Source organism: Haloferax elongans ATCC BAA-1513, assembly GCF_000336755.1.
Lineage (GTDB): Archaea > Halobacteriota > Halobacteria > Halobacteriales > Haloferacaceae > Haloferax > Haloferax elongans.
On sequence record NZ_AOLK01000015.1, the window covers coordinates 56631 to 112525 of the forward strand.

The 55895-nt window shown below is 63.6% G+C and carries 56 protein-coding genes (2 of these 56 cut by a window edge); 30 read left to right on the forward strand and 26 right to left on the reverse strand.

Annotation, left to right across the window (positions count from 1 at the left end; genetic code table 11):
- Window positions 1–1723, reverse strand: partial view of a DEAD/DEAH box helicase gene (locus tag C453_RS06970; RefSeq protein ID WP_008323548.1) — the 5' portion only. It extends 197 nt beyond the left edge of the window; the window shows 1723 of its 1920 coding nt (coding positions 1–1723); the start codon lies at window positions 1721–1723; the stop codon falls past the left edge of the window.
- 157 nt (window positions 1724–1880) lie between these two features.
- Between C453_RS06970 and C453_RS06975 the strand changes: the two genes are divergently transcribed.
- Genes C453_RS06975 through C453_RS06985 form a run of 3 tightly spaced genes read left to right on the forward strand, consistent with a single transcriptional unit; the run spans window position 1881 to window position 5137 of the window.
- Window positions 1881–3323, forward strand: a complete 1443-nt coding sequence (locus C453_RS06975; RefSeq protein WP_008323549.1) for a COG1361 family protein — start codon at window positions 1881–1883, stop codon at window positions 3321–3323.
- 6 nt (window positions 3324–3329) lie between these two features.
- Window positions 3330–3995 carry an ABC transporter ATP-binding protein gene (locus C453_RS06980; protein WP_008323550.1) on the forward strand — a complete coding sequence of 222 codons (666 nt, stop codon included), beginning with the start codon at window positions 3330–3332 and terminating at the stop codon, window positions 3993–3995.
- Complete coding sequence (locus tag C453_RS06985; RefSeq protein WP_008323551.1) at window positions 3992–5137, forward strand: ABC transporter permease; 1146 nt, start codon at window positions 3992–3994, stop codon at window positions 5135–5137. Before C453_RS06980 ends, C453_RS06985 begins: the two co-directional genes overlap by 4 nt.
- Before the next feature lie 63 nt (window positions 5138–5200).
- Here the strand turns inward: C453_RS06985 and C453_RS06990 are convergent, their stop codons facing one another.
- Complete coding sequence (locus C453_RS06990; RefSeq protein ID WP_008323552.1) at window positions 5201–6355, reverse strand: pyridoxal phosphate-dependent aminotransferase; 1155 nt, start codon at window positions 6353–6355, stop codon at window positions 5201–5203.
- 142 nt (window positions 6356–6497) lie between these two features.
- Window positions 6498–6902: a 6,7-dimethyl-8-ribityllumazine synthase gene (gene ribH / locus C453_RS06995; RefSeq protein ID WP_008323554.1), complete on the reverse strand. Its 405-nt coding sequence runs from the start codon at window positions 6900–6902 to the stop codon at window positions 6498–6500.
- A gap of 244 nt (window positions 6903–7146) precedes the next feature.
- On the opposite strand from ribH, the gene C453_RS07000 reads away from it, so the two are divergent.
- From C453_RS07000 to C453_RS07065, 14 genes are all read left to right on the forward strand, one after another.
- Window positions 7147–8901: a flippase activity-associated protein Agl23 gene (locus C453_RS07000; RefSeq protein ID WP_049907566.1), complete on the forward strand. Its 1755-nt coding sequence runs from the start codon at window positions 7147–7149 to the stop codon at window positions 8899–8901.
- A 166-nt stretch (window positions 8902–9067) separates the two neighbouring features.
- Window positions 9068–10237 (forward strand): 5-(carboxyamino)imidazole ribonucleotide synthase, encoded by a 1170-nt coding sequence (locus C453_RS07005; protein ID WP_008323556.1) that lies wholly within the window; start codon window positions 9068–9070, stop codon window positions 10235–10237.
- A 45-nt stretch (window positions 10238–10282) separates the two neighbouring features.
- Entirely contained in the window at window positions 10283–10894 is a 612-nt protein-coding gene (purE, locus tag C453_RS07010) for a 5-(carboxyamino)imidazole ribonucleotide mutase (protein ID WP_008323558.1), read from the forward strand.
- Between the two features lie 253 nt (window positions 10895–11147).
- Window positions 11148–11564 (forward strand): NADH-quinone oxidoreductase subunit A, encoded by a 417-nt coding sequence (locus C453_RS07015; protein WP_008323559.1) that lies wholly within the window; start codon window positions 11148–11150, stop codon window positions 11562–11564.
- Window positions 11561–12262: an NADH-quinone oxidoreductase subunit B gene (locus tag C453_RS07020; protein ID WP_007539041.1), complete on the forward strand. Its 702-nt coding sequence runs from the start codon at window positions 11561–11563 to the stop codon at window positions 12260–12262. Before C453_RS07015 ends, C453_RS07020 begins: the two co-directional genes overlap by 4 nt.
- On the forward strand, window positions 12259–13926 hold the full coding sequence (locus tag C453_RS07025) for an NADH-quinone oxidoreductase subunit D (protein ID WP_008323560.1): 1668 nt from the start codon (window positions 12259–12261) through the stop codon (window positions 13924–13926). The genes C453_RS07020 and C453_RS07025 overlap by 4 nt, the downstream gene beginning before the upstream one ends.
- Window positions 13926–14981, forward strand: a complete 1056-nt coding sequence (locus C453_RS07030; RefSeq protein WP_008323561.1) for a complex I subunit 1/NuoH family protein — start codon at window positions 13926–13928, stop codon at window positions 14979–14981. Before C453_RS07025 ends, C453_RS07030 begins: the two co-directional genes overlap by 1 nt.
- Complete coding sequence (locus C453_RS07035; RefSeq protein ID WP_008323562.1) at window positions 14978–15439, forward strand: NuoI/complex I 23 kDa subunit family protein; 462 nt, start codon at window positions 14978–14980, stop codon at window positions 15437–15439. Before C453_RS07030 ends, C453_RS07035 begins: the two co-directional genes overlap by 4 nt.
- Before the next feature lie 105 nt (window positions 15440–15544).
- Window positions 15545–15805 carry an NADH-quinone oxidoreductase subunit J gene (locus C453_RS07040; protein ID WP_007539048.1) on the forward strand — a complete coding sequence of 87 codons (261 nt, stop codon included), beginning with the start codon at window positions 15545–15547 and terminating at the stop codon, window positions 15803–15805.
- Window positions 15802–16167, forward strand: coding sequence for an NADH-quinone oxidoreductase subunit J family protein (locus tag C453_RS07045; RefSeq protein WP_007539050.1), 366 nt, complete (start codon window positions 15802–15804; stop codon window positions 16165–16167). The genes C453_RS07040 and C453_RS07045 overlap by 4 nt, the downstream gene beginning before the upstream one ends.
- Window positions 16167–16469, forward strand: a complete 303-nt coding sequence (nuoK, locus tag C453_RS07050; protein WP_007539052.1) for an NADH-quinone oxidoreductase subunit NuoK — start codon at window positions 16167–16169, stop codon at window positions 16467–16469. Before C453_RS07045 ends, nuoK begins: the two co-directional genes overlap by 1 nt.
- Window positions 16470–16473: 4 nt before the next feature.
- Complete coding sequence (nuoL, locus tag C453_RS07055) at window positions 16474–18495, forward strand: NADH-quinone oxidoreductase subunit L (protein WP_008323563.1); 2022 nt, start codon at window positions 16474–16476, stop codon at window positions 18493–18495.
- On the forward strand, window positions 18492–20021 hold the full coding sequence (locus C453_RS07060) for a complex I subunit 4 family protein (RefSeq protein WP_008323564.1): 1530 nt from the start codon (window positions 18492–18494) through the stop codon (window positions 20019–20021). Before nuoL ends, C453_RS07060 begins: the two co-directional genes overlap by 4 nt.
- Complete coding sequence (locus C453_RS07065) at window positions 20021–21541, forward strand: NADH-quinone oxidoreductase subunit N (protein ID WP_008323565.1); 1521 nt, start codon at window positions 20021–20023, stop codon at window positions 21539–21541. The genes C453_RS07060 and C453_RS07065 overlap by 1 nt, the downstream gene beginning before the upstream one ends.
- 39 nt (window positions 21542–21580) lie before the next feature.
- Here C453_RS07065 and C453_RS07070 read toward each other — a convergent pair whose 3' ends face one another.
- On the reverse strand, window positions 21581–21964 hold the full coding sequence (locus tag C453_RS07070; protein ID WP_008323566.1) for a DUF7522 family protein: 384 nt from the start codon (window positions 21962–21964) through the stop codon (window positions 21581–21583).
- A gap of 90 nt (window positions 21965–22054) precedes the next feature.
- Between C453_RS07070 and C453_RS07075 the strand changes: the two genes are divergently transcribed.
- Together C453_RS07075 and C453_RS07080 are read left to right on the forward strand one after the other, a co-directional pair.
- Window positions 22055–23512, forward strand: a complete 1458-nt coding sequence (locus C453_RS07075; protein WP_008323567.1) for a DHH family phosphoesterase — start codon at window positions 22055–22057, stop codon at window positions 23510–23512.
- A 41-nt stretch (window positions 23513–23553) separates the two neighbouring features.
- Window positions 23554–24336, forward strand: coding sequence for a CBS domain-containing protein (locus tag C453_RS07080; protein ID WP_008323568.1), 783 nt, complete (start codon window positions 23554–23556; stop codon window positions 24334–24336).
- 62 nt (window positions 24337–24398) lie between these two features.
- Here C453_RS07080 and C453_RS07085 read toward each other — a convergent pair whose 3' ends face one another.
- Window positions 24399–24623 (reverse strand): DUF7543 family protein, encoded by a 225-nt coding sequence (locus C453_RS07085; protein ID WP_008323569.1) that lies wholly within the window; start codon window positions 24621–24623, stop codon window positions 24399–24401.
- A 30-nt stretch (window positions 24624–24653) separates the two neighbouring features.
- Entirely contained in the window at window positions 24654–24824 is a 171-nt protein-coding gene (locus tag C453_RS20385; RefSeq protein ID WP_008323570.1) for a hypothetical protein, read from the reverse strand.
- A 101-nt stretch (window positions 24825–24925) separates the two neighbouring features.
- Here C453_RS20385 and C453_RS07090 point away from each other — a divergent pair, with 101 nt between their 5' ends.
- Window positions 24926–26233 (forward strand): MFS transporter, encoded by a 1308-nt coding sequence (locus C453_RS07090; protein WP_008323571.1) that lies wholly within the window; start codon window positions 24926–24928, stop codon window positions 26231–26233.
- Window positions 26234–26257: 24 nt separating this feature from the next.
- On the opposite strand, the gene C453_RS07095 is transcribed toward C453_RS07090, so the two are convergent.
- Both C453_RS07095 and C453_RS07100 read right to left on the reverse strand, forming a co-directional pair.
- Window positions 26258–27310 carry a DUF7544 domain-containing protein gene (locus tag C453_RS07095; protein ID WP_008323572.1) on the reverse strand — a complete coding sequence of 351 codons (1053 nt, stop codon included), beginning with the start codon at window positions 27308–27310 and terminating at the stop codon, window positions 26258–26260.
- Between the two features lie 127 nt (window positions 27311–27437).
- The gene (locus tag C453_RS07100) at window positions 27438–28763 is read right to left on the reverse strand and encodes a S8 family peptidase (protein ID WP_008323573.1); all 1326 of its coding nucleotides are present in this window, start codon (window positions 28761–28763) and stop codon (window positions 27438–27440) included.
- A gap of 162 nt (window positions 28764–28925) precedes the next feature.
- On the opposite strand from C453_RS07100, the gene C453_RS07105 reads away from it, so the two are divergent.
- Complete coding sequence (locus C453_RS07105; protein WP_008323574.1) at window positions 28926–30032, forward strand: M24 family metallopeptidase; 1107 nt, start codon at window positions 28926–28928, stop codon at window positions 30030–30032.
- Between the two features lie 18 nt (window positions 30033–30050).
- Here the strand turns inward: C453_RS07105 and C453_RS07110 are convergent, their stop codons facing one another.
- From C453_RS07110 to C453_RS07120, 3 genes are all read right to left on the reverse strand, one after another.
- A complete protein-coding gene (locus C453_RS07110; protein ID WP_008323575.1) occupies window positions 30051–31745 on the reverse strand; it encodes a sensor histidine kinase in 1695 nt (564 codons plus the stop codon).
- Between the two features lie 96 nt (window positions 31746–31841).
- Entirely contained in the window at window positions 31842–32939 is a 1098-nt protein-coding gene (locus tag C453_RS07115; protein ID WP_008323576.1) for a phosphotransacetylase family protein, read from the reverse strand.
- A 27-nt stretch (window positions 32940–32966) separates the two neighbouring features.
- Complete coding sequence (locus C453_RS07120) at window positions 32967–35060, reverse strand: acetate--CoA ligase family protein (protein WP_008323577.1); 2094 nt, start codon at window positions 35058–35060, stop codon at window positions 32967–32969.
- A 204-nt stretch (window positions 35061–35264) separates the two neighbouring features.
- Between C453_RS07120 and C453_RS07125 the strand changes: the two genes are divergently transcribed.
- The 3 genes from C453_RS07125 to C453_RS07135 all read left to right on the forward strand — a co-directional run bounded on the left by C453_RS07125 (window position 35265) and on the right by C453_RS07135 (window position 37547).
- The gene (locus C453_RS07125) at window positions 35265–35531 is read left to right on the forward strand and encodes a hypothetical protein (protein ID WP_008323578.1); all 267 of its coding nucleotides are present in this window, start codon (window positions 35265–35267) and stop codon (window positions 35529–35531) included.
- Between the two features lie 201 nt (window positions 35532–35732).
- Window positions 35733–36485, forward strand: a complete 753-nt coding sequence (locus C453_RS07130; protein ID WP_008323579.1) for a mechanosensitive ion channel family protein — start codon at window positions 35733–35735, stop codon at window positions 36483–36485.
- Window positions 36486–36749: 264 nt separating this feature from the next.
- Window positions 36750–37547 carry a ZIP family metal transporter gene (locus C453_RS07135; protein ID WP_008323580.1) on the forward strand — a complete coding sequence of 266 codons (798 nt, stop codon included), beginning with the start codon at window positions 36750–36752 and terminating at the stop codon, window positions 37545–37547.
- Between the two features lie 137 nt (window positions 37548–37684).
- Here C453_RS07135 and C453_RS07140 read toward each other — a convergent pair whose 3' ends face one another.
- The 4 genes from C453_RS07140 to C453_RS07155 form a co-directional block, all read right to left on the reverse strand.
- Window positions 37685–37969: a DUF7545 family protein gene (locus tag C453_RS07140; RefSeq protein ID WP_008323581.1), complete on the reverse strand. Its 285-nt coding sequence runs from the start codon at window positions 37967–37969 to the stop codon at window positions 37685–37687.
- A gap of 123 nt (window positions 37970–38092) precedes the next feature.
- Window positions 38093–38848 (reverse strand): ABC transporter permease, encoded by a 756-nt coding sequence (locus tag C453_RS07145; protein ID WP_008323582.1) that lies wholly within the window; start codon window positions 38846–38848, stop codon window positions 38093–38095.
- The gene (locus tag C453_RS07150; protein WP_008323583.1) at window positions 38845–39786 is read right to left on the reverse strand and encodes an ABC transporter ATP-binding protein; all 942 of its coding nucleotides are present in this window, start codon (window positions 39784–39786) and stop codon (window positions 38845–38847) included. Before C453_RS07150 ends, C453_RS07145 begins: the two co-directional genes overlap by 4 nt.
- A gap of 111 nt (window positions 39787–39897) precedes the next feature.
- Window positions 39898–40896: a Gfo/Idh/MocA family protein gene (locus C453_RS07155; protein WP_008323584.1), complete on the reverse strand. Its 999-nt coding sequence runs from the start codon at window positions 40894–40896 to the stop codon at window positions 39898–39900.
- A 146-nt stretch (window positions 40897–41042) separates the two neighbouring features.
- Between C453_RS07155 and C453_RS07160 the strand changes: the two genes are divergently transcribed.
- On the forward strand, window positions 41043–42065 hold the full coding sequence (locus C453_RS07160; protein WP_008323585.1) for an aldo/keto reductase: 1023 nt from the start codon (window positions 41043–41045) through the stop codon (window positions 42063–42065).
- Window positions 42066–42095: 30 nt separating this feature from the next.
- On the opposite strand, the gene C453_RS07165 is transcribed toward C453_RS07160, so the two are convergent.
- The 4 genes from C453_RS07165 to cyoE form a co-directional block, all read right to left on the reverse strand.
- On the reverse strand, window positions 42096–42500 hold the full coding sequence (locus tag C453_RS07165) for a metal-dependent hydrolase (protein ID WP_008323586.1): 405 nt from the start codon (window positions 42498–42500) through the stop codon (window positions 42096–42098).
- A gap of 12 nt (window positions 42501–42512) precedes the next feature.
- Window positions 42513–42749: a SelT/SelW/SelH family protein gene (locus C453_RS07170; RefSeq protein WP_008323587.1), complete on the reverse strand. Its 237-nt coding sequence runs from the start codon at window positions 42747–42749 to the stop codon at window positions 42513–42515.
- Between the two features lie 72 nt (window positions 42750–42821).
- Window positions 42822–43478 carry a DUF7546 family protein gene (locus C453_RS07175; RefSeq protein WP_008323588.1) on the reverse strand — a complete coding sequence of 219 codons (657 nt, stop codon included), beginning with the start codon at window positions 43476–43478 and terminating at the stop codon, window positions 42822–42824.
- Between the two features lie 24 nt (window positions 43479–43502).
- On the reverse strand, window positions 43503–44912 hold the full coding sequence (gene cyoE / locus C453_RS07180) for a heme o synthase (RefSeq protein WP_008323589.1): 1410 nt from the start codon (window positions 44910–44912) through the stop codon (window positions 43503–43505).
- A gap of 161 nt (window positions 44913–45073) precedes the next feature.
- Between cyoE and coxB the strand changes: the two genes are divergently transcribed.
- Complete coding sequence (gene coxB / locus C453_RS07185; RefSeq protein WP_008323590.1) at window positions 45074–45793, forward strand: cytochrome c oxidase subunit II; 720 nt, start codon at window positions 45074–45076, stop codon at window positions 45791–45793.
- Window positions 45794–45908: 115 nt separating this feature from the next.
- Here the strand turns inward: coxB and C453_RS07190 are convergent, their stop codons facing one another.
- The gene (locus tag C453_RS07190) at window positions 45909–46337 is read right to left on the reverse strand and encodes an adenylyltransferase/cytidyltransferase family protein (RefSeq protein WP_008323591.1); all 429 of its coding nucleotides are present in this window, start codon (window positions 46335–46337) and stop codon (window positions 45909–45911) included.
- The gene (locus C453_RS07195; protein ID WP_007539110.1) at window positions 46334–46819 is read right to left on the reverse strand and encodes a Mov34/MPN/PAD-1 family protein; all 486 of its coding nucleotides are present in this window, start codon (window positions 46817–46819) and stop codon (window positions 46334–46336) included. The genes C453_RS07190 and C453_RS07195 overlap by 4 nt, the downstream gene beginning before the upstream one ends.
- Before the next feature lie 104 nt (window positions 46820–46923).
- Between C453_RS07195 and C453_RS07200 the strand changes: the two genes are divergently transcribed.
- Window positions 46924–47778 (forward strand): fructosamine kinase family protein, encoded by an 855-nt coding sequence (locus C453_RS07200; protein WP_008323592.1) that lies wholly within the window; start codon window positions 46924–46926, stop codon window positions 47776–47778.
- Between the two features lie 106 nt (window positions 47779–47884).
- Window positions 47885–49786: a DHH family phosphoesterase gene (locus tag C453_RS07205; protein ID WP_008323593.1), complete on the forward strand. Its 1902-nt coding sequence runs from the start codon at window positions 47885–47887 to the stop codon at window positions 49784–49786.
- A gap of 48 nt (window positions 49787–49834) precedes the next feature.
- On the opposite strand, the gene C453_RS07210 is transcribed toward C453_RS07205, so the two are convergent.
- Both C453_RS07210 and C453_RS07215 read right to left on the reverse strand, forming a co-directional pair.
- Complete coding sequence (locus tag C453_RS07210; RefSeq protein WP_008323594.1) at window positions 49835–51397, reverse strand: phospholipase D-like domain-containing protein; 1563 nt, start codon at window positions 51395–51397, stop codon at window positions 49835–49837.
- A 93-nt stretch (window positions 51398–51490) separates the two neighbouring features.
- Complete coding sequence (locus tag C453_RS07215) at window positions 51491–52750, reverse strand: HEAT repeat domain-containing protein (protein ID WP_008323595.1); 1260 nt, start codon at window positions 52748–52750, stop codon at window positions 51491–51493.
- A gap of 118 nt (window positions 52751–52868) precedes the next feature.
- Here C453_RS07215 and C453_RS07220 point away from each other — a divergent pair, with 118 nt between their 5' ends.
- A complete protein-coding gene (locus tag C453_RS07220) occupies window positions 52869–53639 on the forward strand; it encodes a carbon-nitrogen hydrolase family protein (RefSeq protein WP_049907567.1) in 771 nt (256 codons plus the stop codon).
- A 55-nt stretch (window positions 53640–53694) separates the two neighbouring features.
- On the forward strand, window positions 53695–54456 hold the full coding sequence (locus C453_RS07225) for a DUF7547 family protein (RefSeq protein ID WP_008323597.1): 762 nt from the start codon (window positions 53695–53697) through the stop codon (window positions 54454–54456).
- Here C453_RS07225 and C453_RS07230 read toward each other — a convergent pair.
- The 3 genes from C453_RS07230 to C453_RS07240 form a co-directional block, all read right to left on the reverse strand.
- A complete protein-coding gene (locus C453_RS07230; RefSeq protein WP_008323598.1) occupies window positions 54450–54917 on the reverse strand; it encodes a hypothetical protein in 468 nt (155 codons plus the stop codon). The genes C453_RS07225 and C453_RS07230 overlap by 7 nt on opposite strands.
- A 110-nt stretch (window positions 54918–55027) precedes the next feature.
- The gene (locus C453_RS07235; protein ID WP_008323599.1) at window positions 55028–55402 is read right to left on the reverse strand and encodes an OB-fold domain-containing protein; all 375 of its coding nucleotides are present in this window, start codon (window positions 55400–55402) and stop codon (window positions 55028–55030) included.
- A protein-coding gene (locus C453_RS07240; protein ID WP_008323601.1) for a thiolase family protein crosses the window boundary here: on the reverse strand, window positions 55402–55895 show its end. It continues 658 nt past the right edge of the window; the window shows 494 of its 1152 coding nt (coding positions 659–1152); the start codon falls outside the window, past its right edge; the stop codon is at window positions 55402–55404. The genes C453_RS07235 and C453_RS07240 overlap by 1 nt, the downstream gene beginning before the upstream one ends.

The following is a 55895-nucleotide window of genomic DNA, read 5'->3' on the forward strand; positions in this document are numbered from 1 at the left end:
TTTTGACGGCCGTCAGCCAGTCTTCGAACGACTCGGCTTCGCCCATCGCGGTGGTGAACTCGGCGGCGTGGGTCCGGGCGTACTGGTACATCAGCGCCCGCTCGCGGTTGCCGAGGTAGGTGTCGAGCATGTCTGGCGTGTCGCAGACGACTTCGAGCGCGGTGCGCGGGGTCACGTTCTCGTCGGCCATCGTCTGGATGGTTCGGATGCCGGAGACGATTCGCGCGCCGGTCGTCGGCGAGACGTACTGCCGAGAGGTCTGCGAGCCGAGCGTTGTCGCCGACAGCGTCGAGCCATCGACCGTCAGCATCTCCATCCGTTCGAGTTCGGAGACCACGTCGCTGACGAGCGCGGTGAGGTCCACGTCAGCCTGCTGGTGAGCGTAGTAGGTCGCGGCGAACACGTCGACGACACCGGCCACGGAGTCCGCGAACCCGGAGGCGACAACCGAGAGAACGTGCGTCCGAAGCGACTCGCGGTCGTCGAACTGTGAGTCGACAGCCTCTGCGTCCGCCTCGACGTAGCGTTCGACCAGTTCGTCGTGGGTGGCTTCGTCGCCGACGAGGACCGCCTCGCCATAGGGGTCGAGGTGTGGACGGCCCGCCCGACCACACATCTGGTGGACATCGAGGACGGGAATCCACTCCATCGCGTCCCCGGTGTAGCGTTTCTGGTCGCGGATGACGACGCGGCGCGCCGGGACGTTCACGCCAGCCGCGAGGGTCGGTGTAGCGCAGATAACCGCCAGTCGGCGCTCTCTGAAGGCCGTTTCGACCGCTGCGCGGTGGGAACTCCGAAGGCCAGCGTGGTGGAATCCAACCCCGGTGCTGGCGCAGTCGGCGAGGTGGGCACCGGTCGCCGTTCCCCCCAACTCACGCAGTTCGTCGCCGAGGTCGGTCGCAGGCGACAGGTCCTCCTCGGCGAGTCGTTCCGCCAGCGACTCGGCTTCTCGGCGGGAGCGAACGAAGGCGAGACACTGGCCGCCGCTCGTGACAGCGTCTGCGACGAGCGAGACGGTCGCTTCGGTGTCTGCGTCGTCTTTCGGACCAAGCGGTGGTACGTCGACCGCGAGTGAGGTGCCATCGTCGAAGGCTACTGATTCGTCCGAATAGACGCCTGTCCTGAGCGAAACCGGTCGCCACGTACTCTCGACGAGTTCGGCGTCCAGCCACGAAGCGATGGTCTCGGGATTATCGACCGTCGCGGAGAGGGCGACGAGTTGGAGGTCGGGAACACGACGCTGGAGCGTCGCCAACGTCATTTCGAGTGTCGGCCCGCGGCCGGGAGCGCCGAGGAGGTGGACCTCGTCGACGACGACGCAGGCGAGCGATTCGACCCACGAGGCACCGTTTCGAATCGCGGAATCGACCTTCTCGCTCGTGGCGACCACGATGTCGTACTCGCCGAGGTCTTCTTCGGCCGAGTCGAAGTCGCCGGTGGAGATACCGACGTTCACGCCCGGAAGTTGGTCAAACGTCTCGTACTTCTCGCGTGCGAGTGCCCGAAGTGGGACGATGTAGAGCCCCGGGCCGTCGGCGGTGAGCATCGCCAGTTCAGCGATGAACGTCTTGCCGCTGGCGGTCGGAATAGCGGCGACGACGCGGCCTCCGTTTGCGACGCCTGCTTCGACGGCGGCCTCCTGCGGCGGGTACAACTCCTCGATACCGTTCGATTCGTAGTGGGAGACGAAGTCCGCCGACAGCGGGAGGTCACACACGCGCATCTGTCACACGGTGGACCCGGATTCACTTAAATATCTTCGCCGACACGACCGGAGCCTTAAAGCACTGGTTCGGTTCTCGAAAAGCCGTATACGGCCGATTTTGGGGTTCCACTCGGCAGCTATTTCCCTCACCTGGCCGATAGATGAAGTCAGAACTATGCGCCGCAGTGCCCTCTTCCTCGTCTTGATCGTCGTTCTCGCTGGGCTTCCCTCGCCGACGCTCGGTGCGGAGGCGACCGCCTACATCGACGACGTGTCCGTCTCGCCCGCACAACCCGCGCCGGGAGAGCGGTTCACGTTGACGACGGTGATTCAAAACGCCGAGAACAGCCCCTCGAACCTCGACGTGACCGACGTGTACGTCCGACGTGTCGACGACTCAGACGACATCACACGCGTCGAAGAACTCGGCGTCATTCCGCCGGGGAGCGACCTCACCGTTCCGCTGTCGATGCGATTCGAAAAGCAGGGCACCTACGACCTGCGTGTGAACGTGGTCGGACGGAGCGACGGGCAGGTCCAGCGACTCCAGTACCCGGTTGTCGTTCGCGTCCGTGAGGGCGGGCCACAGGTCGCAGTCGATGTCGGCGATGCCGTCATCGGGACTGAAACGCCGGTGCACGTCACCGTCTCGAACGGCGAAGACGCAGCGGTTCGGAACGTGCGCCTCTCGGTTGCTGCCGCGAGCGCCGCTGTCAAAAACAGCACGCGTGTCCTGCCGACGCTCGATTCGGGGGCCGCCAAGACGTTCGAGTTCATGGTTACACCAGAGACAGACGAGTCGGACATCCTCGCGACGCTGCAATACACGACCGCCGACGGAAACGCGCGTACTGCCGAGGCGTCGGCCCCACTCGTCGCGGAGCAACTTCGAGAAGAGGTCCGACTGTCTCCCACCCTCGGGAGTGGCGCGCGCCCGTCGGTCCTCGTCGACGTGACGAACCTCGGAAACGCACCGCTCGAAGACCTCGTGCTCACGCTTCGTGACGGCGACGAGACCGTCCTTCGGAAACCAGTTCGTGCGCTTCCCGCGGAGTCCGAGCGAACCGTCCGGCTGAACGTCTCGTCGGTCGACCGCGCGACTCTCGACGTGGTTGCGAGCTACGAGACCGGCGACCAGCAGGGAGAAGCGTCGTCGTCGGTCGAGTACGTCGCCTCGCCGGGGACGATAGAACTCACCGGCATCGACGTCGAAATCGAAGACGGGAAGACGCACATCTCGGGGAGCGCGAGCAACGTCGGACTCAGCGACGCTCAGAGCGTCGTGGTCCGCGTGGTTCCCACCGACGGCGTCGTTCCGGCACGGCCCTACAAGGAGTACTTCGTCGGGTCCGTTCCGTCGAGTGACTTCGCATCGTTCGACCTCTATGCCAACGTCGAGGCGGGCGTCGAAACCGTCCCCGTCGAAGTGACGTATCTCTCAGACGGCCGCGAGAAAGAGATACGGACGACTGTCGACGTAAACGACGTCTCCAATTCCGCACCGGACCCCGAGGAGAACTCCGGTGGTGGACTCGGGACGCCATTGCTTCTCGGTGGCGGCCTCGTCGCTGCGCTGGTCGTCGTTGGTGTCGGATTCTACGCGTACAGACAGCGCTGAACGACGATGTCGCACATCATCGAACTTCAGAACGTCTGGAAGCGATACGACACCGGCGGCGAGGTCGTCGAAGCCCTGAGAGACGTGGATTTCCACGCCGACCCCGGCGAGTTCGTCTCCGTCATGGGACCGTCCGGTAGTGGGAAGTCGACGATGCTCAACGTCCTCGGCTTGCTCGACACGCCAACCGAGGGAACTGTCTTCCTCGACGACCGAGACGTGACCGACCTCTCGGACCGCCAGATGACGGCCCGACGCAAGGAGTTCATCGGATTCATCTTCCAGAGCTTCCACTTGATTCCGACGCTGTCGGCGCTCGAGAACGTCGAGGTTCCCACGCTGTTCGGGGACGACCCGGCCGCCCGCGACCGAGCGACGACGCTCCTCGAACGAGTCGGCCTCGGCAACCGACTCGACCACCGGCCCGACCAACTCTCCGGCGGGCAGAAACAACGCGTCGCTATCGCCCGGGCGCTGATTAACGAACCGCGCATCCTGCTGGCGGACGAACCGACGGGAAATCTCGACCAAGAGACCGGGCGGAGCGTCCTCGACCTCTTCGACGAGATTCGCCGCGAAGACGACGTTGCAATCGTCGCGGTGACACACGACCCGCAACTGTCAGACTACACCGACCGAACGGTCGAACTCGTCGACGGGAGGATTCAATGAACCCGCTGCAAGAACTCCTCCGACGCGTTCCCGCGTTGTTGATGGCGCGCCGGAACCTCTCGCGCAACCGGATTCGCTCTGGTCTCGCAATTCTCGGTATCATCATCGGCGTCCTTGCCATCGCCTCGCTCGGCATGTTCGGGACGACACTCCGAACCGGCGCAGACCAGCAACTCGGCGATATCGGCAACGAAATCAGCATCTCGCCGAACTTGCAGGAGGGCGTCGAGGAACTGACTGACCGCGACGTAGACGAGATTCGTCGGGCCGTCTCTGACGGGGCGGTCGTCCCGATACGCTCGGACGCGGTGTTAGTCTCTCGAGGTGACCAACAGACAGTGACAACAATCTACGGGATGGAGAACCCCGGAGCCATCTACGAGGCGAGCGATGGCCGCGTCCCTGACCGCCTGCGACAGGGGGCGCTCGTCGGGTCCGGCACGGCCGAGTTACTGGACATCGAGCCGGGGAACACCATCGCCGTAGACGGTCGTACCTACCGCGTCTCGGCCGTCTTGGCCGAACAGCAAGGCATCTCGCTCGTCAATCCGAACAGTGCCGTCGTCCTCCCGATGGAAGACGTAAACGGGACCGGCTACTCGCAGGTCGTCGTGAGCGCGGAGTCAGGACAGGCCGCAAACGAGTCCGCGGTCGCGATTCGCGAGGAGTTGAACGAGCGCGAAGAGCGCGTCACCGTCTTCGAACTCCAGTCGATTACCGCCGGTATCGACCAGTTCTTCGGTATCCTCAACACCTTCCTCATCGGAATCGGCTCGATATCGCTCGTCGTCGCGGGCGTGAGCATCCTGAACGTCATGCTCATGAGCACCATCGAGCGCCGACAGGAGATTGGCGTCCTCCGCGCGGTCGGCGTCCAACGCGGTGACATCATCCGAATGATTCTCGCCGAGGCGGGGCTGCTCGGCACGGCCGGCGGCATCGTCGGGGCACTCTTCGCACTCGGCGCGGGCGTCGCGCTCAATTCGTTCGTCCTGAACGACCCGATGGCGACGTTCCAGCCGATTAATTTCTTCTACGTGGCCCTTGCGGTCGGGTTCGGTATCGCGACGAGCATCCTCTCGGGGCTGTATCCGGCGTGGAAAGCGGCCAACGAGCGACCCGTCGAAGCGTTACGGAAATAGTTCGGCGGCCACCGTTGCGTCCGCTTTTGACTTCAAGAACGCGAAAAGATAGCAGCGCGGCGGTTAGATGTAGTCGTGCTCGGCGAGGCGCTCGACTGCCTCACGGAGTCGTTCTTCACTTGCAGCGTAGGAGATGCGGGCGTAGCCCGGTGCGTTGAATGCGCTGCCGGGGACAGTCGCGACCTTCGCGTCCTGAATCGCGCCCTCACACCATGCTTGGTCGTCGTCGTCGACGGGGAGCATCATGTAGAACGCGCCCTTCGGGACGGCGACGTCCACGTCGTGTTCTGCGAGGAGGTCCACGAGCATGTCGCGGCGGCCTTCGAACGCTTCGCGCATCTCTTCGACCGTGTCGTCGGTACGGTCCGAAAGTGCCTCGACGCCAGCGTGCTGGACGAAGTTGACTGCACAGGAGACCGAGTGCGAGTGCAGCTTGCCAGCCTGCGAGATGAGGTCCTCGGGTGCGTGAAGGTAGCCGAGCCGCCAGCCAGTCATCGAGAAGGCCTTCGAGAAGCCGTTGATGGTGATGGTGCGGTCTTCCATCCCGTCGAGGGAGCCGAGCGACGTGTGCTCGAAGCCGTCGTAGGTGATGCGCTCGTAGATTTCGTCGGAGATGACGGCGATGTCGTGTTCGACCGCGAGGTCACGGACGCCTTCGAGGGCCGCATCGGAGAAGACGCCGCCGGTCGGGTTCGACGGGCTGTTGACGACGAGCAGTTTCGTCTCGTCGGAGACGGTGTCTGCGAGTTCGTCGAGTGCGGGTTCGAGGCGGAAGTCGTGCGGCGCGAGGTCGACGCGCTTCAGCGAGCCGCCGGAGAGCTTGACCATCGCCTCGTAGGAGACCCACGCAGGGTCGAGGAGGACGACTTCGTCGCCGTCGTCGATGAGGGTCTGGAACGTCTCGAAGAGTGCCTGTTTGCCGCCGGGCGTGACGATGACCTCGTCGGCGTCGGCATCGACGCCGTTGCCGCGGAGTTTCTCCGCGATGGCTTCCTTGAGTTCCGGGATACCGTTCGAGGAGGTGTAGCCGGTGTGTCCGGCGTCCATCGCGTCCTTGGCTGCCTGAACGATGTTCTCGGGCGTCGGGAAGTCCGGCGCGCCGACCGAGAGGTCGACGACGTCTTCGCCCTGCGCTTCCAGTTCGCTCGCGAGGTTCGAGATGGCGAGCGTGGCGCTCGGTTCGACCCGGTCTACCCGGGCGCTGAAGTCGAAGTTCATGCCAACGCCTCCACCAACTCAGTCGCTGCGTAAAANAGGTCGACGACGTCTTCGCCCTGCGCTTCCAGTTCGCTCGCGAGGTTCGAGATGGCGAGCGTGGCGCTCGGTTCGACCCGGTCTACCCGGGCGCTGAAGTCGAAGTTCATGCCAACGCCTCCACCAACTCAGTCGCTGCGTAAACCGCTTCCGCACCTTTGCTGACGCGCTCGCGTGCTTCGGCACCGCTCATCCCGGGGCCGGAGACACCGAACGTGACTGGTTTGTCGCGGTCGAGCGAGACCTCCGTCAGGGACTTGGCCGTCGCGTCGGCGATAACCCGGTCGTGGTCGGTGTCACCGGTGACGATTGCGCCGACGACCGCGACTGCGTCGATATCGTCGCGGCGGGCCAGTCGGTCGGCCGCGAGGGGCGAGTCGTACGCGCCGGGGACGTGGACCGTTTCGGCCACCTCCGCGTCGCGCTCTGCGGCCGCTTCGTGGGCCGCCTCCTCCATCTGCTCGGTGACCGACGAGTTGAATCGGGCCACCACGAGTCCGAGAGAGACCATGCGCGACCCTTCCCGTGGCCGCTAAAAGAACTACCGACACCAACTGATTTGGCCGCGACACCAGACGGTGTCGAACTCTCCTCTCGTCACAACATCAGGCGGAGTCGAACGTTCGAGTCGCCCACACTGAACCATCAAGTCGCCCACACTGAACCGTCAGGCCAGTCACACTGTCTGTCTCGACAGAACGTGTCGCCGAGGCGTAAACACAAAAGTTGTATTAGTCGGGGCGGGAGGAAGGCACATGAGTACAGACAGTGGGCCCGGGATGGTCACTCGGTCCCGTGCCCTCCTCGCGGTCTTCGGCATCGTCGCCGTGGGCCTCCTTGTCCGCCTCGTCGACCTCGGCGGGCGAATCTTCCACTGGGACGAAGGCCGCGTCGGCTACTGGATTCTCCGGTATCACGAAACCGGCTCGTTCTCGTATCGACCTATCATCCACGGACCGTTCCTCCCTATCGTCAACGACTACGTCTTCGCAGTGCTGCCCGCGACGGACTTCACCGCCCGCTTGCCTGTGGCGCTCGTCGGCGGCCTGCTCCCGCTTTCGGTGTGGCTCTTCCGAAAGCACCTCCGACGGGACGAACTCGTTGCGCTCGCGCTCTTCTTCGCGTTCAATCCGCTTTTGGTCTACTACTCGCGGTTCATGCGCAACGACATCCTCGTCGCGACGTTCTCCTTCGTCGCCCTCGGATTCGTTGTCCGGGCGTACGACACTGGTCGCCTCGCCTACCTCATCCCGGCGGGCATCTCGTTCGCGACGGGCGCGGCGACGAAAGAGAACTACCTCGTCTACCTCCTGTGTTTCCTCGGTGCCGGGGCACTCGTCTTCGACCATCGCCTGCTTGCGCGAACGTCCGCCGGTGAATCAGCCCGCGACATCCTCTTCACGGAAATCCCCGCGTCTCTCAAAGACCGACTCCGACGACGCGGTGCGGGGAGTCTCTCGGCGGGCACGTTCCGTGCTGGTGTCGGTATCCTCGGGGGTATCGCAGCGTTCTTCGCCGTGTTCGTGTTCTTCTACGCGCCTCGCCCCGACCTGTGGAACGCCTTCGGGAACTCCGCCGCACTCCCCGGTGTCGTCGAAGCCGGGTCTCTCGGTGCCTTCGAGAGCATGGGCGGAAGCTGGCTCGACGGCAGCCACCAGTCCCACGAGTACCTCCCGTATCTGAAGGACTTCCTCGAAACGTTCGTCTACGGCGCGCCGGTGCTCATCGTCTTCGCACTCGTCGGCATCGTCGTGGACCGCTACGGCGTCGTCGCCGACCGTCTCCGATGGCTTGTGGTCTTCGCGACCTACTGGGGCGTCGTGAGCATCTTCGGCTACCCGCTCGCGACCGACATTCAAGCGCCGTGGGTCGTCGTCCACGCCGTCGTCCCGCTTGCCATCCCGGCAGCCGTCGGCGTCGCATTCACCTTCCGTGCCGCCACGAACGCGGTTGACACACAGGACACCGTCGGTGTCGGACTCGCGGCACTCGTCTTGCTCGCGTCGGTCGGCGGCGTCGCTGCGGCCAACTACGACTACTGGAACGCCTCGACCGACGAAGACAAGGTCGTCCTCCAGTGGGCCCAACCCGAGAATGACCTGAAGCCCACGCTCGACGATATCGCGGCCGTCTCGGCCACCAACGGCGGCACGGACGTGCTCTTGTACGGGACGCACCCGCCGAACAACGCCGACGAGACGCACTTCTACGTCAAAGACGAGTCGAACCCACTCGGTGGGCCGTCGTGGCACAGTCGCCTCCCGCTTCCGTGGTACTTCGAAGGCGCTGACGTCGAGCGCACCAGTAGCGCACCCGAGACGTCCGCGAGCGAGATTGGACAGAATCCGCCGCCGGTCGTCGTCGCCTACGAATGGGACCGCGCGGAACTCGAATCCGAACTCGACGGCTACGAAGTCCGCCAGCACGCGTTCAAACTCTGGAGCGAGGATGTCGTCGTCTTCATCGACCGCGACGCGCTCGCTGCGGCGAACGCAAACGCGAACGCCTGACTGGTCCGAACTTCCTCGACTCTCGCTCCTGTCGACCCCAGACACCTGCCGACTCCCGGCTGAACTTTTCCGTGGATTGGAAGACGCCTCCGAGCGACAGCTGGTTCGAAATGTCTGTTGTTTGAGCACGCTCGTGTATATTCTGGCACACAGTGTGGCAACATTTATGCACCAATATACTGAATCCGCGACTGTGACCGTCTCCGTACCCGGACCCACACTCGGCGTCGTCGGCGGCGGCCAACTCGGGCGTATGCTCGCCGAGGCCGCGTCGCCGCTCGGCGTCGATGTCGTGGTTCTCGACCCGACGCCGGACTGTCCCGCAGCGACTGTCGCCGACCAAATCGTCGGGGCGTTCGACGACCCCGACGCGATGGCGGAACTCGCCGCGCGAGCCGACGTACTGACGTTCGAAATCGAACTCGCGGACCCCGACCTCCTCGACGAACTCGCCGCCGAGGAGGAAATCGAGGTCCATCCGTCGCCAGACGCACTTCGGACTATCGAGGACAAACTGATTCAGAAAGACACCTTCGGCGAGGCCGGGATTCCGATTCCGCCGTTCCACCGCGTCGACGACGCCGACGACCTTCGGGCCGCACTCGACGAGTTCGGGTCGGTGATGCTGAAGGCGCGAACCGGTGGCTACGACGGCCGCGGCAACGTCCCCGTCACCGATCCCGACGACGCCGAGGCCGCCATCGAGGAAGTTGGCGGACCGGCGATGGCAGAGGCCTTCGTCGACTTCGAACGCGAACTCTCAGTCATCGGCGTCCGCGGCGACGACGAGATTCGGACCTTCCCCGTCGGCGAGAACGTCCACGAAGCAGAGATTCTTCGGGAGACTATCGTCCCCGCACGGACGACCGACGATGTCCTCGACGAGGCCGACCGCGTCGCGCGCGAAGTACTCTCGCACCTGCCCGGTCGCGGCGTCTTCGGCATCGAACTGTTCGAGACGAGCGAGGGCGAGGTGCTGGTGAACGAAGTCGCACCGCGCCCGCACAACTCCGGTCACTGGACCATCGAAGGGGCGCTCTCGTCGCAGTTCGAACAGCACGTCCGCGCCGTCCTCGGGTGGCCGCTGGGTGCGACCGACCGCCGTGCTCCGACCGTGATGGCGAACATTCTCGGAACCGTAGACGAACCCCGTGCCGCCCACCTCGGCGGTCTCGACGACCTCCTTTCCGAATCCGGTGTCTCGCTGCACTGGTACGGCAAAGAACAGGTCCGCCCGCTGCGGAAGATGGGCCACCTCACGGCCGTCGGCGACACCGACCTCGACGTGCTTCTCTCTCGCGCGCGAGACCTTCGTGACGGACTGCACTTCGAGTAACGAGCCGAAGACGACTCGCACACCACACGCTACCACTCTCGTTCCATGACGACAGAACACGACCTCATCGACGAACTGCACGAACAGGCCGCCGCAGACACCGACCCCGAGACGACGCCCGACGTGGGTATCATCATGGGTTCAGACTCGGACCTCGACGTGATGTCCGGTGCCCACGAGGCGCTCGACACGCTCGGGTTCGGTGAACAGACGGACTACCACGACGCACCGGACGAGCGCTTTACCTACGAGACGTACGTCGTCTCCGCACATCGGACGCCAGACCTGATGTACGCCTACGGCGAGACGGCTGCCGACCGCGGTATCGAGGTCATCATCGCCGGCGCGGGCGGGAAATCCGCAGACCTGCCGAACATGACTGCCTCTATCGCCTATCCGCTTCCCGTTGTTGGCGTTCCCGTCCAGGAGAAGTCGGTTGACTCTGTCATCGGAATGCCGACGGGTGCACCCATCGTCGCCGTCGACGCGGGCAAGTCGTTCAACGCAGCACTCTCGGCGGTCCAAATGCTCGCGCGTGGCTACGACGAACTCGAAGACCGACTCGTCGAGTACCACGAAGACCTCGTCGCCGACGTCGCGGACACGTCGGCCCGACTTCACGACCTCGGCGTTTCGGGCTTCCGCGACTCGGTGTAGTCCAGTCTCAGTCGTGTCGCACTGATTTTCGCCGAACACGTTGGCCACGTCGCAGTCGGATACGCTCGCTCCCGCATTTGAAAGGGCCTTTTTCCGGGGCGTCGGCCGGTCATTCGGTCCAAACCGTCACCGGCGCACCGTTGCGGGCTTCTCTGGCGTATTTTCCAAATAGAAGGCTTCTCGCGCCCGAAACACACAAATCAATGTTTATAGGGGAGCGCTTCTAACCGCCGCACGTCAGGGAGACTACGGCATGAGTGAATGGATTGCAATCGGTGCGATGGGCCTCGTCGCTGTCGGCATCCCGCTGGGGATGATGGCAGTCTCGGCGCTCCTGCGCCCAAGCGTACCGGAACAAGGAAAGAGTGCCACCTACGAGAGTGGTGAGGTGCCGACCGGCACGGCACGCGTCCAGTTTAACATTCAGTACTACATGGTCGCGTTGCTGTTCGTCGTGTTCGACATCGAGACTGTCCTCATTTTCCCGTGGACAGTCATTTACCGCTCTGCCCTCGAACAGGGCGCGTCCCTGGCGACGATTCTGACGCCGATGCTCGTTTTCATCGGTGTGCTCGTCGTCGGGCTCGTGTGGGCGTGGCGCAACGGTGCTGTCAAGTGGGTCAAAAGCCCGCAGGCCAGTCGCCGTAAGACAGAGAGGAAAGACGCATGAGTAGCGAACAGAAACCCTTCGTCACAGACGATTCACAGGTACTGACCGAGACCCGCGACGCGCGTATGGCTGGCGCGGACGACCGGTTCAACTCGAAGCTTCGGGAGGCGTTCGGCTCGTCGCCGTTCATCCTCACGAAGTTCGACAAGTTCATGAACTGGGTTCGTGGGTCTTCGATGTTCATGCTGCAGTTCGGTATCGCATGCTGCAGTATCGAGATGATGCACACGTACGCCATCAAGCACGACCTGGACCGCTTCGCGGCAGGTGTGCCCCGTGCGTCACCGAGACAGGCGGACGTCATCATCGTGCCAGGGACGATTGTCTCGAAGTTCGCCCCCCGTATGAAGCGGGTCTACGACCAGATGCCGGAGCCGAAGTTCGTCGTCGGCATGGGGTCGTGTACGATTTCCGGTGGCCCGTTCCAGGAAGGATACAACGTCATCAAGGGCGCAGAAGAGGTCATTCCGGTGGACATCCACATCCCCGGTTGCCCGCCGCGCCCCGAGGCGCTCATCTACGGCATCGCAAAGCTCCAAGAGCGTATTGCGAACGGCGAGTCCAGTCCCGTCACGGTCAAACCGTACGAACTGGAGCAGTTCGGCGACCTCCCGCGCGACGAGATCGTCGACAAACTCGCCGAACAGATCGACGAGGACGATCTCGTCATGCGATACAACTGGGCTGATTCACCATGAGCCTGGAAGAACAACAACCAGAAGCCGAAATCGAGGCCGGAAAGACCCGTGGAGACGAACTGGCGGAACTCCTCGGAGACCTCGTCATCGGTCGCGAAGAGCACCTCAACGCGCCGGGTCTCGTCATCCGTCCGGATCAGGTGCAGGACGCGCTCTTCAAACTCCGCGACGAGGCTGGCTTCGACCACCTCTCGTGTGTTACCGCCGAGGAGTACGAGGACCGTTACGAGTCCATCTACCACCTCACGAAGTACGACGACCGGACCGACGAAGTCAGCGTCGTCGTACCCACGTCGAAAGACGACCCGGTCAGCCAGAGCGCCGAACCGGTCTTCCGAACGGCAGACTGGCACGAGCGTGAGGCGTACGACCTCGTCGGCATCAAGTACGAGGGACACCCGGACCTCCGTCGCATCCTGCTCCCCGAAACGTGGCAGGGTCACCCGCTGGGGCTGGACTACGACCAAGACCGGCCACAGATTGCGACGCTTCGCGAACACGCGAACCCGCTTGAACAGGACCACACCGGTGAGCAGGGCAACACGATGTACATCAACATCGGACCTCACCACCCGGCGACCCACGGCGTGCTGCACGTCGAGACGGTCGTCGACGGAGAGCAGGTCGTCGACCTCGAACCCGACATCGGCTACCTCCACCGCTGTGAGGAGCAGATGTGTCAGCAGGGGACCTACCGGCACCAGATTATGCCGTACCCCGACCGCTGGGACTACATCTCGGCCGGTCTCCTGAACGAGTGGGCGTACGCCCGCACCGCAGAGGACCTCGCGGACATCGAGGTGCCGGAGTACGCACAGATTATCCGCACCATGAGCGCCGAACTGTGCCGCATCGCGTCGCACATGATTGCGCTCGGCACGTTCGCGCTCGACGTTTACGGCGACTTCACCGCCATCTTCATGTACGCCATGCGGGACCGCGAAATCGTCCAGAACATTCTGGAGGACCTCACCGGTCAGCGCATGATGTTCAACTACTTCCGGCTCGGTGGCGTCGTCTGGGACCTCCCCGAACCGCGCGAGGAGTTCTTCGAGAAGATTCGTGACTTCCTCGATGACCTCCCGGAGGCACTCGAGGAGTACCACGACATGATTACCTCGAACGAGATTCTCCAGGCCCGTACCGTCGGGACTGGCGTCCTGCCGCCGGAGGTTGCCAAGAGCTACGGTGCGACCGGCCCGGTCGCTCGCGGCTCCGGCATCGACTACGACCTCCGCCGCGACGACTCCTACGGCTACTACGACGAACTCGATTGGGACGTCGTCGTCGAGGACGGGTGCGACAACTTCTCGCGCCTGCTCGTGCGCATGCGCGAAGTCGAGGAGTCGGCCAAAATCATCCAGCAGTGTGTCGACCTGCTCGAAGACTGGCCCGAGGACGAACGGAACATCCAGGCGAACGTGCCGCGCACGCTCAAGCCCGAGGAAGACACCGAAATCTACCGCGCCGTCGAAGGTGCGAAGGGTGAACTCGGTATCTACATCCGGGCCGACGGCACCGACAAGCCGGGACGGTTCAAGATTCGGAGCCCGTGCTTCTCGAACCTGCAGACGCTCCCCGAGATGTCCGAAGGCGAGTACATCCCCGACATGATTGCGTCGCTCGGGAGCCTCGACATCGTTCTCGGTGAGGTGGACCGCTAATGAGTGCGACACTGCAGACGACGCTCCCGGACACCATCAGCGGCCTCCTGGGGCTCGAAGGAGTCCTCGGCGACCTCGTCGGTGGCCTCGTTGGCGCATTCATTATCGCCAACATCATGCTCATCACGACGGCTATCGCCGGCCCGTGGGCAAAGCGGAAAATCACCGCCGCGTTCGGTGACCGCATCGCAGTCAACCGTATCGGGCCGTTCGGGTTGCTCGTCATCATCCCGGACGCCGTTCGCCTGATGTCGAAGGAACTCATCGTCCCCGAGGGCGTCGACCGTCCCGCATGGGACCTCGCCCCGATGGTGATTCCTTTCTCTGCACTGCTTGGATTCGCCGTCATCCCGATGGGAAGCGGCATCCAACTCGCCGACCCCGAAACCGGCCTCGCGTTCGCGTTCGCGGCGGCATCGATTGCGTCGCTCGGCCTCGTGATGTCCGGCTACGCGTCGAACAACAAGTTCTCGCTCATCGGCGCACTGCGCGCCGTGGCGGCCAACATCGCCTACGAGATTCCGCTCGTCATCACCGCAGCGTCGGTGGTCATCTTCACCGGTTCGCTGCGCATGAGCGAAATCGTCGCCGTGCAGGCAGAGCCGCTTTTGACCATCGCCGGCGTCTCGATTCCGACGTGGTTCGCGTTCGTGAACCCGTTCGCGTTCGTCCTGTTCATCATCGCGAACCTCGCAGAAGTCGGACGGAACCCGTTCGACATCCCCGAAGCACCGACCGAGATTGTCGCCGGGTACCAGACTGAGTACTCTTCGATCTACTTCGTGCTCATCTACCTCGGCGAGTTCATCCACATCTTCCTCGGCGGCGCTATCGCGGCGACGCTGTTCCTCGGCGGCCCCGCAGGTCCGTTCCTGCCCGGGTTCGTCTGGTTCGTCATCAAAATCTGGGCGTTCTTCCTGTTCACCCAGTGGGCACGGTCCGCAGTGCCGCGCCTTCGCGTCGACCAGTTCCTCGAAGTTGGTTGGAAGGGCATGCTCGTGCTGTCCTTCGCTAACCTGGTTCTCACGGCCATCATCGTGGGGGTGATTGCATGATTGGAATCCTGAAGGGCATGGCAGTGACGCTGAAGCACGCGCTCGACGGGCAGACGTTCACGGTCGAGTACCCTGAACAAGCGCCCGAAGTGAGTCCGCGCTTCCGCGGTGTCCACAAGTTCAGCCAAGAGCGTTGTATCTGGTGTCGCCAGTGTGAGAACGTCTGTCCGAACGACACGATTCAGATCGTTCAGGACGACAAGCGCAACGGCGAGCAGTACAACCTCCACATCGGCCAGTGTATCTACTGCCGACTGTGTGAGGAGGTCTGTCCCGTCGACGCGATTCTGCTCACGCAGAACTTCGAGTTCACGGCCGACACCAAGAACGACTTCGTCTACAACAAAGAACAGCTCAAGAACGTCCCGTGGTACAAGGATATCGACCCGCTCAACTCCCGCAACCCCGACCGCAACGCGTGGGTCGGCGAGGGCGAGAGAGAGGTCGACTATCAGTAACATGACCCGGAACGAATCGTCCGAGGTTCGTCCGTTGCAACCCGCTGTGGGGTGCTGAGGACGTTCTCGAAATGTTCAAAGGGATATCTCAAGGAGACACACACAATGGTTTATGAAACCATCGCGTTCGCGCTGTTCGCCCTCATCACCGTGGGCTGCAGCCTGGGCGTCGTCCTCGTGCGGGACATCTGGCATTCCGCACTCCTGCTCGGGGGCGCGCTCTTGAGCGTCGCGGTGCACTACGTGATGTTGCAGGCGGAGTTCCTCGCCGCCATGCAGATCCTCGTCTACGTCGGCGGGGTACTGATTCTCATCACGTTCGCCGTGATGCTGACGCGTATCGACCCGGAGGTGAGTAGCACATGACCACGAAACCGCAGTTGAAGCTCGGTTCACACCTCGTACCCGGTCTGGCGGCCGTCGGACTGTTCGCCGTGATGGCGGCAGTGTTCCTCGGCGCGTCGTTCCCGAACCCACAGGGCTTCGCAGATGGTGCCAACCTGACCGCGAGCATCGGCTATACGATGTTCAACCTCGGGTTCGGCAGCGTCGAAGGCGAGAGCATGCTGGTCGCGTTCGAAATCATCGACCTCGTGCTCGTCGGCGCACTCGTCGGTGCCGTCCTCCTCGCTCGCCGCGACGAGGGTGGCTCGATGCGGACGATTCTGACCGACGGCGGTCGCGAACTCAAGCGCACGTTGTTCGACGACGAGGAGGGTGACCGATAATGGTACCCGGACAGTATTACCTCGTCCTGTCGGCAGCCGTGTTCTGCATCGGTATCTTCGGCCTTCTCACCCGGAAGAACGCGCTGTTGTTCCTGATGTCGGTCGAACTGATGCTGAACGCCGCGAACATCAACCTCGTCGCGTTCTCCTACTACTGGGGCAACGTGACGGGACAGACGTTCGGTCTCTTCACGATGGCGCTCGCCGCCGCCGAAGTCGCGGTCGGTATCGGTATCATCCTCGTACTGTACCGCAACTTCGACGGCGTGGACGTCACGAAGGCGACCACGATGAGGTGGTAACTCTATGGCAGGCATACTCGAATTCGCTCCGGCCATCGTCCTCCTCCCGTTCCTCTCGTTCCTGATCGCACTCGGAGCGGGGCGGTACATGCCGAAGGGAGGCGCACTGGCGGGTATCGGCGCAACGGCAGGCTCGTTCGTCCTCGCCGTGGCGACGTTCTTCGCCGTCAGTGGTGGACAGACGTACAACCAAACGATCTACACGTGGGCGGAGGGTCTCGACGCAGTCAACCTGACGTTCGGTCTGCTCATCGACCCGCTGTCGGCGATGATGCTGGTCATCGTGACGCTCATCGCGTTCCTCGTCCACGTCTTCAGTCTTGGCTACATGAACGACGAAGGCGAGACGGGCCTCCCGCGGTACTACGCCGCACTCGGCCTGTTCAGCGCCTCCATGCTCGGGTTCGTCGTCTCCGACAACCTGCTCATGGCGTTCATGTTCTTCGAGCTTGTGGGACTGTGTTCCTACCTGCTCATCGGCTTCTGGTTCCGCCAGGACGGCCCGCCGAGTGCAGCGAAGAAGGCGTTCTTGGTCACCCGCTTCGGTGACTACTTCTTCCTCATCGGCGTCGTCGCGGTCTTCGCGACGTTCGGCTCTGCGGCCTTCGCTGGCCCCGACGCCTTCCCGGTGCTCGCCGAGGAAGCGCTCCACGGCGAACACTCGGTCAACACGTTCCTCGGCATGGGCGAAGAGGCGTGGTTCACTGTCGTCGGCCTCCTCGTTCTCGGGGGCGTCGTCGGCAAGTCCGCGCAGTTCCCCCTGCACACGTGGCTTCCGGACGCGATGGAAGGTCCGACCCCGGTCTCCGCACTCATCCACGCAGCGACGATGGTTGCGGCCGGTGTCTACCTCGTCGCCCGGATGTACGGCTTCTACGCACTGACGCCGACGACACTCGCCATTATCGCCCTCATCGGTGGCTTCACCGCCCTCTTCGCGGCGACGATGGGTGTCGTCAAAAAGGAAATCAAGCAGGTACTCGCGTACTCGACCATCAGCCAGTACGGCTACATGATGCTCGGCCTCGGTGCCGGTGGCTACGTCGCGGCGACGTTCCACCTCATGACGCACGCCTTCTTCAAGGCGCTGTTGTTCCTCGGTGCCGGTTCGGTCATCATCGCCATGCACCACAACGAAAACATGTGGGACATGGGTGGCCTCAAGGACAAGATGCCCGTGACGTACTACGCGTTCCTCTCCGGGTCGCTCGCACTCGCGGGTATCGTCCCCTTCGCAGGCTTCTGGTCGAAAGACGAAGTCCTGTACGAGACGCTCATCCACGGCCTCGGCGGCAGCCCGATTCTGCTCGCCGCCTACGCGATGGGCCTCCTCGCCGTCTTCTTCACCGGCTTCTACACCTTCCGAATGGTGTTCCTCACCTTCCACGGTGAGCCCCGGACCGAGACGGCACGCAACCCCCACGGTGTTCGCTGGAACGTCAAGGCTCCGCTCGCCGTTCTCGGCGTGCTCGCCGCGACGGCAGGGTTCGTCAACATGGTTCCCGTCGAGAAACTCCTCGGCATCAAGGGAATCGACTTCCTGCACCAGTTCCTCGACGGAAGCTTCAGTTCGCTGAACGCGCACCACTACGCCGAAATCCTCCCGTACAGTTCGAGTTACATCGGCGGCGAGGCGACGACGGTCGCAATCGGTGCGGGTGTCTCGCTCGGCCTCGCACTCGCTGGTGCCGCACTCGCGTACGTACTGTACAACGTCCCCGAACCCGTCGAACACACGGAGAAGCTCGGGAGCATCAAGACCGTACTGTACAACAACTACTACCAGGACGAGTATCAGGTCTGGATCGCAACGAGCGTCGTCCAGCCTATCTCGCGCGTCCTCGACAAGTTCGACCAGGGTATCGTCGACGGTGTCGTCAACGGCATCTCCAGCGTGAGCCTGTTCGCTGGCAGCCGCATGAAGCGCATCCAGACCGGTGTCGTGAGTAATTACGCCGCACTGCTCACGCTCGGCCTGACGGCGCTGCTCCTTGGTCTCGGTCTGATCGGAGGTTGGTTCGCATGATAATCGAAGCGCTCATCGCAGTCACGTTCCTCGCCGCGCTGGTCACTTTCGTCGTGCCGGACCGGTACGCCGGCAAGGCGGCCTTCGCGCTGAGTCTGGTTCCCGTTCTCGGGAGCCTCTACATGTGGCAACAGTACGACGCGAGCGGGAACGCCCTTCTCGGCGGGTCTGCCGCGTTCGAGACAGACATCGTCTGGCTGCAACTCGGCCAGTACGACCTTCACTGGTTGGTCGGCGTCGACGGCATCAGCATGCCGCTTATCGTCCTGACCACCATCCTCACCACGCTCGCTATCGTCAGCGCGTGGACTCCCATCACAGAGCGTCAGTCCCAGTTCTTCGGTCTGATGCTCTTCATGGAGGCGAACCTGCTTGGCGTCTTCACGGCGCTCGACTTCTTCGTCTGGTTCGTCTTCTGGGAGGCCGTGCTCGTCCCGATGTACTTCCTCATCGGTGTCTGGGGCGGCCCCCGCCGCAAGTACGCGGCAATCAAGTTCTTCGTCTACACGAACATCGCGTCGCTCGTGATGTTCATCGGGTTCATCTCCCTCGTGTTCGGCCTCGGCGACTCCATTTCGTCGCTGCGTCTGCCCGAAATCGCGCAGGCGCTGCAGGCCGGTCAACTCGGCGGCTTCGCCGGTCTCTCGGCCGGTGCGCTCGCGTCGGTCGCCTTCATCGCGATGTTCTTCGGATTCGCGGTGAAGGTCCCCGTCGCGCCGCTGCACACGTGGCTGCCCGACGCTCACGTTGAAGCACCCACGCCGGTGTCGGTCATGCTGGCGGGGGTTCTCCTGAAGATGGGTACCTACGCCCTGCTCCGGTTCAACTTCACGATGCTGCCGGAGACGGCGCGAAGCTTCGCGCTGCCCATCGCCCTGCTGGCCGTCGCAAGCGTCATCTACGGCGCACTCCTCGCGCTGGCCCAGCAGGACCTCAAGCGCATCGTCGCGTACTCCTCCGTCTCGTCGATGGGGTACGTCATCCTCGGTCTCATCGCCTACACCACCTACGGTGTCGGCGGTGCGACCTTCCAGATGGTCGCCCACGGTCTCATCTCCGGTCTGATGTTCATGGCCGTCGGTGTCATCTACAACACGACCCACACGCGCATGGTGACGGACATGTCCGGTGTGGCTGACAGAATGCCTGTCACGGCGGGTATCTTCGTCGCTGGCGCGTTCGGTTACATGGGCCTCCCGCTCATGGCTGGCTTCGCGGCAGAGTTCTTCATCTTCAAGGGCGCGTTCGAGTCCACGGTGATGGAGGCGATGCCGCTCTTTACGGCCGCAGCGATGTTCGGTATCGTCATCGTCGCGGGCTACCTGCTGTTCGCGATGCAGCGGACCCTGTTCGGACCGTTCGAGTTCGATGGTGACTACGAAATCACCGAGGCACCGTTCCACGACGTCGCGCCGCTTGCGGTGCTTCTGCTCCTCACCATCGTCCTCGGTGTCTCTCCGGACATCTTCTTCACGATGATTCAGGACGCAGTTAATCCGATTCTCGAACTGGGAGGTGCGTTCTAATGACGCCACTGCAAACCGCTCCCGTCTGGACGGCAGCGGCCCCCGCGATTATCCTCGCGGCGACCGCGCTGCTCCTGTTGACCATCGACACCATCGACCCCGACACGACCAACAACGGTCTGCTCGCCACGACGGCGACCCTCGGGTCGCTCGCCGCTGGCGGTGTCGCCGCGCGGTTCCTCATGGCAGGAACCGGCATGGAGTCGACTGGTGGCGCAATCTCGCTGTACGGTGACGCCCTCATCGTCGACGGGATGAGCCTGTTCTTCACGCTCATCTTCACCAGCGTCGCGGCGATGGTCTCTGTCGCCTCGTACGACTACCTCGCCGACGAGCAGTATCAGGGTGAGTTCTACTCGCTCGTACTCCTCGCCGCCACGGGGATGACGCTCATGGCGATGTCGAACTCGCTGGCGACGGTCTTCGTCAGCCTCGAACTCGCATCGCTGCCGTCGTACGCGCTCGTCGCGTTCCTCAAGAAGAACCGCGGCAGCGTCGAAGCGGGTCTGAAGTACTTCCTCATCGGCGCACTGTCGTCGGCGGTGTTCGCGTTCGGTATCAGCCTCGTGTACGCTGTCACCGGGTCGCTCGTGCTGCCCGACATCGCAGCGGGCCTCTCGGGTGCTGACGAACTCGTCGGCGTGCTCGGACTCGGCGTGCTGATGATTGCCGGTGGGTTTGCGTTCAAGACCGCCTCCGTTCCGTTCCACTTCTGGGCACCGGAGGCTTACGAGGGCGCACCCGCACCCATCAGCGCGTTCCTCTCGTCGGCGTCGAAGGCGGCTGGCTTCGCCGTCGCCTTCCGCGTCTTCACGGTCGCATTCCCGCTTGGGACCATCTCATCGCTCGGTCCGGGCGGCATCGACTGGTCGCTGCTCTTCGCGATTCTCGCCGTCGTCACGATGACGCTCGGTAACTTCGCGGCAGCGACGCAGGAGAACGTCAAGCGCATGCTCGCGTACTCCTCGATTGGCCACGCTGGCTACGCACTCATCGGTCTCGCGGCCATCACCGTGGATGGTGGTGCCGCGAACGGTAACGTGCTCGGCGCGAGTATGGCCCACCTGCTCGTCTACGGCTTCATGAACACGGGTGCGTTCCTGTTCATCGCCATGGTCGAAAAGTGGGGCATCGGCCGCACGTTCGAGGACTACAACGGTATCGCGTCGAAGGCACCCATCGCCGCGACGGCGATGACTGTCTTCATGTTCTCGCTCGCAGGGCTACCGCCGTTCGGCGGCTTCGTCTCGAAGTACGCCCTGTTCTACTCGGCCATCGAGTCCGGCTTCTGGTGGCTCGCCGCAGTCGGCGCGATGAACAGCGCACTGTCGCTGTTCTACTACAGTCGCGTCGTCAAGGCGATGTGGATCGAAGAGCCCGCGAAGTCGCTCGAAATCGGCAGCCAGCCGGTCGGTCTCTACGGCGCAGTCGTCTTCGCCGCCGTCGGGACGGTCCTGCTCCTGCCCGGCTTCCAGCCCGTCATCGAAACGGCCCAGACCGTCGCAGCGGCGCTCTTCTGAGCGCGCTGTCGGGCTGAAAAGACTCGACTGCGGTTTTCTTTATTCGGACTGCAACAACTCGCCGAGTGTCGACGCCAGTTCTTCGGACCGTCTGAGTGTCAGGCCGTCCGTCGTCACGAAGACGCCGGAATCGGCCACCGTCACGCGGGTCATGTACCCTTGGTCGAACGCTCGAACAGTGTATTGGTAGTTTCCAAGTTCCGAGCCTTTGTAGGCTGTTCGCGCATGGAAGCCGTCGGTTTCGTGCTCGACGAAGCCTGCAAGGTCGGCGTCGGCTTCGAGGTCCGACCGTAAGTATAGCTGTTCGTACCGGTCGGGAGTAAAATACGTCACACTGCGGAGGTCGTCGCCGACAGTGGTTCGACACGCCCTGACCAGTGACTCCGAACGGGTGTCAGAGACGAGATGCGATTCGAGTTCCATCCTATCATTTGTCATGTCATCACAGACCATAACATCATCGGCGAACTGAATGACGGTAGGGTTTTGCGGCCAGAGACCGACCCTGAAAGTATGGTCCGTCGTCTGGTTCTCGGGTGCAGCCTCTTCGGCGGTGACTTGCTGCGCACGCTCACCGACCGTCCTGGGTCGGTGACGGTCGTCACCGACCGAGAGAGTCGCGCCGAGGACCTCCGTGCCGAGGGTATCGAAGCGTTCCCCGGTGACCCAACAGACCCGGAGACGTTCCCCGATTCGGCCGACGTGGTCGTGGTCGCTGGAGACGACCCAGTAGCCAACCGCGACGCCGCCGCTGCCGCCCGCGACAACTTTCCCGACGCGGTCCTCGTCGTCCACCTTGGCGGGGGGCCGTCGAACACGATTCGGGACGAACTCGTCAACCTCGCAGACGAGGTTATCGACCCCCGGCAGGCGGTGCTCGACCGCATCGGCGACGCAATCGGGACGACACAGAGCGAACGCATCTACCGACTCATGCGGGTCCTTCGGAATCTCAACGGCCCGCTGGCAGTCGTAATGCACGACAACCCCGACCCCGACGCCATCGCATCGGCGGTGGCACTGCAGGCGATTGCGAAGCGTGCGAACGTCGAGGCGACGGCGTGTTACTTCGGAGATATCAGCCACCAGGAGAACCGAGCGCTGGTCAATCTCCTCGACTTAGACTTGCACGTGTTTGACGAGACACCGAATCTCGACGAGTTCGACGGAATCGCACTCGTCGACCACTCACGCCCCGGCGTCAACGACCGACTGCCGCCGGACACCGTCGTCGACATCGTCATCGACCACCACCCGCCACGAGAGCCCGTCGAAGCGGCGTACGTGGACCTTCGGCAACGCGTCGGCGCGACGAGCACCGTCCTCGCGGAGTATCTAGACCGGTTGGGAATCATCCCGGACGAGCACGTCGCGACCGCCCTCCTGTTCGGTATCCGCGTCGACACCAACGATTTCACCCGCGAAGTTTCGATGGCCGACTTTGAGGCCGCCGCCTCGCTCGTTCCGTACGTCAATACCGACCTGCTACAGCGCGTCGAAACTCCGAGTATGACCTCTGAGACGATGGAGACGTTAGCGCGTGCCATCTCGAACCGCGACCAGCGCGGTCCCGCACTGACGTCGAACGTCGGCGACGTTCGCGACCGAGACGCCATCGCGCAGGCGTGTGACTACCTGCTCGGAATGGAAGGCGTCGATATCGCCATCGTCTACGGGGTGATGGACGGCACTGTCTACGTCTCTGGACGAACACGCGGCACCGCAGTCGACCTCGGCGAGGTTCTGCGCGACGCACTCGGGTCTATCGGGAGCGCTGGCGGCCACGCGGACATGGCCGGGGCGCAGATTCCGCTTGGTATCCTCGACGCTGTCGGCGGCGACTCTCGCGAGTCGTTGGCGACCATCGTGACGGACATCGTCGCCGGTCGCATCTTCGAGACGCTCGAACACGCACCGGCCGCACCGACTCTCGACTCGGACGTCGCCTTCGAATTCCCGCTCGACGAGTAGTGCCCACACGTTTTTCCGGTCGGTCGCCCTACGTCGGGGAGATGAGTGCCAAAGCGACCGTCAAGGAGTACATGACTCGCGAGGTCCAAACCGTCTCCCCGAGCGATACGGTCGCGGACGTCGCCCGTCGCATCGCCGAAAGCGACGGCCACAACGGATTTCCGGTCTGTGACGGCCGAAAGGTCGAAGGCTTCGTGACTGCCCGTGACATTCTCCTCTCGGACGAGGGCGAGGCTATCGACACGGTGATGGCGACCGATTTGGTCGTCGCTCACCCGGAAATGGACGTAACCGACGCCGCGCGTGTGATTCTCCGTTCCGGTATCCAGAAACTCCCCGTCGTCGACGACACCGGCAACCTCGTCGGAATTATCTCGAACACCGACGTGATACGGAGCCAAATCGAGCGTGCGACGCCGGAGAAAGTGGGGAAACTGATGCGCACCCTCGAACAGATACACGGCATCACTGTCCACCAAGAGCGCCGGACTGTCTCACTTTCGGACCTCATTCCGACGCAGGCGCGAGTGTACGCTGACGAGTTAGAGGGCAGACGGTACGAACTCGAACGCGGCTTGGCAGAACCTCTCGTCGTCATCGACAACAAGGGAACGCTCCTCCTCGCAGACGGCCACCACCGCGTCCTCGCTGCGGACCGCACCGGCATCGAGACGATGGACGCGTACATCATCGTCATCGACGACCCCATCGAACTCGGCATGCAGCGAACCGCAGAGAAAGAGGGGCTCTCGTCTATCGACGACATCGATATCGTCGATTACGCTCGCCACCCACTCGTCGAGAGCACGCGCCGCCTTCAGTAAGGCGCGGCAGTCGCAGACGAGAATGCGGTAGTAAGAACACGGCAGTCGAAGACGCGAGGGCGCTACTCGACGTCGTACTCGGTTTTCCACGCCTCGACAGCGTCGCGAGCGGCGGCTTCGTCGTCGAAGCGCTCGCTCTCGTAGCCGCGCCCGTCCGGTGCCTGATGGAGTCTATCGAATCTGACGTGCCACGCGTTCGGTCCGTGTCGGAGTCGAATCGTCGCGTGCCCGTCGCTTCGTTCCCACTCGACGATACGGTCGTCTCGGCGGACCTCCGTCCAGCTCATACCGTCACGTTGGACGCCGGAGCCAAGTGCCTACCCATCCACCATCGTCGAGGGTGTTGTCGCGGCGGCGGTCGTCGGTCGGGTTTCCGCGCCGCATGCGGGGCAGATTGCGTATCCGAGATGGTCGTATGGCACCTCTGGCGACGGTTTCTGGAGCCCGCAGTCGTGGCACGTGAAGTACGACACCCACTCGAAGGACATAGTCGAACTGACGACTTTCTCTATCTTAATTAATGACTGCTTATGGCCCCGAATTCGAGGAATCGGTGTGATTATCGCTTCCCCGGCGAACAGTGACTTCGATGACAGTCGAGAATCCGCGTCGAGCGCTCGGAGTGGTCTTTCTCATCGTGTTCGTCGACCTCCTCGGGTTCGGTATCCTGATTCCGGTCATTCCGCTGTACGCGCTTTCGTTCGGCGCGACGGAGTTCGTCGGGAGCCTCCTCATCGCCTCCTATTCGGCGATGCAGTTTCTCGCCGCACCATTTCTGGGCCGACTCTCGGATGCGCGCGGTCGCCGACCCGTGCTTTTGCTGTCTCTCACTGGGAGCGTCCTCGCGTGGACGCTCTTCGGTATCGCCGGGTCGCTCGCCGTTCTGTTCGCGGCGCGCATGCTCGCCGGGGCGATGGGCGGGAATATCGCCACGGCACAGGCGTACATCGCGGACATCACCAGTGCCGAAGAGCGCGCGAAGGGACTCGGACTTCTCGGCGCGGCCTTCGGGCTCGGATTCGTCTTCGGTCCGGCGTTAGGCGGCTTCTTCGCCAGTGAACCGGTCGTCGCACTCGCCCGCGACGTGCTCCCCGCCGCCGTGCCGGTCTCGGAGTTCTCGCTTCCGAGCTTTGCGGCGGCGCTCATCACCGGAACCAACCTCCTTCTCGCGTACGTCGTCTTGCCAGAGTCGCGGCCGCCAGACGAGCGAACCGACGCGTCCGACTCCCGCGAGTCGCGAGTCGAGCAACTCCTGTCTGCGCTTCGAACGCCCGGGCTGGGGGCGCTCGTCGCAGCGTTCTTCCTCGTGTCGTTCGCGTTCTCGGCCCTCGAAAGTCAGTTTATCTTCCTCACCAACGACCAGTACGCCTACGGTGCGACCGAGAACGCGGTTATCCTGACCTACGTCGGACTCGTGCTCGCGGTCGTTCAGGGCGGACTCGTCGGGCCACTCACCGACCGATTCGGCGAGTACAGGCTGGCTGTCGGCGGCACTGCGATTCAGGTCCTCACGCTCGCCGCCGTTCCGTTTTCGCCGGTGCTAGGGCAGTTTGTTCCGTCAGTTGGCCCACTCGTTTCGGTCGGCCCCACGCTCCCCGCAGGTGTCGTCGCGCTGCTCGTCGTCATGACGCCGCTTTCGTTCGGCAACGCGCTCACGAACGTCTCGTTGAACACGCTGGTCTCACGCTCGGCAGACGACGACGAGCAGGGAGGGGCGTTCGGCCTCACACAGAGCGCCGGCAGTCTGGCTCGGACCTTCGGCCCCGCCCTCGCTGGCGGCCTCTACACTGGAATCGCGTTCTGGGCACCGTTCGTCGTCGGCGGACTGCTGATGCTTCCGATTCTCGCACTGCTCGCGCGGGTGGATAACCGAGTGATTGCGGCGACGACTGCGTAAAAACGGGGGACGAACCGGGGTTTCTCAGGCGGGCGTCGCGCCTTCGGGCGCGGACGAATCGTCATCGGTGCGGAACTGCGAGACGAGGTCGAGTTCCTCGTCGGCACTTCCGAGTAAGAACAGCGAGTAGTACCGGAAGAACGTCACCACGGGCATCTGGACGAGGGCGCTGACGGCAATCGCGGTGATGACGAACAGAACCCCAAGCACGCCGAACACGGCGAGTGAGACGGGCGCGAAGAAGCCGAATCCGGCGGCGTTGAGTGCGAGGAACAGTGCCCCGCCGACGATAGCGAAGGGAATCGCGACGACGAGCAACACGAGCGCGGTGGCGATGCCGATACCGATGCTCGCGAGGATACCGAGGACGAATCGGATGAGAACGTACAGGCCGAACTCGGAGAGTTCAGCGCGGAACAGCGGCGCGACTCGACGCCACGAAGAGAGCACGTGCTTGTCTTCGGCAATCATCGTCGGGACGACGAAGTCGGTCGTCAACTGCTGGATGAGACCGGCGACGAGGAACAGCAGTATCGCGAGGAAGACAAGCGGGATGGCGAGCAGGAACATGAGGCCAGAGACGGCGATGCCGCCGAGGACGACGGCCAGAATCGGGATGCCGATTACCAGGACGACGGCGAGGAAGATGCCGATTTGGAAGGCGAACAGTCTGGCACCGAGTCTGAGGCGCTCGCGGAACGGCGTGCGGATGCGAACGTCCTTCGAGACGACGCCGTCGACGAAGACGAACTGCATCACTGCGCTGGCGAACATCCACACGAGGAGGAGGACGATAGCGGCAACGACGATTCCGCCGGCGATGAGCATGAGGTTCTCGGGTGTCGCAAATCCGGGGAGCCCATCTATCGGGAGGTCACTCGGCGGTGCGCCGGTGTCTCCGGGTGCAGTAACGCCAGTGTTTCCGGTGTTAGTGAACGACGTGCCACCGCTCCCGAGGCTCCCAACGAAGAGGCCGATAATCGCGAGGCGCGCCCATCGACCCGCGTCGAACGGGAGGAGGAGCGACGCCGTGGCGTCACGGGCGTCGTCGAGGGCGTCGATTGCTTTCCAACTCATATCCTACAGTTCCCCGTCTCACGGCATAAAGCTGTTCGAGAGACGAGATGTTAGCATGGGGGTCGGCCCGACGCCCCGGGTCAGGGGTTCTGCGGAAGAGGTGCTGTTGGATGTGGACGCAGCGCTGTCAGGACTCCAGTGCGGCGAGTACGTCGAGGTAGCCAGCCCCGTAGTACTCCTTGCCGTACTCGGCTGGCACACTCGCAGTCCGCTTCAGCAGCGATTTGACTTGGTTGGCGTTGAGACCGGGCTTGACGGACTTCACGAGCGCGACAGCGCCAGCGACCTGCGGGGCCGCCATCGACGTGCCCGCCTTCCAGTCGTACCCGTGGGTCGCCCCCACGTACTCGCCGTTGTCGTCGAATTCCGGCTCCGAGATCGTGTTGTAGACGAGGTCGAAGAACCACGTGTCGGGGTGGGTCTCCTGCGCGTCGAGCAGTGCGTCACCGCCCGGTGCAGCGATGTCGATGGCGTTCGTCTCGTAGTTGGTGTAGAACGCCGGGCTCTCGGGACCCTCGGCGTCGTCGCCAGCGTCGAACATGAATCCTTTCGGGCCAGTCGCCGCGATGCTGAACGCCTGTGCGCCCTCGTTCGGGAGGCTGATGAAGTTCTTGTCGTGCTGGAGGTCGGCCGAGTCGTTGCCTGCCGCGATTGCGAGGACCGTGCCTTCCTTGTTCGCGTACGTCAGCGTGCTGTTCAGTACCTTGCCGTAGAAGTCGCCTTCGCCCTGTCTGGGGACCGGATAGGCACCGAGGCTCAGGTTCGCCACGTCGCAGCCGATTTCGACGCTGTAGACGATAGCCGCGAGGATGTCGGCGAAGGACGCTCCCCCGACAGGCGAGAAGACGCGACAATCGACGAGTTCCGTCCCGGGTGCGGACCCGACGACGCCCTCGTCGTTGGCGTCGTTTGCGGCGATGATGCCCGCACAGTGCGTTCCGTGACTGCCGCCAGCAGGGACACCCGAACCAAAGCCGTCGCCGGTGAAGTTCCGCGAGAGGTCCTCGTTGACGGCGTGTTCGAGGTCAGGATGGTCAGCGGCGACACCGGAGTCGATGACAGCCACACGCGTTCCCTCGCCACGAGTGATGCTGTGCGCGTCGGGAATCGAGAGGTCCTGTTTGTCCCACTGGGCTTGATACCCCGGTTCGTCGGTCGCCTCCGTCGGTGTGGCCTCGTTTACCGACGGCTCTTGTAGTGTGACTTCGATGTCCGGTGCATACGACGAGTTGGTGGCAGACACGTCAGATTCGGTCCCCTTGACGACCGCGAACCCCGCGGCTGTGAGGTCGTAGACGACGTCGATTCCCTGTCGTTCTAACTTTGCTGCGTGTTTCGCCTTGACGACGAATCGGTCGGTTCGTTCGGCGGCGACGACGCTCGACCCCGCGAAGAGACCACCGAGCAGTGCGCCACTCGTCTTCAAGAAACTCCGTCTGTGTTGGTGCGACATACCACGTCCTGTGGAGTGTTTGAACATGGTTGTTATGGCACACGACACCAATTAATCCAAATTCAAAGGACACAATTAGTCGGGGAAGGCAGCCAGTGTCCACGTCTCTCGCGTTCGTGATGGACCGCCTACGCTTTTCTCCTCGGCCGCGTAGCCACCGATATGACGCCCTTCGAGCGACGGACCCGCGCCTGTCAGGACCGACTGGCTACAGAAGACGCAGACGCCGCCGTCTTCTTTCCCAGTAGAAACCTGCTGTACCTCGCCGGGTTCGACGAAGAACCCGCCGAGCGACATCTGTTCTTGTTCGTGCCCCGAAACGGCGACCCGGTCTTTCTCGTCCCCGACCTCTACGAGACACAGATTCGGACTGAATCGTGGGTCGCAGACGTTCGAACGTGGAGCGACGACGACGACCCAGTCGCGGCCGTCAGGGCTGTCGCCTCGGACCTCGAACTGGCCGAAGGTCGAATCCTCGTCGACGATACGATGTGGGCGCGCTTCACGCAGGACCTCCGAGCAGTGCTCCCTGACGCCGAGTTCGGTCTCGCCAGCGACGTCGTCGCCCCGCTTCGAGCGACCAAAGACGAGGCGGAACTCGACGCCTTGCGCCGTGCTGGCCGGGCCGCGGACGCTGCCGTCGAGCGCGTGCGTGCCATGGGCGAGGCCGTTATCGGAATGACCGAAACCGAACTCGCAGCCGAAATCGAGCGACTGCTGGCCGACGAAGGCGGCGAGAGGATTCCGTTCGGGCCAATCGTCGGGTCGGGACCGAACGGCGCGATGCCACATCACACCGACAGCGACCGTATCATCGAGTCGGGCGACCCAGTCGTCCTCGACTTTGGGACGCGCGTGGACCACTACCCGAGCGACCAGACCAGAACCGTCGTCTTCGCCGGCGACCCGCCAGCCGAGTTCGAGCGCGTCCACGAAGTCGTCCAAGAAGCGCGAACCGCGGCAGTCGAAGCCGTCGAACCCGGCGTGGCCGCTGGCGACATCGACGCCGCGGCCCGCGAAGTCATCGAGGATGCGGGCTACGGCGACCGATTTATCCACCGCACCGGCCACGGAGTCGGCCTCGACGTGCACGAAGAACCGTACATCGTCGCCGGGAGCGACCGCGAACTCGACGTGGGGAACGTCTTCAGCGTCGAACCCGGTATCTATCTCCCCGACGAGTTCGGCGTCCGTATCGAAGATCTGGTGGTCGTCACCGAGGACGGCGCAGAACTGTTGAACGACACCGACCGCGGTTGGCGAGTCTGACTCGGGGAGAACCGGCGGTTACGCCACCGTCTCATCGTCGGGTCTCGCCCGTTTGAGGCGTACGGTGACGACTGTCCCCTCGTCGGTGGCGTCGAACTCGATTGTACCGCTGGACTGCCGGACGAGCCAGGTGACAAGCCAGAGGCCGATACCGCTGGCGTGTGCTAACTGCGTCTCCCCGGATTCGATGGCGTCGAGTTCCTTTTTCGGGATGCCAGGCCCGTCGTCGGCCACTTCGACAGTCACCCACTCGTCGCTCGCTGTTACCTCCACGTCGATTGTCGGAGACTGACCACCGTGTTCTGCGGCGTTCTCGACGAGGTTGTGAAACAGCGATTCGACGATTGGCGTCGTGAGGACAGTCACCTCGTCAGGTCCGGAGAGTGTGACCGTCGTGGCGGGCCAGTCTTGGTCGATTCGGTCGGTGACGGTCCTGAGAACGCCCATCAGTTCTGCCGATTGGCGTTCGTTCTGTCGGTCAAGTCCTTTCTCTATCGCCCGGATTTTCTCCGCGATGTCGAGGAGTTCGTCGGTTCGGTGTTTGATACGTGAGGCGGCGTGCTGACGCATTTCGGCGTTGGTATCGGTGTCTGCGACGAGGTCAGCGAAGCCACCGACCACGTTGAGTCCATTTCTGATGTCGTGTCTGAGGATACGGTTGAGAACGGAGAGGCGTTCTTCTCGCTGTCGTGCCTCACTGATGTCGTGGAGCGTCACAATCCGCCCTTGCAGTCCGTTTCTCGGGCGAGAAAACGGGGACACTCGGACGTCGTAGGTGACGTCTCCCGACGCGTGATAGTACGTCTCGATTTCGGAGTCGGAACTCTCGATGCGAGTCGCGAAGGCCGGCAGGACCGCGTCCAGTTCCTCACCGATGACGCTTTGGGGTGACACGTCGAGCGCCGTTGCGGCCGCCGGGTTGACGTCGGTGATGATGTTGGCTCTGTCGACGACGAGCACGCCGTCGACCATCTCCTCGATGACGTGTTCGCGGGCGACGTCGCGGGCGAGTGGGTGTGCTCTGAACAGCCCGTACCGGAGGTCAGCGATGACGAACAGCAACACCGAGAGGGTAAAGACGAACGGTGTCGGGTCGAATTTGAACGGGGCGAAACCGAGGTTGAACGCCGCGTTCGGCACTAACACGATGAACAACGCGACCCCGATAACCCGGGTTTGATTCCAGAGCGCGCCATGACTCGTGATGGCGTGTCGTCCGATTCGAACCGCACCCCAGAGCAAGAGCACGTAGGTGTACCCGATAAAGACGTAGAACACCGGCCCCTTTTCGAGCGAGAGCGTTCGAAGTGAGCCGAGTGAGACGACCGCCACGTCAGTCCAGACGAGCGTCGTTTCGGGCCACAGCAGTGCCCCGAGGAAGTACGCGACCGAGATGATGCCTGCGACGAGCCACCCTAGCAGTGGGAGTGACTGTCTTCCGGTGTACGACGACGCGAATAGGAACCAAAGCGGTGGAACCGCGACGATACAGAGGTAGATGAGTTGGTACAGAAAGACCATCGTCGCCGTCGTGGTTGCCGCAAGCTGCGCAGCGTAGAGCCCACACCACGTCGCGACAACCGCGAGCAGAGCTCCCAGCTCAGTCGCTCCCGGGCGGTCTCGCCGCCGATTCACGAACGCCCTCGCAACACACAGTGCGGCGAGGGAAACACCCACGAGGAGTACAATGGGTGCTGGTGGCACACCAGCCATTGACGAGTCGTTAGTCTATAATGACATGACTGCTTCGGTGATTCTCAATCTGTTGACTACTTGTGTAGAAAAGAATCGAAAAGAGAGGGTGAAAAGTTACTCGTCGTCGCCGTCGGGTTCGTTCGATGGCTCGATACCACCGATGATGGCGTCGACGTCGGCGTGTTCGAACAGCAGGTCACGCATCCGCTGGACGGTGCGCTCGTCGCGTGTGCGGCCCGTGCTGACGATGTCTTCGGCGCGGTCAGTCACAGAGAGCGTGTCGCCGGTGACGAGGAGGACGGGGACGCCCTTCTCTTCGGCCTTGCCGATGACGGCTCCGACAGGTCGGTGGCCACCGGTGAGGATGATACATTTGACACCGGGGGCTTCGAGCGCGGCGCGCTGGATGTTGGCGCGGTCGCCGCCGGTGATGACCGCGGCGTCCTTGGTACGGCGGAAGTATCGCAGGGCAGCGTCGCCGCCCATGGCACCCACGAGGAAGCGCTCGACGAAGGCGTCGGTCGGCGCGTCGGTCGCGAGGTCGGCACCGAGTTCGTCGGCGAGTTCCTGGACCGTAACACCCGCGAGGTCTTTCTCGGCAGGCACGACACCGAGAACGGGGACGTTGCGCGCTTCGAGGAACGGCGCAACTTCGGTCTCCAGTTCGTCGTAGACGGAGTCGTTGACGCGGTTGAAGACGATGCCAGCGAGTCGGTCCGAGCCGATGTCTTCGACGGCCGCGACGAGGTCGTCGAGGTCGCTCGGGTGGCTGTAGTCGGCGACGAGAACGACTTCGGCGTCGAGCAGCGAGGCAACGTCGGCGTCGGTGAGGTCGACGATGCCGCCGGTGCGGTACGACCCGCCGCCCTCGACGAGCATGAGGTCCTTGTCGGCCGAGAGGTCGTCGAAGTGGTGCGAGATGACCTCAGAGAGTTCTTCGTTGTTCTCCTTGCCGCGGATGGCACCTTGGATAAACGTCGGCGAGTAGACGACGGGTTCGAGTTGGTGCATCTCGGCGTCGATGTCGAGGAGTTCACGCGCCAGCATCGGGTCTTCGTCGAGCGTCTTGCCGGTGCTGGACTGCAGGCGCGTCCCCTTGGGCTTCATGTAGCCCACGTCGAGACCGCGTTCCTTCGCGAGCAGGCCGAGTGCGAGCGTGATGGCCGTCTTGCCGGTGCTTTCTCCGGTCGAAGTGACGAGTACCGTGTTCATTGTTGACTGATTAGGTTGGTGAGGTGTTTAAAGTTCGTCCGGGTCCACCGTCAGGCGCACGTCGACCGCTTTGACGCCGTCTGGGAGTGCGACGAGGGGGTTGATGTCGAGTTCGAGGATGGCCGGGAAGTCGGTGACCAACTGCGAGAGACGCTGGATGGTCTCCGCGATGCCCTCGGTGTCGACGGGGTCGTTGCCGCGAGCGCCGCGGAGCATCGGTGCGGCGTCGATTTCCTTGGTCATCTCGTCGGCTTCGGACTCGGAGACGGGGGCGACGCGGAACGTCGTGTCTTCGAGAATCTCGACGAAGATACCGCCGAGACCGAACATCATGAGCGGGCCGAACTGCGGGTCGCGGTTCATGCCGACGATGGTCTCGACGCCGTTGTCGAGGTCGACCATCTCTTGGACCTGCACGCCGAGGATGTTGGCGTCTGGCTGGTAGTTCTTCGCTCGCGTGATGAGGTCCTCGTAGGCGTCGAAGACGTCCTCGTTTTCGACGCCAACCTTGACGCCGCCGATGTCGGACTTGTGGAGGATGTCCGGGCTGACGATTTTCATGACGACGTTGCCGTCGATTTCCTCGGCGACTTCGAGGGCGTCGGCTGGGTCGTCGACGATTTCGCCGTGGGGCGTCTCGATGCCGTAGGCGTCGAGCAGTTCCATGGCCTCGACGCCGAGGCGGGTGTCGTCGCGCTCTTTGACGGATTCGAGAATCTCGCGGGCACGTTCTCGGTCCACGTCGAAGTCCGTCGGTTCGTCGTACTCACGCTGCTTGATGTCGGCGTACTGCGCGAGGGCTTCGAGACCGTCGACGGCGCGCGAGGGGTCGAAGTAGTTCGGAATTCCGGCGTCCTTCATCAGGTCCGAAGCTGGCTCGACGCGCTCGCCACCCATGAAACAGGCGGCGATTGGCTTTCCGTACTTCTCTTGGAGTTCGACGGTGTCCTCGGCGAGTTGTTCGTAGTCGAGGATGGCCGTCGGTGCTGTCAAAACGATTGCGCTGCCGACGTTCTCGTCGGAGAGCGCCACGTCGAGTGCGTCCTTGAACCGGGCGTTGTCGGCGTCGCCGACGATGTCGACCGGGTTGTAGATGTTGCCTTCCGGCGGGAGCGTCTCGGAGAACTGTTCGAGCGTCTCGTCGGTGAAGTCGGCCATTTCGAGGTCCGACTCGCCGATAGCGTCGGTCGTCATGACGCCAGGGCCACCGGCGTTCGTGATGACGGCGACGTCCTTGTTCTCGGGGAGTGGCTGGTGTTCGAGGACGCGTGCCGTGTCGAAGAGATGCTGGACGGAGTCGGCGCGGATGACGCCCGCCTGTTCGAGACCGGCCTCGTACGCGGCGTCGGAGCCGGCGATGGTGCCCGTGTGAGAGGACGCGGCCTGCGCACCGGCGTCGGTCTTCCCGGACTTCACGAGGACGATGGGCGTCTCTTTGGTCACCTCGCGGGCGGAGTCGATGAACTCGCGGCCCGCGCTGATGCCTTCGAGGTAGCCGATGACGACCTCGGTGTCGGGGTCGTCGTTCCACGCTTCGATGAAGTCGGCCTCGTCGAGGACGGCCTTGTTACCCAGCGAGACGATGTCCTTGAAGCCGATGTCTTCGTCGTTGGCCCAGTCGATGACGGCGGTGATGAACGCGCCAGACTGGCTCATGAAGGACATCTTGCCGTCGAGCGCCATGTCCGGGCCGAACGTCGCGTTCATACCGACGTCGGTGTTCATGATGCCCAGACTGTTGGGGCCGACGACGTTCATGTCGTACTTCTCGGCGATGTCGCGGAGTTCCTGTTCGCGAGCAGCGCCTTCGCTTCCGGTCTCACCGAACCCGGCGGTGATGACCACGACGTTCTCGATGCCTGCTTCGCCCGCGGACTCCATCGCGGGGAGGACGACCTTCGGCGGAACGACGATGACAGCGACATCGGCGTCGGTCTCGCCGACGTCGCCGTAGCACTGCAGGCCGAACAGTTCGTCGTACTTGGGGTTGACCGGGACCACGTCGCCGTCGAAATCGGCGATGAGGTTGTCCATGATTGCCCGGCCGATGGCCCCGTCGCGCTCTGTCGCACCGACCACTGCGATGCGCGTCGGTGCGAACAACTCAGATAGATCTCCCATCACGTGCAGATACCCAGCTTTGCTTGATAAATTCGGTGGTGTGGGCCGTCTCACGGCCTTTGGTGGCACTCTACAGTGCCGCAATTAATCGGGAAGATTGCTGATTAATGAGGAGCAATTCGAGGAGGAATATCCTTCGATTCGTCGCAACTCGAAGCCGTCTGCCCCCGAACCGATATACGTGTGTCCAGAAAATGGCGGGGTATGTCGTCCTCCACTGATAGGACACCGCTCCACCAGACGACCGGTGCGAAAATTAGCATCGCCGTCTTTCTGCTCTTGACGTTCATCTACGCGATTGTCATCGCACAGCAGATACTCCTCTGGGTGTTTCTCGCCCTCGGAGTCGTCGTACTGTGGTACGCCGCGCGCCTCGTCATCGCGTTCGAGCAAATCGCGAGACACCTCGGCGAAATCGCGGCAGCACAGTCGGACGCGACCACGGCGCCCGACGACACAGGAGAAGATTAATTCCGACGACTGGGTGTCGAACTGAGAGACGTTCCTGCGGTCGAGTCACTCTATCCGACGAGAGAGTCTCAAGCCCAAGACTGCCGTTCGTCCCGATTCCCCCGAATATCGAAAAATTCGGAGCGTACGGATTAGTAGAGTGTTTTATACAAAGTCACTGACCCCTAACTAATCCATCTGAGGTCGTATCATCCGGTGGCTATGTACGTCCTACAAGTCACAATTCCAGATACAATCACCGAGGTCGTAAACTCAGCACTGGCGTTCACGCCGCGTCTCGTCGGCGCAGTTATCGTCCTGCTCATTGGGTGGTTCCTCGGGCAGATTGCCGCGAGTCTCATCACGCGCCTCGCAGACCGCATTCAGATAGACAAGGCCGTCCTCGAAACCCCGGTCGGAAAGATTCTTGGCGGCACAGAGAAGGCCGTCTCGAAGTCCTTCGGAACGCTCGGGAAGTGGTTCGTCTACGCCGTCGCCACGCTCGCCGCGGCGAACGTACTGGCGATAGACCTGCTCTCTGAGTGGGTCGCGACCGCCGTCTCCTACGCGCCGTCGTTCGTCGCCGGGCTGTTGGTCATCGTTCTCGGGTTCGTCGTCGCCGACTTCATCGGTGACGCCATCATGCGCACCCGCGCGGCGACCGAGACCTCGTACACGAGCTTCTTCGCCATTGGGACGCGGATGTTCCTGTACTTCACCGCCGTCGTCATCGGCCTGAGCACGATGGGTATCGACGTGGCCATCCTGTTCACCATCGCCCAGGCGTTCGCGTGGGGCCTCGCCGCCGCGCTCGCTATCGGTGTCGGTGGTGCAGTCGCCTTCGGAGCCCGCGACTACGTCGCTGCCAACGTCGAGCGCTGGATGGGTTCGGCACGCAACGTCGCGGCCTCGCCGGTCTCGCCGATGGGCAGTGACTCCGACTCACCGGAAGGTGCGTCGGCGGCCGACGACTGAGCGAGCCTCCGAACCGAACACTGTTTTTGTCGCTCCTTCGCACCGAGCTGTGCCTCTCACGAGTCGTCTCCCGAGGGCATCGAACTGAGCGCCAGATGGAACCCAGATTCTGAACAAATATCATATACCATATACAATCTCTCGCCTCGATTTTAGGCCAGACGAAACTACAATCGCACGTTTTTGCCGCTTTCACAGTTTAGGCCCGCCAAAATCTATCTGTAATATGATAATATTTATCGGCACCCAACTGGTAGTGTGAGTATGGACCCATTTGCCGCTCTCGTCTTCGTGTTTGTTGCTGGTCTCATCACGGCTATCGCGACTGGTCTGGGAGCGTTGCCGTTCTTCTTCGTCTCGGACGTGAGCGACCGCTGGAACGTCGCCCTTTGGGGCGTCGCGTCGGGAATTATGGTGTCTGCGTCGGTGTTCGGACTCATCTTCGAAGGACTCGCCAACGGCACGCCACTGCAACTGGGAATCGGGTTACTGGCCGGCGTCGTCCTCGTCGTGGTCGCCCACTACGTCATTGAGGGTGCCGAGGTCAACCCGAAGAACTACGAGGAGGCTGACTTCCGAAAACTGGTGATGATTCTCGGCATCCTCACTGTCCACAGTTTCCCCGAGGGCGTCGCCGTCGGCGTCTCCTTCGCTGACCTCGGATTAGAAGGTGGATTCGAAGTCTTCGGGCTCGCCGTCCCGCTGCTCGCGGTGTTCATGACTATCGCCATCTCCATCCACAACATCCCCGAGGGGCTGGCTATCTCCATCCCGCTTCGGTCGATGAACGTCCCGAACTGGAAGCTCGTCTGGTGGGCAATCTTCTCCAGCCTGCCGCAACCAATCGGCGCGGTCATCGCGTTTTACTTCGTCCGCATCGCCCGTGAGTTCCTCCCCTTCGGATTCGGCTTCGCGGCGGGCGCGATGGTGTTTCTCGTCCTCACCGAGTTCATCCCCGAGGCGCTGGAACTCGGCGAACACCTCCCTCGCGGTGGGAAGGCAGAACTCCTCGCTGGCCTCGCTGCCGGATTCGCGGTGATGGTCCCGCTGGCGTTCATCTAGACTGCCTCTCTCTTCTTCGTATCCCTCACCTCTGACCGCACCAGTAGCGTCTCGACTACCGGAATCCCTCGCTTCTCCACTGCGTCTCGCTCCCCGCGAAAAGAATCGCTGCAAAAACGGCTGCTTCGACTCGTCGCTTAGTGCGAGTGACCGAGCGCGTCGGCGAGGGCGACGCCGAACCGCTCTTCGAACAGGTCTTCCATCGTGTCGTTGATTGCGGCGATGTCGCTCGCAACCTCACCTTCGCTGTGGTGGGCGACGACGTGTGCCTGCTGTGCGAACGCCTGGACGAGAACGTCGGCGACGACGTCCGTGGGCTCTTCGCCCTGCTCCGCGAAGATGTCGACGAGACCTTCTGGGAGTTCGATTTCTTCGGAGTCACCGCTCGGTCCTTCGATGGTGTACGTCTCAGTATCGACCATGCCCCCACGTGGGAGCGGCCGTGGGTTAAGGCTTGAGTTTGCGGGCGTCGGCGGTGCCCTCGCGTGAGGGCGTTGGTCGCCCGCAGTCGGTCTGTGTCTCCCGCAGTCCGCCTGTGTTTCCCTTCAGTCAGTCTGCGGAATCACCAGCGTCCCCGCGACGAAGAAGGCCACAGAGAGCGCGGCGAGGATGCCGAGATTGGTCGTCCACTCTCCGCCCGAGTACGTCAGGGCTCGCACACCGCGCGCGAAGAACGTCAGCGGCGAGAGATTCAGTGCCGGAACGAACCACGCCGGGAGCAAGTCGGGCGTGACGAACGTCTCGGAGAGGAACAACAGGGGAAGCGCGATAGCGTTCGACGCGGCGATGACGCCGTCTTGGGAGTCGGCGAGGCTCCCGATGATAGCTCCGAGGCCACAGAAGAGCGTGACGCCGAGCGCGACGAACGGAATCACCGCGAGCGTTGCGGCCGACACGGGAATCGACGCACCCGTCACAAGTACCGAGAGACCGAGGAGCAACAAGGCAGCAAGGCCGATGACGACGACGTTGACGAGCGAGTGGGCGAGCAGCCACTCCGCACGTGTGAGCGGGGTCGTCGCCAACTTCTCGAATCGGTTGCCGTCGCGGTGGCGGGCGATGGTACTACCGACCCGCGACAGCGGCGTGAAGAGCACGACGACGGCGAGATAGCCCGCGATGTAGTACTCTTTCGGCTCGGCGAAGAGGCCGCCACCGGTCGGTTGGGTCTGCACCAGCGCGCCGAAGATGACGACGATGATGGCGGGGAAGAAGAACGTGAAGAACACGGCCGTTCGCCGCCGGAGGAACGAGTGCCACGAGGCGACGAACTCCGAGGCGACGCGGGTGAGGGCGCTCATTGGCTCCCTCCTGCGACCGCGGCGGCGGTCGGTCTGGCACCCTCGAACTGCTCGCCGGTAAGCGAGAGGTACACCTCTTCGAGGCCGGGCTGTTTCCAGACGAGCGATTCGTAGACGATACCGGCGTCGTCGAGCGCGGAGACGGTCGTACCAATCTCACGCGGGCCGACGCCGTAGACGGTGACTCCTTCAGCGGTCACTTCAGCAGCGAGCGACGCGGGGAGCGACACGTCGTCGAGAGAAATCGAATCGGCAGTCTGCACCACGAGCCTGTTTTCGCCGCCGTGTTCGGCCACGAGGTCGTCGGGGTGGCCGACCGTGACCAACTGGCCTTCGTTGAGCAGGCCGACGCGGTCGGCGAGTCGTTCGACTTCGGCCATCGAGTGGCTCGTGAGGAAGACCGTCGTTCCGCGTGCTGCGAGGTCGTCGATGAGCGACCACAGGGACCGCCGCCCGGCAGGGTCGATGCCGGTCGTCGGCTCGTCCAAAAAGAGCACGTCAGGGTCGTTCGCTAGCGTGAGCGCGATGCAGGCGCGGCGCTGCTGGCCACCTGAGAGGTTCTCGTACCACGTGTCGGCGGCGTCCGCGAGACCGACATCTGAGAGGAGTTCGTCGGGGTCGCGCGCGTCGTCGTAGAGTCCGGCGTAGTAGGCGACGAGTTCGCGCGCCGTCAACCGACCGGCTGGTGTGAAGTCCTGCGGGAGCAGTCCGAGTCGCTGGCGGTCCACGCTCGTCGGGTCGCTGCCGAGGACAGATGCAGACCCCGAATCGGGCGTCGTCGTGCCTGTGAGCGCGCGGACGAGCGTCGTCTTCCCCGCGCCGTTCGGGCCGATGAGACCGAAGACCTCACCTTCGGCGACAGAGAGCGAGACGCCCGACAGCGCCTCCACGTCTCCGTAGGATTTCCTGAGGTCGTCGGCGACGAGTACCTCGTTCATGTCGTATCGGACGGACGCGTCGGGTGGTAAGGGATTCGGAATCAACGCTCGATTCGACGGCCATCGACAGCGTTCGCCCGGAGTGCTGAGTCGGCTTCCTGTGGCCTGAAACTACGCGTCGCCGTCGACGTTGACGCGCCGCCCGGTCGTCGACGACTCGTAGGCCGCCTCTGTCAGCGCCGTCACGTAGAGTCCATCGGTCGCGGGAATCGCGAGGACAGCCTCGTCGCGTGCGGCGTCGACGAAATTTCGGAGTTTCTTCCGCGTCAACGTCTCGAAGTCGGGTTCGTCCGGTGTCGCCCGGTACGTGACGTTTCCTTCCGTCACTTCGATGGTCTCGCCGTCGAACGTGACCATCCCTTCGGTGCCAATGATTCTGAGCGATTCGCCGGGTTCGGGGATACTCGACCCTTCTCCCGAGACGGCGATGCTGGCGGTGAGACTCGCGCCGTCTCTGTCGAGGACGGCCGCCAGCGCCGAGTTCACGTCCACGTCGTACCCGCGGTGGTCGACTGCGGCCGAGACGGTGACTGGCTTCGACCGCGTTACCCAGAGCACCGCATCGAGCAGGTGCGACCCGGAGTCGTACAACTGACCCCCGCCGGACAGTGAGGGGTCGCTGCGCCACTCGTTTTCAGTCCACTGAATCCACTCCTGTTCGAGGTGGCAGACGACCATGTGCGGGTCGCCGATTCGCCCGGAGTCGACGATGCGCCGGAGTTCGACGTACCGCGGGTCGAAGTGTCGTTGGTAGCCGACAGCGAGCGTGAGTCCTTCTGCGTCGGCGCGGTCGATGAGCACCCGAGCACCGGCGAGGTCCGTCACCATCGGCTTTTCCAGATGGACGTGGACCCCGGCTTCGAGCGCCGCGAGCGCCTGGTCGAAGTGCTCTGTGTGGGGTGATGCGATTGTCACGGCGTCGAGAAACTCCCCGTCGAGAAGCTCTTCGACCGTCTCGTAGACGGGGACGTCGAACTCGTCTGCGAACTGCTCGCGTGCATCGTCGTTCGGGTCGACCCCGGCGACGATACTCACGCCATCCATCTCGTCGAGGAGGCGGCATTCTACAAGTCCGAGTGTCCCGACTCCGACACCTGCGACTCTAAACATACCTTACATGTCGTCGGGAGGACGCAAAAGCGTGCGGGGGAGTCCCACACTTGACGTTCGAGTCGAACACACTGGTCGTTCGGTTCGAACCCGCGTCACTCGCCGCAACTTCCACCCTTTAGTCGCCGGACACCGTGACGTCTGGTATGAGCCTCGACTATCGACGACTCGGTTCAACCGGGACGCGCGTCTCCGAACTCTGTTTCGGCACGTGGCGCTTCGGTCGCCAGACGGGTGGCGTACTGGAAACAGACGAAGAAGACGCACACGAACTCCTCGACACGTTCGAAGAACTCGGTGGGAACTTCATCGACACGGCGAACGTCTACGGCTCCGTCAACGGGACCTCAGAGGAATACATCGGCAACTGGCTCGCCGAGCGCGACCGCGAAAACTACGTCGTCGCCTCGAAGGTGTACTTCCCCTTCGACGAGGATAACCCGAACGGGCGCGGTCTCTCACGGACGCACATCCGCAACCAAATCGAGGGGACGCTCGACCGCCTCGGAACGGATTACCTCGACCTCTACTACATCCACCGCTGGGACGACGAGACGCCAATCGAGGAGACACTCCAGACGCTGAACGCGCTCGTCGAGGAGGGGAAAGTGAACTACCTCGGTGCCTCGACGATGGCGTCGTGGCAACTCACGAAGGCGCTCTGGAAGTCCGACGTCAACGACTACGCCCGGTTCGACGTGACCCAGCCGCTGTTCCACGCGGGCTACTACGAGGACGTGGAAGACTACCTCGACGTGTGTGAGGACCAGGAACTCGCCATCTGCCCGTATTCGCCGCTTGCGGGTGGCTTCCTGACGGGGAAGTACGAGCGCGCCGACCCGGACGACCCCTCGCAGTACGTCGCTCCCGACGGCGCACGCGGGTCGTTCGACGACCGATTCGAGCAGTTCTACGTCTCCGAGCGCGGGTGGCACATCCTCGATGAGATTCGCGCCGTCGCAGACGAGGTGGACGCGAGTCCCGCACAGGTCGCCCTGCGCTGGCTGATGGAGTACCCGGACGCGACCGTCGTGCCCATCATCGGCGCGCGGACGCCTGAGCAACTCCGTGAGAACGTCGGTGCCGCCGACGTCGACCTCTCGGATGACCAGTGGCAGCGCATCATGAACGCCCGGTACGACGAAGACGGTCGGCGCTGGGGGCACTGACGTAACGTCGCTGGCTGCGGCGCTCCCCTTTTAGGCCAGTTCGAGGTCTCTGAGGAAGTCACAGACGACGTGCGCGTAGAGGACGATGCCGACGAAGGCCGCGAACGTCGCCGCGCCAGCGACTGCGAGTCCGCCGACCGCGACACCGCCGATGAGGTGGTGACTCAGGAGTCGCTTCAGATTGAATCGCGGGCCGAACTCGGGGAACACGCCTTCTTGGTCGACGAGCCCGACGCGCGGGTTGGTGACGGCCGTTCGGAGATTCTGCCAATCGCCGCGCTCGAAGCGGGCGATGAGAAAGTGGTCGAGGTCGATGAAGACGCTGAGGAAGACGGCCCCGACGACCAGAAACGGCACGCCACCGGGCGGTTGCAGTGCGACAGCCGCGATGCTGCCCACGACCGCACCGACGACCGCGTGTTCGAGCGATTTCACGGGGCTACCGGCTCAGGTACCCACGTGCGGGCGAACCCGCCGGAGAACGAGGTCCGGGTCGTACTCGTCTTCGGATTTGTCCCAGACTCGCTCGCCGTCGACTGTGACTGTCAGCACGCCGTGGTCACCGGTCACGAGCGCGACGCGTTCGATTTGCTGGCCGAACTGCTGGAGGAGCGTGTGTTGAATCTCCTCTGCGCGGTCGAGAAAGCCGCAGGGGACGCAGTACTCGATTTCGATGGCGGTCATAGGCGGTCGTACTCGTCGGAGACTGAAAAACGAGACGGCGGCCAGCACACCACTGACCACGGTCGAAAACAGTTATCGACCGAAGCCGGGTCGCCAGCGCAGCAAGACCACCGTGACGAGGAAGACGGCAGTCGAGAGGTCGTACGAGAGCGTCGTCACCGTGGCGACGATGGCGGTTCCACTCCCGAAGACACTGGTCATGAGTGAGGCGACGATGGGCCACGAACACGAGACACAAGAGAACAGTCCCACGATGCCCGAGACGGCGGCTCCCGCTGCTTCGATGACCGTCTCGTAGACGAGGTATGCGAGCGCGGCGTAGCCGACGACGCGAGCGGGCATGAGGACGAGGTTGAACAGGTCGCCGCCGTAGATGAGCGCCGGACCCCATCCCGGAGGCAGGAACGCGACACGGAATCCGCCCGTGCCGCCCGGAACGGGAGTTGTGACGAGGCCACCAGCGCCCGCAAGCAGTACGAAGTAGCCGAATCCGACCGCCGCAGCCTTTCGTCTCGTCGCTGTCGATGCCGGAACGACTTCCGTGTCGAACAGCACCCAGAGACCGACTGCGACCCACGTCACGCCGTAGATGGCGTATCGCGGCGCGCCGACGCTCGCCTGCGTGAAGAGCAGATAGACGAACGCGAGAATTAGCGTGGTGTTGACCGCGAATGCGGCGCGGAAGAGTGTCGACCGCGACGGGGACGGAAATGCGCGTGCAGTTGCCATGATTGAACGGTAGTTGGAGTCGTATCAGACCGCGAGCGTGTCCACGACGATTGCGAGGAGCAACATGCCGAGGTACGCGTTCGAGGCGTGGAAGGCGCGGAACGCGGCCGTGTCGTCCTGTTCGTAGTGCAGGCGGACGACGAAGTAGAGGAACACGCCGCCGAGAAGCAGGCTCGTGACGACGTACACCACGCCGAGCGCGTCCATGACGGCCAGTCCTGCGGCGGTGATGAGCGTCGCGCCCAGCCACCAGATGATGTGCTTTCGCGTCTCCGTCTCACCGCGGACGACCGGCATCATCGGGAAGCCGCCGCGGGCGTAGTCGTCCTTGTAGGCCAACGCGAGGTTGTAGAAGTGCGCCGGGGTCCACATGAAGATGACACCTGCGAGGGCGAAGCCGCCGAGTCCGACGTTGCCCGTGACGGCCACCCAGCCGATGAGTGCCGGGAGTGCGCCTGCCGCGCCACCGATGACCGTGTTCTGGACGGTGTTCGGCTTCAAGATGAGCGTGTAGACGACGCTGTAGAACGCGATGGCTATGAGTCCGAGGACGGCCGCCAGCCAGTTCACGGACGCGAACAGGCCGACCGAGATAACCGTCAGCGCGAGGCCGAACGCGATAGCGTTGCGGACGGGGACGAAGTCGACCGCCAGCGGGCGGTCGCTCGTGCGTTGCATCCGGCGGTCGATGTCGCGTTCGAGGACGTGGTTGAACGTCCCCGACGCGCCGATAGACAGGACGCCACCGCCGAGCGTGGCGACGATTACTTGTGGCGTCAGCCCGGGCGAGACGGTTCCGGCGAGTGCCATCGCCGCCGACGCGACGAGACAGAGGAGCCACATCAGCCGCGGCTTCATGAGGCGGAAGTACGCCCACGCGGTCGCCTTGGCCCGTGCGACTGGCTCGGTCGGAATCGGCGGGCGTTCGCCGTTGTCTTCCAGCGGTTCGTCCATCGATGGCTGCTCTGCTGGTCGGTCGGTCGGGTCGCCGGTGACCTCTTCGAGCGTCCACGCGAGCGCGACGAGGAGGCCGCCGAAGATGGCCATCCCGACGACGAGGTGGACTGTCGAGAGCAGTTGGGTCGTGCCCGCCGTCGCGACGAGCGCACCCATTCCGGCCTGTACCGGATAGAGGACGGCCGCCACAGTCACTGCCGCTTTCACTCGGCGCGACGAGTCACTCAGCCACGCCGAGATGAGCGTTGCGACCGAGAGCAGTCCGACGAAGACGGCTGCGAGACGGTGTCCGAGCGCAATCCAGCCGTCGGTCGACGTCGGAAGCGAGAGCCCGTCCCCGCACGCCGGCCACGCGGCGCACGCGGCTGTCGCGTCCGTGAGCGCCGTGGTCGCGCCGACGAGCAAGAGAAGATAGACCCCCATCGCCGTCGCGGCGAGAAGGCCGTGGAATCTGTTCGAAGCGCGAGTCGTGGCCACGTAATTCACCTACGATTCGTTTGGACCGTCCCGTATTTAGGACCCGCGCTTTTTCCTACCGCAAAGGTACCGAAAGAGCCATCGTATACAGGGGGTGGGTACAACCATCTGGCGTGAGAGTCGGTACGCATTTATGCGGTTGTTCCTAACTCCCGTTCAGCATGAGAAAGACGCGTTTCGCGCTCGCGTCCCTGCTTGCGACGGTCGCGATGGCGCTTGTCGCCACCCCCGTTGCGGCGCAGGCGTCTGCCACATCGGAACTCATCAACCAGCTGAACGGGAAGCTCCTCTACGTAGCAATCCCGATTACAGTGCTGGTCGAGGCCATCCTCATCTATACGGTCATCAAGTACCGTAACAGCGAGCGCGCTCTGCCGACCAAGGAGAACCGGCGTCTCGAAATCACATGGACTATCGCCACCGCGATTGTGCTGCTGTTCGTCGGTGTCGCGTCGTACGGTGTCCTCGCCGACGAGAACGTTACCCACCAGGGGAACGACATCGACATGAACGACGACCCAGTCGTCGTCACGGCGGAGGCCTACCAGTGGGGGTGGAACATGTACTACCCCGAAGAAGGCAACTTCACGACGGGTAACAAAATCGTCGTCCCGAAGGACCGCCCCGTCTACTTCCAGGTGACATCACAGGACGTGATACATGGATTCCACGTCCCCAAACTCGGCCTCAAGCAGGACGCGATGCCGCGTGCGACGGACACGATAAAGACCGTCGCCTACGAGGAAGGCACCTACCAGGGCTACTGTACTGAGTACTGTGGCGTCGCCCACTCGCAGATGTACTTCACGGTCGAAGTCGTCTCGCAGGACGAGTACCAAGACTGGCTCGACGAGCAGAAGCAGCAGAGCTCCAGCCAGTAAGCGTCTCCTTCCTTCCTTCCACATTCTCCACCGCCGAGTTGCGACGCTGACTGTCACACTGTCAGTCGGTAGGTACTCGGCCGGTATCGCGCTGCGTGAGAATACGATGTGAGCCTTAGCAGCGACGCTCGACGATGCGGTCGATGATGCGCCCGCTCGAAAGGAGTTCGTCGTCGTGGGAGGGGTCACGGGGGCTCGCGCGGGCGACTTCGCAGTCGATGCCACGCTCTGCGAGCGCCGACTCGATGGCGGCTTCTTCGTGGTGTTGGTCGTAGCCGAGGACGATGACGTCCGGCGCAATTTCCTCGATTGGAACGAAGATGTCGTCGGGATGGCCGAGGTGTGCTTCGTCGACGACGTCGAGGGCGGCAACCATGTCCGTTCGCTGTTGGTCGCTCAAAATCGGTCGCGGTTTGTGCGTCACGTTTGCTGCACGGGCGACGATGACGTGGAGCTCGTCACCCATCGCGGCCGCGTCCGAGAGATAGTGGACGTGGCCGGGGTGGAGAATGTCGAACGTCCCCTGTGCGATAACTCGTCTCATGTATCCAGCTCCTCGTCGATATCTTCCTGTGTGAAGTCGAAGAACGATTCGGGGTCCGGGAGGTCGACGTTGTACACCGGCAGGTCGCGGACTTCACCGGACTGGTCGAACACCTCCCAGTCGTTCTGGCCGTACGGTGCGCCGATGATGATGTGGACCGTGCCGCTTCCGAACGTATCGAGGTCCGCATCGCTCGGGCGAAGCACGCCGTTCGGGTGTGAGTGAACCGACCCGACCGCACGGAAGTCGTTCGGCACGAGGTCGTTTCTGACCGTCGCACTGTACGGGTCGGAGACGGTCCCCGGGATGATGAGGACGTCAGTCACGACGAGACCATCGCGGTCGAGTCCGACTCGACGGGCATCTTCGCCGCGGAGCAGTCCCATGTACTCGTTCGGGTGGGTCTCCGCGGAGGCTTCGAGCGCGAAGTCGAGCGCGTCGGCGGCGATGCCGATGACCTCCCGCGACCGGAAGAGTCGCATACCGGTTCGTCGGCGGGCGCTCCATCTAAGGGTTCCGAAACGGCGACTCATCGCCTCCGAGTTCTACCGTCATACTGAGGTCCCCGCCACGCGGAACGCGACCTGTGACCCCGACCGCCACTGTCGCCGAACGCGTCGCCAACGCACTCGGGACAGACCACGCCCCGGACACCGTCACAGAACTCGACGGTGGCCACGTTGGCCACGTGTACGTCCTCGACTTTGCAGACCGAGAGCCAGTCGTCGCGAAAACCGGCCCGACCCCGCTCGACGTCGAGGGACAGATGCTCGACTCGCTCGCGCAAGCTGGCCTCCCGGTTCCGACCGTCCACCACGCGGACTCGGACCTGCTCGTCCTCGACTACGTTGCGGGCGACGACGACCTCGATGCGGACGCCGAACGCGACTTCGCCGCCCACCTCGCGTCACTACACGACGAAAGCGCCCCCGAATTCGGATTCCCGTACGACACGCTCTCCGGGCCGTACCGACAGCCCAACCCGTGGACCGACTCGTGGATCTCGTTCTTCCGAGACCAGCGCCTCCGCCCGTGGTGCGACGCTGCCCGCTCCGCTGGACTCCCCGACTCGACCGCCGAGCGAATCGAGGACGTCGCCCGCGACCTCGACGACCTCGTCTCTGAGCCCGACGAACCCGGTCTCGTTCACGGCGACGCGTGGGCGGGAAATCTCGTCGTGCGCGACGGTCGCGTCGTCGCGTTTCTCGACCCGGCGTGTTACTACGGCCACCCGGAGGTCGAACTCGCCTACGTCTACTGGTTCGACAGTGCTGGTGACGCCTTCTTCGACGCCTACACCAACAAGCGGCCCATCGAACCCGGATTCTTCGACGACCGGGCGCCCGTCTACGCACTCTTTCCGCTCCTCGAACACGTCCGGGTCTTCGGGTCTGAGTACGTCCCGGAAGTTCGAGCGGCACTGAACGCGATTGGATACTGAGACGCCCGACAGAGGGGTGTCACCCCCACGAAACGACGAAAACTGTGGTTCGAACGCGCGAAACGCTTTTGTAAAGCTTAACACTACCCCCGGACCTAGCGAACCTATGAGCGACGAGCACGCCGGGTATTCCGGCGCCGACTCGGGTCCGAATTCGGACTCACGACCTATCGTCTTCGATCTTGCACCGAATTGTACAGTTGACGACGTCGAGACCGACGCGTACTACCACGCAGTCGTCAACGGCGTGGTCGAATACGGCATCTTCGTGGACATCTCCGACTCGGTCTCTGGACTCATTCACGAATCGAACCTCTCGACCGACTACGAGGTCGGCGACCGTCTCGTCGTCCGTCTGGACGACATCCGTGAGAACGGCGACATCGCGTTCGCGGAGGAGACACCCGACGACTACCGAACGCGGACGGTCGAACACGAACCGACGATTACGCCTATCGCTGACCTGACGGTCGGTGAGACGGTCACCATCGAGGGAACGGTCGCCCAGATTAAGCAGACCGGCGGCCCGACCGTCTTCCGCATCGCAGACGACTCGGGTATCGTCGCCGCAGCAGCGTTCGAAGAAGCTGGCGTCCGAGCGTTCCCCAACGTCGAACTCGACGACGCGGTCCGCATGACCGGCAACGTCGAAGACCACGAGGGAACGCGCCAACTCGAAGTCGACGGCCTCACGCTGCTCGAAGGCGAGAAAGCCGACGACGTGCGCAGCCGTATCGAGGACGCGTTGGACGAACGCGCCGCCCCTAAGTCGGTCGAACCCCTTGTAGAGTGGCCCGCATTCGAGAAGCTCCGAGACGACCTCGAAGACGTTGCCAAACTGCTCCGCCGGACCGTCCTCGAAGGGCGTCCGATTCGCGTGCGCCACCACGCAGACGGTGACGGGATGTGCGCGTCGGTGCCGGTTCAACTGGCGCTCGAACGCCTCATCACCGAGGTCCACGACGACCCCGACGCACCGCGACACCTGTTCAAGCGCCTGCCGAGTAAGGCGCCGTTCTACGAGATGGAGGACGTGACGCGCGACCTGAACTTCGCGCTGGAAGGCCGCGCCCGTCACGGACAGAAGCTTCCGTTCCTCCTGATGCTCGACAACGGGTCGACCGAGGAGGACGTGCCTGCCTACGAGAACCTCGCGCACTACGACGTGCCCATCGCCGTCGTCGACCACCACCACCCCGACCCCGAGGCGGTCGACCCGCTTCTCGACGCGCACGTCAACCCGTACCTGCACGACGAGGACTACCGCATCACGACGGGCATGATGTGTGTCGAACTCGCGCGGATGATTCACCCCGACGTGACCGACGACCTTCGTCACGTCCCCGCCGTCGCCGGGCTCTCGGACCGCTCGAAGGCCGAGGTCATGGACGACTACGTCGCGCTGGCCGAAGCGGAAGGCTACGACCGCGAAGGGCTCCTCGACATCGGCGAGGCACTCGACTACGCCGCCCACTGGCTGCGCTACAACGACGGTGCGTCCATCGTCAACGACGTGCTCAACGTCGGCTGCGACGACCGCGCCCGCCACGAGGAACTCGTCGAATTCCTCTCGACGCGCGCCGAGCGCGACGTCGACCGCCAACTCGAAGCGGCCGAGCCCAACCTCGAACACGAGCGACTCGACAGTGGTGCGAACCTCTACCGCATCGACCTCGACAAGTGGGCCCACCGCTTTACCTACCCCGCGCCGGGGAAGACGACGGGCAAGCTTCACGACCGAAAGGTCCAGGAGACGGGCGAGCCGGTCATCACCATCGGATACGGCCCTGACTTCGCCGTGCTCCGCTCCGACGGCGTCCGCCTCGACATCCCGCGGATGGTCGCCGAACTGAACGAGGAAGTCGTCGGCGGCGGCGTCTCCGGCGGTGGCCACCTCGTCGTCGGTTCCATCAAGTTCGTCAGCGGCATGCGCGAGGAAGTCATCGACAGCCTCGTCGAGAAGATGGCCGAAGCCGACATCGACGAAGAACTGTCGACGACGGCGTAAGCCGCCGACACCGCAGAAACACCCGCGACTGCGACTCCACGATTCATTTTATTCCGCGAACTCCACCCGTCTGAGCGCCAGCAGTCCGACGAGTGCTGCGACACCGACACCTGCGAGGAGGCTCGTCGGTGGTCCGCGTTCGCTCGCCCGCCAGTCGGCCGCGAACACGCCCCGATAGTAGTCGGCCGCAGCGGGGTCGTCGATAGCGAGTGCGATTTCGCGGTTCTCCCGCGCGGAGTGACGATTCCAGTTCATACTTCCGACGATGGCTGTGTCGTCGGCGACGACGCCTTTCGCGTGGACTGCGCCGTACCGTCCCGCTGGCCGGGCGATGCGGACCGTGAATGGGTTTCCGGTTCGGTCGGCCCAGTCGTTCAATCGCGTCGCCAGCGCCCGGTTCTCTTCTTCGACGTACCACGCGCTGCCAAGCAGGAGACGGACGCGTACCCCACGCGCTGCAGCGCGCTTGAGCGCGAGGACGAACGGGCCGTCCGCCTCGACACTCGGTTGTATCACGTCGATTCGGTCGCTCGCGCCATCGAGGTGGTCGATAACCGCCCGTTCGGCGTTGTCTGGTGCGCGCAGGACAGCGATGCGGTCGGCCCGGACCGTCTCCGGACCGACGCGCGTCTGGTACGTTCCGTTCGACACGTCTGTGACGACGAACTGGCGGCCGACGCGGAACGTCTCCCACGGTCGAGTTGCTGGCAGTGAGCCGTCGTCGCGGAACGTGTTCGAGAGGTCTGCCGCGACGCCAGATGAATCGACGACGACGCCCCAGCCCCGGCTCTTTTTCCCACCTGTTCCGGCGGGCTTCCAGTTCTCCGTCGTGACGAGCGCCCTGTCGTCGACGACGGCGTACTTCGCGTGGTGAAACGAGTGCGGGTCGCCGACGACGCGAACGGTAACGCCCGCGGCGACGAGTCTGTCGAGTACGCGAGCGGAGTGCTTCGGAAAGCCGCCGACTGGTGCGTCGTCGACGAGTACTTCCACGCGGACGCCGCGCTCGTGGGCTGCAATGAGTTCGTCGGCGACGCGGGACGACGAGACGACGTATCCGGCGAGGAGGAGTCTCTCGTCGGCACTACGGAGTGTCTCGATGGGGACCGCGGGGGAGTCAGGGAGGGCGAACAGTGTAGCGTTCGCCTCGTGGTGGGTCGTGACAGGTCTTCGGGGGAGCGTTCTGGGCCACCATGTCCAGCGGCCGTCACGGCGGGTGAGGACCGCCCCTTCCTCGCTTCGGTCGTAGACGAGTCGGTCGGCGACGTGGCCATCGACGCGGAGTGTAATCGTCTCTCCACTGTTGGCGAGCGAGAGGCCGGGTGAGACGATTGGGTGGTCGGTGAGGGCTGCGGCTGCGTCCGGGTCAGATGCGACGGCGACAGGACCGCCGGGCGCGACGATAGAAACACGCTGTTCGCCATCGTCGAGTGTGAGGTTCGCGCCTTTTGGGGCGTCTACGACGACGAACTCGCCGCTGTCGTCCGGTGTCGTTGGGTTGGGGAGTGCGGCGGTGATACGGGCGTCGGGATGGTCGGTTGCCGCCGCTATCGGAGCAGGCGCGACGGTGGCGACGATGAGGAGTGTGGTGAGGACGACCCGGTGGAACACACGCCGCGATGGGACCGGTATGGGTCAAAAAGGTTCGCAGGCTAGCTGTCGCTCTCGTCGATTGGTCGCGTCAGAAAACGAAGCGGTCTCGTCTCAGACCGTCGCTTCGGTTTCGACGTCGTCACCGAGGAACTCGGCGGCGAGTTCGGACTCGCGCTGGACGATGTACGAGCGGTCGTCGGTGTATTCGGCGGCGGATTCGAGGGCCGTCTGCGTGCCAATCTGGCGGAGCGCCCACGCGGCGCTGGCGCGCACCGAATCGACGTCGTCGTCCGCGAGAACGTCCGTGAGCGGGTCGACGGCGCGGGTGTCGCCGAGAAGGCCGAGCGAACGCGCAGCGGCCGAGCGCACGTTTTCGTTCTCCGTGACGAGTTTGTCCGCGATAGGCTGGGTCGCTTCCTCGGAGCCGATTTCGCCGAGCGCCTTGAAGACGACCTTCTGAAGCGCCGGGTCGTTGTCGCTGTCGACGTAGTCGACGAGCATCTCGATGCCGTCTTCGGCGGCCATCTTACCGATTGCCTTGATAGCGCCCTTGTCGCGGCGCTTGGCCTGCGGTTCGACGGCGTCGAAGGCCGCATCGTCGTTCATTCGCGTGAACGCCTCGATGCAGTACTCCTCCATGAAGTCGGACTGGAAGCTGTCGAAGGCGAGGGCAATCATGTCGACGTTGCCGCGCTTTTCGTGTTCCTTGAGCGCCGAGAGCTCCGGCGGGTAGTCCTTGTAGTGGCCGAGCACGTCGTAGAAGCCCTGCGCTTGGAGCTTCTCGCGGGTTTCGAGGTCGTCCCACTCCTGGGAGTCGTCGAGACCGGTCGTGAGGGTGTCGGCCACGTCGAGGAGGTCCGCGATGGTCTCTGCGTCCTCGTCGGCGTCGAGGGACGCCGCTTCGATAGCCTCGATAGCGTCGTCGATAGCGCTGTTGAGGGCGTCTGCGCCCTTTCCTTCGAGCGTGACGCTCGCGTCGAGCACGTCGTTGAGGTCCTCGACGAACGCTTCGACGACCTCGACGATTTCGCCTTCACCCTGTTCGGTCCACCGGGTGTCGGAAATCGTGGACTCGGCGTCTTCGAGTTCAGAAACGGCGTCTTCGGCGTACGGGCCGCGCTGGTCTTCGAGGTCGTCGCGAAGGTCCGAGAGGCGCGAGGAAAGCTCCTCGGCAGGGTCCTCGTCGTCTTCGTCTTCGGCCTCGGGCAGGTCGGCGGCGTCGATGTCTGCGTCGATGTCGTCGAGTGTGGCCTCGACGTCATCGAGGTCGGCTTCGGTCTCAGCCGCTTCGAGGGCCTCTTCGGCCTCGGTCAGACGCTCGTCGAGGCTCTCGGGCGAGAGTGCTGTCGTATCGTCGTCCCCGTCACTCATATGCCGGAAGTCCGTCCGTCTGTAAAAAGAGCGTTTCCCTTCGCTTCGCGTCGCGGCGGCCGGAGATGGGTGCCGTCATGACGGGGTGTTTTTTGGCTTGCTCACCGTCTCTCAGGGCGTGACCCATCCGACCGTTGCCGTCCCGCAACTCTCGGTCGCCGACCTCGACACGGCCGCGAACGAGGCAGCGATTCAGGAGCGAACGGCCGAACTGTCCGATAGCGTCGACGTTGCGCTCTTTCCCGAATACGCCCTGACGGGCTTCGTCTCCGACACCCGCGCCTACAGCGCCGCGCTCACAACCGCGCAGGCGACCGAGAAACTCTCGGCGGTCGCCACCGAAAACGACGTGGCTGTCCTCGCGGGCTACCTCGAACAGGCTGGCGAGACTCTCTACAATGCGGTTGCCTACGTGCGCCCCGACGGGGCTGCCACGACCTACCGAAAGCGACACCTCTGGGGCGACGAGGCCGCCGTCGTCACGCCCGGTGACGAACTCGTCACCGTCGAGACGCCAGTCGGAAAGACGGGACTCCTGACGTGCTACGACCTCAATTTCGTCGCCGACAGCGCTGCCATGACCGAGAAGGGCGTGGACGCGCTGTTCGTCGCCGGTGCGTGGCCCGCAGCGCACTCTGAGAATTGGCGGCTTCTCTGTCGCGCTCGCGCCCTCGACGGCGTCCGATGGCTCGTCGGCGCGAATCGGACCGGAACCGGCGGGAGCGACCGCACGGGGCCCGCGGAGTCTGAGTACGCCGGTCGATCTCTCGTCGTGAGGCCGGACGGGGCTGTCGCCGCGGCACTGAACCGAGACGAACGCGACCTCGTGTGGACGCTCGACCCTGACGTCCTCGCCGAGCAACGCGCGTTCGTCGGCTCCGTCGACTAGGACTGCGACCGACACGGCTCGAACGCTTATCCCTGCGGCCGCCTAATCCACGGCCATGAGTGACCGACGCCGGGACGACGACGTGCTCGATTTGCTCGACGAACTCGGTGACACGCTCGACGAACTCGGAACGGAGCTTCGTGAGGAACGCGACCGCGAGGGTCGCCGCAGGACGCGAACACCGCAACCGCCGAGCTTCGGCGAGATACTCCGCTTTACCGAATCGTACACCATCCCGACGGTCATCGCCGTCCTCGAAGCGACTATCGCCTCGCTCGAACTCCTCCGGCGGCTGATGCGCCTTTCGGACCCGTCTCGTGCGATGGAGGACACCCGAAACGACGTCGACGCGCGAATACGCGACGTCCCGCGGAGCGCCGTCACGGGCGTCGACCGCGCTCTGACCGAACTGCGAACCGCACTCTCGGAGGCTGACCTGCCGTCGAATCCGGAAGCGCGAGACGTACTGGAGCGCGCCCGGTCGCTCGCGGACGAACTCGACGAGCGCATCGCCGACGCGGAACGCGAGCGAACCACGCGCGAACGCCGCTGGCGGCAGGACGAACAGCGGTTCGAGTCGCAGTGGCGGCGCGGCAGTGACGACCGGCGCGCTCGCGACGACGACCGCACGGACCACGGGACCGGCCCAGTCCGCATCGACGTGACCGAAGAAGGCTCTGAGTCGGTCGACGACACCGAAGACGAGCCAACGGTCGATGTCGACGCCGAACTGGAGTCTATCAAGCAAGAGGTCAACGGCGACGACAGTGATGCCGGTGGCGACGACGGCGACGACAAAGAGCCGAGCGACTACTGAGCCGGTCCGATTTCGACACGGAGGAGTCCAGAGACCCATCCTGCCAGCGCGATAAGTGTGAGTCCGACAGCGCCGGTAAGCAACACGGTCGTCGTCTGCGTAGTGGTGACGAGCACACCCAGGGCGAACAGGAACGAGAGGACGCCGACGAGAGCCAGCGCGCCCGCGACACCGAGTTTCCATTGCGGGACGTCAGTTCGTCGGTTCCCGAGGCGGAGTAACTGGGCTGCCGCCGCGCCGACGACGCCGAGGCCGACGATGTACGCGCCAAACACGAGGTCGAAGTGACGCTGGACCGGGCCGAAGACGACCTCAAGCAGGTCGAAGCCGACGATGAGCAGGTAGCCCGGAATTTGGAAGGGTTGGAACTGAACGCCATACGCGAGGCCGTACAACCCGGCAAGCACGGCCGTTGCGACGACTGTGTCGCGGGCGAAGGTGACGCTGCGCGGGTGGCTCATACACGACGTTGAACGTGTAGCAGTATCAACATTGGCTCGGTCGGTTCGGACCCCAAAAGTGGATTCGAACCGTGAAGCGATTCGGACTGTGAGTGCAGGACAGAACCGACTCAGACCGGCGTAAACCGGTAGCCGTCCCACTCCTGGCTCTCCGGCTCGCGGATGCCAGCACCGGGTTCGCGGAGTTCCTCAGCGTAGACCGGTTCGACTTCGTCGCCGATTTCGACGTCCTCGGTTGTCACCTGTCCGATAGCACGTACTGGCTCGCCGTCGACGTCGAACTCGACGATAGCGAGCGTGTTAGGCTGGCGAACGCCCGGCGGGGTCGCCGTCGACGTGGTCCACGTGAGGACCGTCGCGGTGTATTCGCTCAGGTCGACGGTGCCGACCGGTTCTTCGCCGCCCGGGCCGACCGGGTGGCCGGGGTAGGTGATGCTCCCGTCGGGGTAGCGGTACGCTTCCATCGGTGGGATGTCGTCGGACATTATCGGGACTCCATGATGGTGGTCGTGACGCAGTTGCCGAAGCCGCCGACGTTGCACGCGAGGCCGACGTCCGCTTCGACCTGTCGCTTGCCTGCGTCACCGATGAGTTGCTTGTAAATCTCGTACACCTGTGCGACACCGGACGCGCCGAGCGGGTGACCCTTCGACTTCAGGCCGCCCGAGGTGTTGATTGGCAGTTCGCCGTCGCGGTCCGTGACGCCCTCTTCGACGGCCTTCCAGCCTTCGCCCTTCTCGAAGAAGCCGAGGTCCTCAGACTGGAGAAATTCGAGGATGGTGAACATGTCGTGGAGTTCCGCGACATCCACGTCGTCGGGTTCGAGGTCGGCCATCTCGTAGGCGATTTCGGAGGAGTTGACGACGCCGCCCATGGTGGTCGGGTCGGCACGCTCGTGGACGACGTGGGTGTCCGTTGCGCCGCCGATACCGGAGATGACGGCGTAGTCGTCGGTGTACTCGCGGGCGACCGACTCGG

What these genes read in the sequence shown, in the direction of transcription:
- C453_RS06975 (WP_008323549.1), top strand. Translation starts at nt 1,881, where the DNA reads ATGCGCCGCAGTGCCCTCTTCCTCGTCTTGATCGTCGTTCTCGCTGGG.
- C453_RS06980 (WP_008323550.1), top strand. Translation starts at nt 3,330, where the DNA reads ATGTCGCACATCATCGAACTTCAGAACGTCTGGAAGCGATACGACACC.
- C453_RS06985 (WP_008323551.1), top strand. Translation starts at nt 3,992, where the DNA reads ATGAACCCGCTGCAAGAACTCCTCCGACGCGTTCCCGCGTTGTTGATG.
- C453_RS06990 (WP_008323552.1), bottom strand. Translation starts at nt 6,355, where the DNA reads ATGAACTTCGACTTCAGCGCCCGGGTAGACCGGGTCGAACCGAGCGCC.
- ribH (WP_008323554.1), bottom strand. Translation starts at nt 6,902, where the DNA reads ATGGTCTCTCTCGGACTCGTGGTGGCCCGATTCAACTCGTCGGTCACC.
- C453_RS07000 (WP_049907566.1), top strand. Translation starts at nt 7,147, where the DNA reads ATGAGTACAGACAGTGGGCCCGGGATGGTCACTCGGTCCCGTGCCCTC.
- C453_RS07005 (WP_008323556.1), top strand. Translation starts at nt 9,068, where the DNA reads ATGCACCAATATACTGAATCCGCGACTGTGACCGTCTCCGTACCCGGA.
- purE (WP_008323558.1), top strand. Translation starts at nt 10,283, where the DNA reads ATGACGACAGAACACGACCTCATCGACGAACTGCACGAACAGGCCGCC.
- C453_RS07015 (WP_008323559.1), top strand. Translation starts at nt 11,148, where the DNA reads ATGAGTGAATGGATTGCAATCGGTGCGATGGGCCTCGTCGCTGTCGGC.
- C453_RS07020 (WP_007539041.1), top strand. Translation starts at nt 11,561, where the DNA reads ATGAGTAGCGAACAGAAACCCTTCGTCACAGACGATTCACAGGTACTG.
- C453_RS07025 (WP_008323560.1), top strand. Translation starts at nt 12,259, where the DNA reads ATGAGCCTGGAAGAACAACAACCAGAAGCCGAAATCGAGGCCGGAAAG.
- C453_RS07030 (WP_008323561.1), top strand. Translation starts at nt 13,926, where the DNA reads ATGAGTGCGACACTGCAGACGACGCTCCCGGACACCATCAGCGGCCTC.
- C453_RS07035 (WP_008323562.1), top strand. Translation starts at nt 14,978, where the DNA reads ATGATTGGAATCCTGAAGGGCATGGCAGTGACGCTGAAGCACGCGCTC.
- C453_RS07040 (WP_007539048.1), top strand. Translation starts at nt 15,545, where the DNA reads ATGGTTTATGAAACCATCGCGTTCGCGCTGTTCGCCCTCATCACCGTG.
- C453_RS07045 (WP_007539050.1), top strand. Translation starts at nt 15,802, where the DNA reads ATGACCACGAAACCGCAGTTGAAGCTCGGTTCACACCTCGTACCCGGT.
- nuoK (WP_007539052.1), top strand. Translation starts at nt 16,167, where the DNA reads ATGGTACCCGGACAGTATTACCTCGTCCTGTCGGCAGCCGTGTTCTGC.
- nuoL (WP_008323563.1), top strand. Translation starts at nt 16,474, where the DNA reads ATGGCAGGCATACTCGAATTCGCTCCGGCCATCGTCCTCCTCCCGTTC.
- C453_RS07060 (WP_008323564.1), top strand. Translation starts at nt 18,492, where the DNA reads ATGATAATCGAAGCGCTCATCGCAGTCACGTTCCTCGCCGCGCTGGTC.
- C453_RS07065 (WP_008323565.1), top strand. Translation starts at nt 20,021, where the DNA reads ATGACGCCACTGCAAACCGCTCCCGTCTGGACGGCAGCGGCCCCCGCG.
- C453_RS07070 (WP_008323566.1), bottom strand. Translation starts at nt 21,964, where the DNA reads ATGGAACTCGAATCGCATCTCGTCTCTGACACCCGTTCGGAGTCACTG.
- C453_RS07075 (WP_008323567.1), top strand. Translation starts at nt 22,055, where the DNA reads ATGGTCCGTCGTCTGGTTCTCGGGTGCAGCCTCTTCGGCGGTGACTTG.
- C453_RS07080 (WP_008323568.1), top strand. Translation starts at nt 23,554, where the DNA reads ATGAGTGCCAAAGCGACCGTCAAGGAGTACATGACTCGCGAGGTCCAA.
- C453_RS07085 (WP_008323569.1), bottom strand. Translation starts at nt 24,623, where the DNA reads ATGAGCTGGACGGAGGTCCGCCGAGACGACCGTATCGTCGAGTGGGAA.
- C453_RS20385 (WP_008323570.1), bottom strand. Translation starts at nt 24,824, where the DNA reads ATGTCCTTCGAGTGGGTGTCGTACTTCACGTGCCACGACTGCGGGCTC.
- C453_RS07090 (WP_008323571.1), top strand. Translation starts at nt 24,926, where the DNA reads ATGACAGTCGAGAATCCGCGTCGAGCGCTCGGAGTGGTCTTTCTCATC.
- C453_RS07095 (WP_008323572.1), bottom strand. Translation starts at nt 27,310, where the DNA reads ATGAGTTGGAAAGCAATCGACGCCCTCGACGACGCCCGTGACGCCACG.
- C453_RS07100 (WP_008323573.1), bottom strand. Translation starts at nt 28,763, where the DNA reads ATGTCGCACCAACACAGACGGAGTTTCTTGAAGACGAGTGGCGCACTG.
- C453_RS07105 (WP_008323574.1), top strand. Translation starts at nt 28,926, where the DNA reads ATGACGCCCTTCGAGCGACGGACCCGCGCCTGTCAGGACCGACTGGCT.
- C453_RS07110 (WP_008323575.1), bottom strand. Translation starts at nt 31,745, where the DNA reads ATGGCTGGTGTGCCACCAGCACCCATTGTACTCCTCGTGGGTGTTTCC.
- C453_RS07115 (WP_008323576.1), bottom strand. Translation starts at nt 32,939, where the DNA reads ATGAACACGGTACTCGTCACTTCGACCGGAGAAAGCACCGGCAAGACG.
- C453_RS07120 (WP_008323577.1), bottom strand. Translation starts at nt 35,060, where the DNA reads ATGGGAGATCTATCTGAGTTGTTCGCACCGACGCGCATCGCAGTGGTC.
- C453_RS07125 (WP_008323578.1), top strand. Translation starts at nt 35,265, where the DNA reads ATGTCGTCCTCCACTGATAGGACACCGCTCCACCAGACGACCGGTGCG.
- C453_RS07130 (WP_008323579.1), top strand. Translation starts at nt 35,733, where the DNA reads ATGTACGTCCTACAAGTCACAATTCCAGATACAATCACCGAGGTCGTA.
- C453_RS07135 (WP_008323580.1), top strand. Translation starts at nt 36,750, where the DNA reads ATGGACCCATTTGCCGCTCTCGTCTTCGTGTTTGTTGCTGGTCTCATC.
- C453_RS07140 (WP_008323581.1), bottom strand. Translation starts at nt 37,969, where the DNA reads ATGGTCGATACTGAGACGTACACCATCGAAGGACCGAGCGGTGACTCC.
- C453_RS07145 (WP_008323582.1), bottom strand. Translation starts at nt 38,848, where the DNA reads ATGAGCGCCCTCACCCGCGTCGCCTCGGAGTTCGTCGCCTCGTGGCAC.
- C453_RS07150 (WP_008323583.1), bottom strand. Translation starts at nt 39,786, where the DNA reads ATGAACGAGGTACTCGTCGCCGACGACCTCAGGAAATCCTACGGAGAC.
- C453_RS07155 (WP_008323584.1), bottom strand. Translation starts at nt 40,896, where the DNA reads ATGTTTAGAGTCGCAGGTGTCGGAGTCGGGACACTCGGACTTGTAGAA.
- C453_RS07160 (WP_008323585.1), top strand. Translation starts at nt 41,043, where the DNA reads ATGAGCCTCGACTATCGACGACTCGGTTCAACCGGGACGCGCGTCTCC.
- C453_RS07170 (WP_008323587.1), bottom strand. Translation starts at nt 42,749, where the DNA reads ATGACCGCCATCGAAATCGAGTACTGCGTCCCCTGCGGCTTTCTCGAC.
- C453_RS07175 (WP_008323588.1), bottom strand. Translation starts at nt 43,478, where the DNA reads ATGGCAACTGCACGCGCATTTCCGTCCCCGTCGCGGTCGACACTCTTC.
- coxB (WP_008323590.1), top strand. Translation starts at nt 45,074, where the DNA reads ATGAGAAAGACGCGTTTCGCGCTCGCGTCCCTGCTTGCGACGGTCGCG.
- C453_RS07190 (WP_008323591.1), bottom strand. Translation starts at nt 46,337, where the DNA reads ATGAGACGAGTTATCGCACAGGGGACGTTCGACATTCTCCACCCCGGC.
- C453_RS07195 (WP_007539110.1), bottom strand. Translation starts at nt 46,819, where the DNA reads ATGCGACTCTTCCGGTCGCGGGAGGTCATCGGCATCGCCGCCGACGCG.
- C453_RS07205 (WP_008323593.1), top strand. Translation starts at nt 47,885, where the DNA reads ATGAGCGACGAGCACGCCGGGTATTCCGGCGCCGACTCGGGTCCGAAT.
- C453_RS07215 (WP_008323595.1), bottom strand. Translation starts at nt 52,750, where the DNA reads ATGAGTGACGGGGACGACGATACGACAGCACTCTCGCCCGAGAGCCTC.
- C453_RS07225 (WP_008323597.1), top strand. Translation starts at nt 53,695, where the DNA reads ATGAGTGACCGACGCCGGGACGACGACGTGCTCGATTTGCTCGACGAA.
- C453_RS07230 (WP_008323598.1), bottom strand. Translation starts at nt 54,917, where the DNA reads ATGAGCCACCCGCGCAGCGTCACCTTCGCCCGCGACACAGTCGTCGCA.
- C453_RS07235 (WP_008323599.1), bottom strand. Translation starts at nt 55,402, where the DNA reads ATGTCCGACGACATCCCACCGATGGAAGCGTACCGCTACCCCGACGGG.